This is a genomic window from Shewanella sp. MBTL60-007 (assembly GCF_019654915.1).
In the GTDB taxonomy this organism is placed as follows: Bacteria; Pseudomonadota; Gammaproteobacteria; order Enterobacterales; family Shewanellaceae; genus Shewanella.
In genome coordinates this window covers 1-57,671 of the sequence record NZ_BPET01000032.1, presented here as the reverse complement: position 1 = coordinate 57,671, position 57,671 = coordinate 1, and the positions used below count along the sequence as shown (strand labels likewise).

At 45.8% G+C, this 57,671-nt stretch carries 46 protein-coding genes (1 of these 46 running past the window's edge); 27 read left to right on the top strand and 19 right to left on the bottom strand.

The annotated features are described in order from the left end of the window. Positions 1 to 1,775 carry the 3' portion of a bifunctional diguanylate cyclase/phosphodiesterase gene (locus K5Q92_RS13530; RefSeq protein WP_259649575.1) on the top strand. 742 nt of this gene lie to the left of the window's left edge, so 1,775 of the gene's 2,517 nt are visible here — the last part of the coding sequence; the start codon falls outside the window, past its left edge; it ends in the stop codon at positions 1,773 to 1,775. Between the two features lie 32 nt (positions 1,776 to 1,807). Here the strand turns inward: K5Q92_RS13530 and K5Q92_RS13525 are convergent, their stop codons facing one another. Then, positions 1,808 to 2,404: a pseudouridine synthase gene (locus K5Q92_RS13525; RefSeq protein ID WP_220769525.1), complete on the bottom strand. Its 597-nt coding sequence runs from the start codon at positions 2,402 to 2,404 to the stop codon at positions 1,808 to 1,810. 175 nt (positions 2,405 to 2,579) lie between these two features. On the opposite strand from K5Q92_RS13525, the gene nagB reads away from it, so the two are divergent. The 6 genes from nagB to K5Q92_RS13495 all read left to right on the top strand — a co-directional run bounded on the left by nagB (position 2,580) and on the right by K5Q92_RS13495 (position 7,825). Continuing rightward, complete coding sequence (nagB, locus tag K5Q92_RS13520; RefSeq protein WP_220769524.1) at positions 2,580 to 3,371, top strand: glucosamine-6-phosphate deaminase; 792 nt, start codon at positions 2,580 to 2,582, stop codon at positions 3,369 to 3,371. A gap of 231 nt (positions 3,372 to 3,602) precedes the next feature. Further along, positions 3,603 to 4,142 carry an SRPBCC family protein gene (locus tag K5Q92_RS13515; protein WP_308443591.1) on the top strand — a complete coding sequence of 180 codons (540 nt, stop codon included), beginning with the start codon at positions 3,603 to 3,605 and terminating at the stop codon, positions 4,140 to 4,142. A 98-nt stretch (positions 4,143 to 4,240) separates the two neighbouring features. Beyond that, positions 4,241 to 4,912 (top strand): nitroreductase family protein, encoded by a 672-nt coding sequence (locus tag K5Q92_RS13510; RefSeq protein ID WP_220769522.1) that lies wholly within the window; start codon positions 4,241 to 4,243, stop codon positions 4,910 to 4,912. Between the two features lie 85 nt (positions 4,913 to 4,997). Beyond that, the gene (locus K5Q92_RS13505) at positions 4,998 to 5,315 is read left to right on the top strand and encodes a cupin domain-containing protein (RefSeq protein ID WP_220769521.1); all 318 of its coding nucleotides are present in this window, start codon (positions 4,998 to 5,000) and stop codon (positions 5,313 to 5,315) included. 125 nt (positions 5,316 to 5,440) lie between these two features. Then, positions 5,441 to 7,390, top strand: coding sequence for a U32 family peptidase (locus K5Q92_RS13500; protein WP_259649574.1), 1,950 nt, complete (start codon positions 5,441 to 5,443; stop codon positions 7,388 to 7,390). A 60-nt stretch (positions 7,391 to 7,450) separates the two neighbouring features. Beyond that, positions 7,451 to 7,825, top strand: coding sequence for a PH domain-containing protein (locus K5Q92_RS13495; RefSeq protein WP_220769520.1), 375 nt, complete (start codon positions 7,451 to 7,453; stop codon positions 7,823 to 7,825). A 305-nt stretch (positions 7,826 to 8,130) separates the two neighbouring features. Here K5Q92_RS13495 and K5Q92_RS13490 read toward each other — a convergent pair whose 3' ends face one another. Beyond that, positions 8,131 to 9,327, bottom strand: a complete 1,197-nt coding sequence (locus K5Q92_RS13490) for a membrane dipeptidase (protein ID WP_220769519.1) — start codon at positions 9,325 to 9,327, stop codon at positions 8,131 to 8,133. A gap of 120 nt (positions 9,328 to 9,447) precedes the next feature. On the opposite strand from K5Q92_RS13490, the gene K5Q92_RS13485 reads away from it, so the two are divergent. Continuing rightward, on the top strand, positions 9,448 to 9,870 hold the full coding sequence (locus K5Q92_RS13485) for an HNH endonuclease (protein WP_220769518.1): 423 nt from the start codon (positions 9,448 to 9,450) through the stop codon (positions 9,868 to 9,870). A 50-nt stretch (positions 9,871 to 9,920) separates the two neighbouring features. Here the strand turns inward: K5Q92_RS13485 and K5Q92_RS13480 are convergent, their stop codons facing one another. The 5 genes from K5Q92_RS13480 to yjjX all read right to left on the bottom strand — a co-directional run bounded on the left by K5Q92_RS13480 (position 9,921) and on the right by yjjX (position 15,868). Beyond that, positions 9,921 to 10,367 (bottom strand): SufE family protein, encoded by a 447-nt coding sequence (locus tag K5Q92_RS13480; RefSeq protein ID WP_220769517.1) that lies wholly within the window; start codon positions 10,365 to 10,367, stop codon positions 9,921 to 9,923. A gap of 1,476 nt (positions 10,368 to 11,843) precedes the next feature. Further along, the gene (locus K5Q92_RS13475) at positions 11,844 to 13,055 is read right to left on the bottom strand and encodes a cysteine desulfurase (RefSeq protein ID WP_220769516.1); all 1,212 of its coding nucleotides are present in this window, start codon (positions 13,053 to 13,055) and stop codon (positions 11,844 to 11,846) included. Positions 13,056 to 13,150: 95 nt separating this feature from the next. Continuing rightward, positions 13,151 to 14,194 (bottom strand): NADP(H)-dependent aldo-keto reductase, encoded by a 1,044-nt coding sequence (locus tag K5Q92_RS13470; protein ID WP_220769515.1) that lies wholly within the window; start codon positions 14,192 to 14,194, stop codon positions 13,151 to 13,153. Positions 14,195 to 14,294: 100 nt separating this feature from the next. Continuing rightward, positions 14,295 to 15,236: a bifunctional helix-turn-helix transcriptional regulator/GNAT family N-acetyltransferase gene (locus K5Q92_RS13465; protein WP_220769514.1), complete on the bottom strand. Its 942-nt coding sequence runs from the start codon at positions 15,234 to 15,236 to the stop codon at positions 14,295 to 14,297. 92 nt (positions 15,237 to 15,328) lie between these two features. Further along, the gene (gene yjjX / locus K5Q92_RS13460) at positions 15,329 to 15,868 is read right to left on the bottom strand and encodes an inosine/xanthosine triphosphatase (protein WP_220769513.1); all 540 of its coding nucleotides are present in this window, start codon (positions 15,866 to 15,868) and stop codon (positions 15,329 to 15,331) included. A gap of 554 nt (positions 15,869 to 16,422) precedes the next feature. Between yjjX and K5Q92_RS13455 the strand changes: the two genes are divergently transcribed. Both K5Q92_RS13455 and K5Q92_RS13450 read left to right on the top strand, forming a co-directional pair. Further along, on the top strand, positions 16,423 to 17,790 hold the full coding sequence (locus K5Q92_RS13455; RefSeq protein WP_220769512.1) for an aromatic amino acid transport family protein: 1,368 nt from the start codon (positions 16,423 to 16,425) through the stop codon (positions 17,788 to 17,790). Between the two features lie 125 nt (positions 17,791 to 17,915). Continuing rightward, on the top strand, positions 17,916 to 19,283 hold the full coding sequence (locus K5Q92_RS13450) for an L-serine ammonia-lyase (RefSeq protein ID WP_220769511.1): 1,368 nt from the start codon (positions 17,916 to 17,918) through the stop codon (positions 19,281 to 19,283). 97 nt (positions 19,284 to 19,380) lie between these two features. Here K5Q92_RS13450 and K5Q92_RS13445 read toward each other — a convergent pair whose 3' ends face one another. Next, positions 19,381 to 19,824, bottom strand: a complete 444-nt coding sequence (locus tag K5Q92_RS13445; RefSeq protein ID WP_220769510.1) for a GNAT family N-acetyltransferase — start codon at positions 19,822 to 19,824, stop codon at positions 19,381 to 19,383. Between the two features lie 133 nt (positions 19,825 to 19,957). On the opposite strand from K5Q92_RS13445, the gene K5Q92_RS13440 reads away from it, so the two are divergent. Beyond that, positions 19,958 to 20,278 carry a hypothetical protein gene (locus K5Q92_RS13440; RefSeq protein ID WP_220769509.1) on the top strand — a complete coding sequence of 107 codons (321 nt, stop codon included), beginning with the start codon at positions 19,958 to 19,960 and terminating at the stop codon, positions 20,276 to 20,278. 169 nt (positions 20,279 to 20,447) lie between these two features. Beyond that, on the top strand, positions 20,448 to 21,746 hold the full coding sequence (locus K5Q92_RS13435; RefSeq protein ID WP_220769508.1) for a dicarboxylate/amino acid:cation symporter: 1,299 nt from the start codon (positions 20,448 to 20,450) through the stop codon (positions 21,744 to 21,746). Between the two features lie 206 nt (positions 21,747 to 21,952). Here the strand turns inward: K5Q92_RS13435 and K5Q92_RS13430 are convergent, their stop codons facing one another. Beyond that, the gene (locus tag K5Q92_RS13430; RefSeq protein ID WP_220769507.1) at positions 21,953 to 22,366 is read right to left on the bottom strand and encodes an META domain-containing protein; all 414 of its coding nucleotides are present in this window, start codon (positions 22,364 to 22,366) and stop codon (positions 21,953 to 21,955) included. Between the two features lie 78 nt (positions 22,367 to 22,444). Between K5Q92_RS13430 and K5Q92_RS13425 the strand changes: the two genes are divergently transcribed. Then, complete coding sequence (locus tag K5Q92_RS13425; protein ID WP_220769506.1) at positions 22,445 to 22,654, top strand: hypothetical protein; 210 nt, start codon at positions 22,445 to 22,447, stop codon at positions 22,652 to 22,654. Positions 22,655 to 23,312: 658 nt separating this feature from the next. On the opposite strand, the gene K5Q92_RS13420 is transcribed toward K5Q92_RS13425, so the two are convergent. Further along, the gene (locus K5Q92_RS13420) at positions 23,313 to 24,263 is read right to left on the bottom strand and encodes a GGDEF domain-containing protein (RefSeq protein ID WP_220769505.1); all 951 of its coding nucleotides are present in this window, start codon (positions 24,261 to 24,263) and stop codon (positions 23,313 to 23,315) included. Between the two features lie 309 nt (positions 24,264 to 24,572). Between K5Q92_RS13420 and K5Q92_RS13415 the strand changes: the two genes are divergently transcribed. Then, entirely contained in the window at positions 24,573 to 25,130 is a 558-nt protein-coding gene (locus K5Q92_RS13415) for a GNAT family N-acetyltransferase (protein ID WP_220769504.1), read from the top strand. A gap of 8 nt (positions 25,131 to 25,138) precedes the next feature. After that, complete coding sequence (locus tag K5Q92_RS13410) at positions 25,139 to 25,489, top strand: hypothetical protein (RefSeq protein WP_220769503.1); 351 nt, start codon at positions 25,139 to 25,141, stop codon at positions 25,487 to 25,489. A 265-nt stretch (positions 25,490 to 25,754) separates the two neighbouring features. Here the strand turns inward: K5Q92_RS13410 and K5Q92_RS13405 are convergent, their stop codons facing one another. Next, positions 25,755 to 26,291: a DUF3016 domain-containing protein gene (locus tag K5Q92_RS13405; RefSeq protein WP_220769502.1), complete on the bottom strand. Its 537-nt coding sequence runs from the start codon at positions 26,289 to 26,291 to the stop codon at positions 25,755 to 25,757. A gap of 922 nt (positions 26,292 to 27,213) precedes the next feature. On the opposite strand from K5Q92_RS13405, the gene K5Q92_RS13400 reads away from it, so the two are divergent. The 3 genes from K5Q92_RS13400 to K5Q92_RS13390 all read left to right on the top strand — a co-directional run bounded on the left by K5Q92_RS13400 (position 27,214) and on the right by K5Q92_RS13390 (position 32,343). Then, the gene (locus tag K5Q92_RS13400) at positions 27,214 to 29,544 is read left to right on the top strand and encodes a cytochrome c3 family protein (RefSeq protein WP_220769501.1); all 2,331 of its coding nucleotides are present in this window, start codon (positions 27,214 to 27,216) and stop codon (positions 29,542 to 29,544) included. Positions 29,545 to 29,731: 187 nt separating this feature from the next. Further along, a complete protein-coding gene (locus K5Q92_RS13395) occupies positions 29,732 to 31,090 on the top strand; it encodes a winged helix-turn-helix domain-containing protein (protein ID WP_220769500.1) in 1,359 nt (452 codons plus the stop codon). 557 nt (positions 31,091 to 31,647) lie between these two features. Then, entirely contained in the window at positions 31,648 to 32,343 is a 696-nt protein-coding gene (locus K5Q92_RS13390; protein ID WP_220769499.1) for a VC0807 family protein, read from the top strand. A 153-nt stretch (positions 32,344 to 32,496) separates the two neighbouring features. On the opposite strand, the gene K5Q92_RS13385 is transcribed toward K5Q92_RS13390, so the two are convergent. Together K5Q92_RS13385 and metK are read right to left on the bottom strand one after the other, a co-directional pair. Continuing rightward, positions 32,497 to 32,985, bottom strand: coding sequence for a GNAT family N-acetyltransferase (locus K5Q92_RS13385; protein WP_259649573.1), 489 nt, complete (start codon positions 32,983 to 32,985; stop codon positions 32,497 to 32,499). 97 nt (positions 32,986 to 33,082) lie between these two features. After that, positions 33,083 to 34,237 carry a methionine adenosyltransferase gene (metK, locus tag K5Q92_RS13380; protein WP_220769498.1) on the bottom strand — a complete coding sequence of 385 codons (1,155 nt, stop codon included), beginning with the start codon at positions 34,235 to 34,237 and terminating at the stop codon, positions 33,083 to 33,085. 504 nt (positions 34,238 to 34,741) lie between these two features. Between metK and tkt the strand changes: the two genes are divergently transcribed. The 8 genes from tkt to K5Q92_RS13340 all read left to right on the top strand — a co-directional run bounded on the left by tkt (position 34,742) and on the right by K5Q92_RS13340 (position 45,278). Then, positions 34,742 to 36,733, top strand: a complete 1,992-nt coding sequence (tkt, locus tag K5Q92_RS13375) for a transketolase (RefSeq protein WP_220769497.1) — start codon at positions 34,742 to 34,744, stop codon at positions 36,731 to 36,733. Between the two features lie 217 nt (positions 36,734 to 36,950). Then, a complete protein-coding gene (gene epd / locus K5Q92_RS13370; RefSeq protein ID WP_220769496.1) occupies positions 36,951 to 37,970 on the top strand; it encodes an erythrose-4-phosphate dehydrogenase in 1,020 nt (339 codons plus the stop codon). A gap of 461 nt (positions 37,971 to 38,431) precedes the next feature. Continuing rightward, positions 38,432 to 39,607 carry a phosphoglycerate kinase gene (locus K5Q92_RS13365; RefSeq protein ID WP_220769495.1) on the top strand — a complete coding sequence of 392 codons (1,176 nt, stop codon included), beginning with the start codon at positions 38,432 to 38,434 and terminating at the stop codon, positions 39,605 to 39,607. A gap of 315 nt (positions 39,608 to 39,922) precedes the next feature. After that, positions 39,923 to 40,987, top strand: coding sequence for a class II fructose-bisphosphate aldolase (gene fba, locus K5Q92_RS13360; protein ID WP_028765784.1), 1,065 nt, complete (start codon positions 39,923 to 39,925; stop codon positions 40,985 to 40,987). 213 nt (positions 40,988 to 41,200) lie between these two features. Further along, a complete protein-coding gene (locus K5Q92_RS13355) occupies positions 41,201 to 41,941 on the top strand; it encodes a YdiY family protein (protein ID WP_220769494.1) in 741 nt (246 codons plus the stop codon). Between the two features lie 330 nt (positions 41,942 to 42,271). After that, the gene (locus tag K5Q92_RS13350) at positions 42,272 to 43,009 is read left to right on the top strand and encodes a CadC family transcriptional regulator (protein ID WP_220769493.1); all 738 of its coding nucleotides are present in this window, start codon (positions 42,272 to 42,274) and stop codon (positions 43,007 to 43,009) included. Continuing rightward, a complete protein-coding gene (locus tag K5Q92_RS13345; protein ID WP_259649572.1) occupies positions 43,002 to 43,526 on the top strand; it encodes a hypothetical protein in 525 nt (174 codons plus the stop codon). The genes K5Q92_RS13350 and K5Q92_RS13345 overlap by 8 nt, the downstream gene beginning before the upstream one ends. Before the next feature lie 300 nt (positions 43,527 to 43,826). Beyond that, positions 43,827 to 45,278 (top strand): hypothetical protein, encoded by a 1,452-nt coding sequence (locus K5Q92_RS13340; RefSeq protein WP_220769492.1) that lies wholly within the window; start codon positions 43,827 to 43,829, stop codon positions 45,276 to 45,278. Positions 45,279 to 45,302: 24 nt separating this feature from the next. Here the strand turns inward: K5Q92_RS13340 and K5Q92_RS13335 are convergent, their stop codons facing one another. The 6 genes from K5Q92_RS13335 to K5Q92_RS13310 form a co-directional block, all read right to left on the bottom strand. Next, positions 45,303 to 47,522, bottom strand: a complete 2,220-nt coding sequence (locus K5Q92_RS13335; protein WP_220769491.1) for a PAS domain-containing protein — start codon at positions 47,520 to 47,522, stop codon at positions 45,303 to 45,305. A gap of 252 nt (positions 47,523 to 47,774) precedes the next feature. Beyond that, positions 47,775 to 48,383: a TatD family nuclease-associated radical SAM protein gene (locus K5Q92_RS13330; RefSeq protein ID WP_220769490.1), complete on the bottom strand. Its 609-nt coding sequence runs from the start codon at positions 48,381 to 48,383 to the stop codon at positions 47,775 to 47,777. A 206-nt stretch (positions 48,384 to 48,589) separates the two neighbouring features. Continuing rightward, on the bottom strand, positions 48,590 to 51,742 hold the full coding sequence (locus K5Q92_RS13325; protein WP_220769489.1) for an efflux RND transporter permease subunit: 3,153 nt from the start codon (positions 51,740 to 51,742) through the stop codon (positions 48,590 to 48,592). Continuing rightward, positions 51,742 to 52,962 carry an efflux RND transporter periplasmic adaptor subunit gene (locus K5Q92_RS13320; protein ID WP_220769488.1) on the bottom strand — a complete coding sequence of 407 codons (1,221 nt, stop codon included), beginning with the start codon at positions 52,960 to 52,962 and terminating at the stop codon, positions 51,742 to 51,744. The genes K5Q92_RS13325 and K5Q92_RS13320 overlap by 1 nt, the downstream gene beginning before the upstream one ends. A gap of 222 nt (positions 52,963 to 53,184) precedes the next feature. Beyond that, positions 53,185 to 54,411: an ATP-dependent RNA helicase SrmB gene (gene srmB, locus K5Q92_RS13315; RefSeq protein ID WP_220769487.1), complete on the bottom strand. Its 1,227-nt coding sequence runs from the start codon at positions 54,409 to 54,411 to the stop codon at positions 53,185 to 53,187. Between the two features lie 78 nt (positions 54,412 to 54,489). Further along, a complete protein-coding gene (locus K5Q92_RS13310) occupies positions 54,490 to 55,248 on the bottom strand; it encodes a tRNA1(Val) (adenine(37)-N6)-methyltransferase (protein WP_220769486.1) in 759 nt (252 codons plus the stop codon). A 548-nt stretch (positions 55,249 to 55,796) separates the two neighbouring features. Here K5Q92_RS13310 and brnQ point away from each other — a divergent pair. Continuing rightward, positions 55,797 to 57,113: a branched-chain amino acid transport system II carrier protein gene (brnQ, locus tag K5Q92_RS13305; protein WP_220769526.1), complete on the top strand. Its 1,317-nt coding sequence runs from the start codon at positions 55,797 to 55,799 to the stop codon at positions 57,111 to 57,113. The last annotated feature ends 558 nt before the right edge of the window (positions 57,114 to 57,671 follow it).

Here is a 57,671-nt window from a genome sequence, read left to right as displayed (position 1 = left end):
GGTTGGAGACCACTAAGGTGCCAGCCATCAATGATGATGGGGAGCTCACTGGAGTGATTGGGATCTCGCGTAATATCTCATCACATAAGGCGGCGAAAGAGCAGCTCGAACTGGCGTCGAGAGTCTTCGAAAATTCGGTAGAGGGAGTGATCATTACCGATGTCGATGGAACGATTGTCGATGCTCATGGTGCCTTTAGCAAGATTACGGGTTATAAGAAAGAGGAACTGTTAGGCAAAAACCCGCGAGTACTTAACTCTGGACGTCATGAGAAAAGCTTTTTTACCAAGATGTGGGGCGACCTGCTCAGCAGAGGCAAGTGGCACGGTGAGATCTGGAATCGTCGTAAGAGTGGCGCCATCTTTCCACAGCTGCTTAATATTAGCGCCGTCTATGATGATGAGCATCTGATCCAATATTTTGTCGCAGTATTTAACGATATCTCGGCGCAAAAGCAGAGTGAAGCCGAACTCGCTAAGGTCGCATTTCACGACCCGCTGACCAAGCTGCCTAATCGTATGGCACTCAATACTGGCTTAGAGCAAGAGCTAAAGCAGGCAAGTCACTGCAATACCCGTTTGGCCTTGGTCTATATAGATGTTGATCTCTTTAAGCATATAAATGAAAGCTATGGCCACCCAGTCGGTGATGAGGTTCTACTTGAGCTGAGTCGTCGTTTTGATTTGATCTTAGATGACTTAGTTACCGTCGCTCGATTAGGCAGTGATGAGTTCGCTGTACTCCTACCCAATATTGACAGTAACGATGGCTTACTGCTGCAGATTAACAACTTACGTAAGGTGTTTGATCAGCCTTTTATTTTAGGTGAACATGGTCAGGCACGCCTCACCTCAAGCATGGGGGTTGCGATTTACCCCGATGATGCCGAGGACTCTAGCGGATTACTGGTAAATGCCGAAATCGCGATGCATAGAGCTAAGCAAGATGGCCGCAATAACTGCGCCTTCTATACAGAGTCCCTTAATCAGGAGTCAGTTGCTAAACTCAAATTACAGAGTGCCCTTCATGACGCCATAGAGCTCAATGCGTTGCATTTAGTGTATCAGCCAAAGCTCTGTTTTAGCACCGGAGAAGTTGTGGGGTTTGAGGCCTTGCTACGTTGGGAGGATCCCGTATTTGGCAGTGTTTCTCCTGCTATCTTCATTCCATTGGCTGAAAAGATAGGTTTAATTCAAGATATTGGTCGCTGGGTGTTAAAGCGAGCCTGTGAGCAGGGGCAGCGTTGGTGTGAACTAGGTATTAGCTTTGGCCGAATCGCGGTGAATGTTGCTGGTCAACAGATCCAGCGTAGCAGTTTTGTTGATGAGGTTGCTGAGATCCTTAAACAAACTGGCTTGCCAGCCAGCAGCTTGGAGCTTGAGGTGACAGAAAGCTGCATGATGTCAGATCCTGAGCTTGTTAGCCGGGACTTAGCCAAGCTTGGCCAGATGGGGGTGGAGTTATCTATCGATGACTTTGGCACTGGCTACTCGTCATTAAGCTATCTTAAAAAACTGCCAATCCATAAGCTTAAAATCGATCAATCCTTCATTGCAGGCTTACCTTTCGATACTCACAATACCGCCATCGCTAAGGCGATTATTGCTATGGGCCATGCCTTGAATCTAAAAGTGGTTGCCGAAGGCGTGGAAACTCAAGAGCAAGTCGACTTCTTAAAACAGAATCAGTGTGATCATGTTCAGGGTTTTTTCTACAGTAAACCGAAACGAGTTGAAGAGCTGTCAGATTTTTTGCATAGCTCGCAGGGCGGTTAATTGATAGCTGCGAGCGACTTACTACTTCTAGTCTAAATCGCCAAGTTAGTCACGGGGATAACTTCACCGGGTTGCATCTGCTTAAGGTGAATGGCACCAATTCTGACTCGTACTAATCTTAAGGTCGGTAAGCCTACTGCTGCTGTCATCTTTCTTACTTGACGGTTTTTCCCCTCTGTTATGGTGATTGAAAGCCAGCTGGTTGGGCCGTGCCGAGCGTCGCGCACCTTTCTTCCGCGTTCCGGAAGGTTAGGTTCAGGCACTAATAACTTAACCTCGCAGGGTAAGGTCTGGTATTTAGCGCCACTAATGCCGATTTCGACCCCTTGTTGTAACTGTTGTACTTGATCGGCACTCGCTTCACCATCTACTTGTACATAGTATTCCTTTTCCACCGACTTGCTGCGGATACGGTGACTCTGCATGCCATCGGTAGTTAGGAGTAACAAGCCTTCAGAGTCATGGTCGAGGCGGCCAATTGCCATTGTCTTGGCTGGAAACGCATAAAGCTCACCCAGCAACGGTTTGCGCTTACGGCTTTCTGGTACAAACTGACTTAAGTATCGAAAGGGCTTATAAATTACATAGTGGTAATGTGTTTGCTCTGTCGGTAAACCCGTTTCAGACATGGTCGCGCTCCTCAACTAATGGAGCGCAATTATAGCGTGAATCGGCGGCATTTGAGCCAGAGTTGCTCTCTTTGACCAAACACTTGTATAAATAATAGCTAATGACAGCGTTGTCATTTGAGGTTATAGTTATGTTACATGGTTAACTGCCGCTAACTCATATTGGATCAAGTTTATGCAAATCGTAATATTAAAAGACAGTGCCTCGGTAGCTGAATACGGCGCCAACATTTTTATTAAACAGCTGCAGAAAAAATCCGATTCGGTATTGGGGCTAGCCACAGGCTCGACTCCCGTATCGCTCTATCAGGGACTTATCGCCGCGAATAAAGCTAAACAGATCTCTTTTGCTGGGGTTAAGACCTTTAATCTAGATGAATATTTAGGGCTAGAAGGTACCCACCCACAAAGCTACCGTTACTTTATGAATGAGCAGCTGTTTGATCATATTGATATTGATAAATCGCAAACATTTGTGCCACCAGGCGATGCGGCTAACCCCATTGAAGCTTGTCATGGCTACGAGGCGCAGATCACGGCAGCCGGAGGAATTGATATTCAGCTGCTAGGCATTGGTCGTAACGGCCATATCGGCTTTAACGAGCCATCATCTGGGCTGATGTCTCGCACAAGAGTTAAGACCTTAACTAAGGCAACGATCGACGATAACGCTCGCTTTTTTAAGGAAGGTGAGTACCAACCACACCTGTCTATTACGATGGGGATAGGCACCATCTTAGATGCGAAGAAAGTGGTATTACTGGCAACTGGCGAGAACAAGGCCGATGCGATTAAAGCCACCGTAGAAGGAGCACTTACAGCCGCTTGTCCTGCATCGGCACTACAGTTACACCAAGATGCGGTATTGGTGATCGATGAGGCTGCTGCATCTAAGTTATCGGATCGTGATTTTTATAAGCATATCGAAGCCGAAAACCAAAAACTGATGGCGAGATTGGGGCTTTAACTTTCCCTTGATTGCGCAACATTGATTAAATAGGGACGAGCATAGCTTGTCCTTTTTTTGTCGCTGCGATTTGCTCGAGTTCTGCCATGGCGTTTGGTTAGGGGACGCATGCTGGAGCTCCGTTACTGCCCTCGATTTGTCATTATCTTGATATTACGTTTATTCTTAATTTACCTTGCTGGCCACAGTAGTATTTGGGTCTAGTTCATCGACTAATAAGAGTAAATGACTATGTTTAAAAAATTCCTGCTGTTGATCCTAGTGATTATTGCACTGCCGTTTATCGTGGCTTTGTTTGTCGATAGGGGTTATTCGGTTACTACTGAAATCATCATAGATAAGCCCGTTGCCGAGGTATTCGATTACGTGAGATACCTTAAAAACCAAGATAACTATAGTGTTTGGGCGCAGATGGATCCGGATATGCAAAAAAGCTACCGCGGTATTGATGGTATGACCGGATTTACTGCTAGTTGGTCGAGTGGTAAAGATGAGGTGGGAGTGGGCGAGCAAGAGATCGTACGCATTGATGAAGGCAAGCGCATCGACTATGAGCTGAGATTTTATAAGCCTTTTGAGTCCACCGATTTTGCCTATATTGAAACAGAGGCTATTTCAGCCAGACAGACGCGAGTGACTTGGGGTTTTGGTGGCCACTTAGATTACCCAATGAACCTGATGATCCTGTTTATCGATTTTGAAGGCATGATAGCTAAGGACTTAAATCAAGGCTTAGTTCAATTAAAGGCTATTGTTGAGGCGCAAAACTAGACTCTTTATCGCTAGAAAGGCGCCGTTACTGAGTAGCATTTGTGTGAAAGAGTGATAAGTTAATCAACAATAATGACAATAAAAGGGAAAGGCTTAGCATGACTGAGATACATCATCCACTAAATGACTTTATTGAATACTCACAACCTGAGATGCTCGAGCGCGCCGACGCTAACTACAAGCAGGTACAGCGCCGACACTCTATTCGCAAGTTTTCAGATAGAGCCGTTCCTAAAGAGATCATAGAGAAATGTATTCTTGCGGCGGGTACAGCGCCTAACGGTGCTAACCATCAGCCTTGGCATTTTGTTGCCATTAACAACCCTGAGATTAAGGCGCAAATTCGTCATGAGGCCGAAGCGTTAGAGCGAGCCTTTTACGCGGGCCGAGCAGGGGAAGAGTGGTTAGACGCGTTAAAACCCTTAGGCACCAACGCCGACAAACCTTACCTTGAGCATGCCCCTTGGTTGATTGCTATTTTTAGTCAAAAGCGTAGTGAAGAAGAGGGGGAGCAAAAGACGAATTACTATGTGCACGAGTCGGTAGGCATAGCGACAGGGTTTCTCATTCAAGCGTTACATAATGCAGGGCTGGGCACCTTGACTCACACCCCTAAACCTATGTCTTTTCTAAGTAAGGTCTGCGGTCGTGACAACAGTAATGAGCGCCCCTATATGCTAATTATTGCGGGTTATCCGAGCGATGATGCCACGGTGCCAGAGCATGCATTACAGAAGAAGCCCTTAGAAGAGATCTGCACATTTTTATAACTATCCAAACGAATCAATAGCGAAATCCATGCTAGACACAGATAACTAAGCATAGATAAATAAGCACAGCTAACCGAGTACAGCGATGGAAAAGCACAATATCTTCGAGGCACTGCCACAAGACTTAACTCAGGAAGTGTTTGAGCCCCTAGTGACGGGCTCCAATTTGTTGATAGAGCGAATTATCTCTAAAGCACATACTACGCCTGTGGGTGAGTGGTACGATCAACAGCGCAGTGAGTGGGTGATGGTAATGCAAGGGGCGGCCAGACTTGAATTTATTGATGGCGAAGCCGTTGAGCTTCATGTGGGGGAGCATCTTAATATTCCCGCCCACGTTAAACACCGAGTGGCGTGGACGAGCGAAGAAGTTGAGACTATTTGGTTAGCAGTTCACTATTAATCGCGATTAAGACCAATCGCGAGTTGGTTAAAAATTGATTTTATATTAGCTAACGCCAAAGCTCGGCCTTTTTGCTATAATCTTCGCCCAAAATATTCGTGTTAACCCTTTTTGAGTGATTTTTTATGAGCAATGTTGGCATCTATACTCCTAGCGATAAGCTCGACGAGACGCCTAAAGACGAGTCGCATTCTCCAGTGGAGATACAAAATAACCGTTTAGAGCTACTGGCTCCGGCAAAGAATGCTGACTTCGGTATTGAAGCGATCCGTCATGGTGCCGATGCCGTTTATATCGGTGGCCCAGCCTTCGGTGCGCGTGCCACTGCCGGTAACAGCGTTGAAGATATCGCGCGCTTATGTACTTTTGCTCATCAATATCACGCACAAGTGTTTGTTGCCATCAATACCATCTTGATGGACGATGAACTCGAAGCGGCGCAAAAACTTATCTGGGAAGTCTATGAGGCGGGCGCCGATGCGCTTATCGTACAGGACATGGGTATTTTACAACTTGATTTACCTCCTATAGCCTTGCACGCCAGTACTCAGATGGATAATCGTAGTCCAGAGAAAGTCGCCTTCTTAGAGCAAGTGGGGTTCTCGCAGGTGGTATTGGCTCGTGAATTGGGTCTAAGCCAAATTCGTGAGGTTGCGGCTAACACTAATATGCAGATTGAGTTCTTTATTCATGGCGCATTGTGTGTGGCATTCAGCGGTCTGTGTAATTTAAGTCACTCATTCAGTAACCGCAGTGCTAACCGTGGTGAATGCTCGCAGATGTGCCGCTTACCTGCGGATCTTAAGACTCGCCAAGGCGACGTGTTGGCGCAAAACGAACACCTACTATCCCTTAAAGATAATAATCAAACCGACAACTTAGAAGCATTGATCGATGCAGGTGTGCGCTCGTTTAAAATTGAGGGACGTCTCAAAGATTTAAGCTATGTTAAAAACGTCACCGCCCATTATCGTCAAGAGCTAGACAAGATCATCGCTCGTCGCAGTGAGTTTGTAGCTTCATCCCATGGCCGCTGCGAGCACACCTTTACGCCCGATCCGGAAAAGACCTTTAACCGTGGTAAGACAGATTACTTCGTCCATGAGCGTAGCCAAGGCATGAATGATTTCCGCTCGCCGAAATATATCGGTGAAGAGGTGGCTAAGGTGAAGCGCATCGGCAGTGATTTTATCGAAGTCGAATCTGAGCATAGCTTTAACAATGGTGATGGTCTGTGTTTCTTCCCAAGCGATTATGCCGAGGCTAAGCAGTCAGACGACAAGCTAAAGGGTCTGCGAGTTAACCGCGCCGAGGGGCTAAAGCTATTTGTGATGCGTATGCCAAAAGAGCTTAAAGTGGGCATGACTATTTATCGTAACCACAACCAAGCTTTTGAAGCGGTGCTAGCCAAAGAATCGGCTAAGCGCATTATCGGTGTAGACCTAGTATTAGCCGATAGCGATGACGGCGTGTCGCTTACAATGACAGATGTTTATGGTCACAGTGCAACTCAGACATTAGTGGTTGAAAAAACGGCCGCTACTGATATTGAAAAAGCGCAGCAAGGGCTACGTAAGCAACTTGCCAAACTCGGAAGTACCGACTTTAAGGCTCACAATATCAGCATTGAAACCGCTCAGACTTGGTTTATTCCAACCTCTTTGCTAAACGGTCTTCGCCGTGACACGGTCGCGGCATTAGAGCTAGCGAGAATTAACGGTTATCAGCGCCCTAAGGCATGGAAATATAACCAAGATGCCGTCTATCCGGTTAAGCACTTGAGCTATCTAGGGAATGTGGCCAACGAGCAGGCTAAAGCCTTTTATCAGCGTCATGGTGTGATTGAAATTCAAGACACCTACGAGAAGAACGGCATCAGCGAAGACGTGCCATTAATGGTTACTAAGCACTGTTTGCGCTTTAACTTTAATCTTTGTCCAAAAGAGGTACCGGGTATTAAAGCCGAGCCTATGGTGCTGGAAATTGGTAAAGATGTGCTTAAGCTAGTGTTTGACTGCCCGAAATGTGAAATGATGGTGGTCGGTGAAAACAGGCAGGTTCGCTCTGCTGACTAAACCGCTGAGCGCTCACCGACTTAAGTTCACCTGCTTAACAACTATTAAGGAGAATAGACGATGGGACTATTAGATTCGCTGATGGGCAATGCATCAGAGGTTAACCTTGACGAGTTGACCCAAGAGTTGAGCCCAATTATGGCCGACGATGAGAGGTTAACCTTAGCCTATAAGGTGATCCGCGATATGTTCGTCTTTACCAACAAGCGTCTTATCCTGATTGATAAGCAGGGCGTGACGGGTAAGAAGGTGAATTATCACTCGGTGCCGTATAAGTCTATCACCCACTTTGAGGTGGAAACCGCTGGCACCTTCGATATGGATTCAGAGCTTAAAATTTGGATTTCAGGCCAAAAAGATCCGTTGGTGAAAGAGCTTAAACGCGGCACCGATGTTGTGGGGATCCAAAAGACCATAGCGAACCTTTCTTTATAGCTTTTCTTTACAAGCTATATTGCTGAAATTGAGGCGCATTCGGTAACGATTGCGCCTTTTTTGTTTTAGTGGATGTCAAAACTTCGCTGAGGGCTTTTTATATAAACTTCGCTGAGGGCTCTTTATTTCAAAACCTCGCTGAGGGCTTTTTATATAAACCTCGCTGAGGGCTCTTCATTTCAAAACCTTGCTGAGGGCTCTTTATTTCAAAACTTCGTTGAGGGCTTTTTATATAAACCTCGCTGAGGGCTCTTCATTTCAAAACTTCGCTGAGGGCTTTTTATATAAACCTCGCTGAGGGCTCTTTATTTCAAAACTTCGTTGAGGACTCTTTCCCAGTTTTTGCCCATGATCTTGTCTCGTTCTAAGCTGCTAAAGCCGGCTTTGCCTAACGCCATGTCGATACGGTTCATGCGTTCGATATGGTTAAGCTCGGGGATCACGGCGTGCTGGGGTTCGATGTCATAACCTAGCACCTTCTTTGCTCGTAGGCTGTACCACCAATCTAAATACTGTTTCACGCCTTCGGCATTATTATTGTTGAGTTCGAGTAGCGTTTTTTGCCCTCGTAGTGGATAGTCGTTGGCGATAGCAACGGCATCGATACCACCGATATTGGCGACATGTTTAAGCTGAGCAATATAGTGTTCAACGGTGGGAACCTTGTCGTTCGTTAACCAAAAACTCATCATAAATACCCCAAATAAGCCGCCTGTATCGGCAATGGCCTTAATGACGGTATCGGGAGAGCAGCGAGCATGATTTACGATGGCACGGGCTGCGCCATGGCTCTGCACGATAGGCGACTTGCTCGTGCGTGCGGTATCTAATGCGCTTTGGGCGCTGGAATGGCTAACATCGACTAGAATATTTTTGTGGTTGAGCTTGTTGATAAGTGCTGTGCCCGCAGGTGTTAAGGGCTGATTGAGGCCACCTTGAGCATCGTTATCTAATGCACCGCCGCTAAATGGATTGCCATAGTGGTGGGTCAACTGCAGCACGCGCAAGCCCTTATCGTAAAACTCATCAACTTGGCTTAGATTGGTGTCGATGCTCTGTTCTACACAATCGGCGCCCTGTATTTGAAAAAACACAGCTGTCCGCTCTGTGTGCTTGGCTAGGCTTACATCTTTGCCCGTTAAGCCGAGAAGCAACTTGTCTGGGTTCGCTTCCACTCGCTGCTTAGCCTCGGTAATGCTCTTGATACAGGCCTTATAGCTACGCTTATAGTTAATAGTGCCATCGGCTTGTTTGATCGCTTCGATATCGGAGATATCGCAAATATAGGCATCGATATTAGATGCAGTGGCATCGTTGAGATCATCTGGAAGGAAACATAGGCCATCGATATAGAGGCGTTGCTTAGAAGCCCAGGCTGCAGAGGGGTTAGTGGTAAATGTCGAACGAGTAGCGGCAAACGCGGGTAAAGTGCCTAACTGGCTCAGAAGTCCTGCGGCACTTAAGCCTTTCAGCAATTGGCGGCGGTTAGCACTATAACGCATGCTGCTTCCTTATATTGATTATTATTTTTTCACAATGTTACCTTAGTCGTTATGGGTTTTCGAATATTGCTGATTTAGGCGTTCGAACAAACTCAATCGACGGGACAAAAGGAGTTGTTTATGTGGTCGGTGACTTTTAAAAATGACAGAAGACGTACTGCATCTTATAAAACTGAAAGAGGTGCGTTAAAAGCGATATGGAAATGGCTAAAGGTGAATGAGGGTCATGCTGTTTTTCTCGCTCCCGAAGCTGAGCCCAAGGTTTTTACTGATTGTGAGGAATTACCTTTTAGTGAACCAATTGAAAAGGACTTTTACAGTTCTGGAAAGTGGCTTAACCTACGCCATCAAGCACTAGTTAAGTATGGCAGTCGCTGTGCATGTTGTGGTATCACGCCAACTCAGGGCGCAATCATGCACGTAGATCATATTAAACCGCGTTCACTTTATCCTGAAATAGCCTTAGACATTGAGAACCTGCAAATCCTTTGCGAAGCATGCAATAAAGGGAAGTCGAACTTTTCTGAAAAAAAGTGGCGTTAAATTCCCTTTATATTTTGAGCTCTAAGCCAAAGCATTAAGAAGGTGGATTGTTATTCGGCGGCGAGCTTTATGGCTTTAGCTAGTGCTAGCAAGCCGTTAGTGCGAGAAGGGCTGAGCTGCCCCTGCAGCCCTAGTTGAGTAAAGTAGTGGTCAGGGCTAAATGCGCGGATTTCGTTGCTGGTCTTGCCATTGCAGGCGATCAATAGCAGGGCGATTAAGCCTTTTACAATGCGAGCATCACTGTCGGCAATAAAGTAGTGTTTACCGTCAATTTCACTGTGGTATAGCCAAGCGTTGCTTTCACAGCCGCGAACTTGGGCGCTTTCAACCCGCAGGTTGTCATCGAGCTTAGCGAGGCTTTTACCTAACAACATGATCTGACGATAGCGCTCCTGCCAGTTACCTGCTTGCTCAAACAGCGCCACTGTTGTTGCTGTGTCATTGTCGATGGCTAATGCTAGAAACTGCTCTGCAGAGGGTTTAACTGACTGACTCATACGTGACCTAAATGTGAATTGAATAATAATTAAATAAAAACAAGCTTGGTTTGTAAGCCTTTCCTAGGACTTAGGAGCTAGGCTCTAGGACGTTCGCAAGCTCACTTCTAGGACGCTCCGCTGCGAGGACGGGCTGCGCCCTGCGAGGAAAAGCCAAAAGCGTCAGGCTGTTATCTTTGCTTTGCCCGCTTTATCTTTTCCGTCTTCAGCCGTCTCAGCTTTCCCAGCTCTATCCGTCTTTGCTTGTACCGACTTAGCTTTTCCTAGAACCTAGGACTTAGGAGCTAGGCTCTAGGACGTTCGCAAGCTCACTTCTAGGACGCTTCGCTGCGAGGACGGGCTGCGCCCTGCGAGGAAAAGCCAAAAGCGTCAGGCTGTTATCTTTGCTCTTCCCGCTTTATCTTTTCCGGCTCTATCCGTCTTTTTCCGTCTTTGCTTATACCGTCTTAGCTTTTCCTAGAACCTAGAGCACTCGTATACTCGCTGCTAGAGCGGACTTCGTCCTGCTATACAATCAAGAGCCTACATTTTGTTTTAATGTAGGTTGGGCTTTAGCCCATCAGTCTTGCAGTTTAACGTGCCGATGTTGACGGCATAAATGCCGACCTACTTTAGAAGAAGGGCCTAGGTTCTGCAACACTCCGCTGCGAGGACGGGCTGCGCCCTGCGAGGAAAAGCCAAAAGCGTCAGGCTGTTATCTTTGCTCTTCCCGCTTTATCTTTTCCGTCTTCAGCCGTCTCAGCTTTCCCGGCTCTATCCGTCTTTGCTTGTACCGTCTCAGCTTTTCCTAGAACCTAGAGCACTCGTATACTCGCTGCTAGAGCGGACTTCGTCCTGCTATACAATCAAGAGCCTGCATTTTGTTTTAATGTAGGTTGGGCTTTAGCCCATCAGTCTTGCAGTTTAACGTGCCGATGTTGACGGCATAAATGCCGACCTACTTTAGAAGAAGGGCCTAGGCTCTACGACGCTCCGCTGCGAGGACGGGCTGCGCCCTGCGAGGAAAAGCCAAAAGCGTCAGGCTGTTATCTTTGCTTTGCCCGCTTTATCTTTTCCGGCTTCAGCCGTCTCAGCTTTCCCAGCTCTATCCATCTTTGCTTGTACCGTCTTAGCTTTTCCTAGAACCTAGAGCACTCGTATACTCGCTGCTAGAGCGGACTTCGTCCTGCTATACAATCAAGAGCCTACATTTTGTTTTAATGTAGGTTGGGCTTTAGCCCATCAGTCTAGCAGTTTAACGTGCCGATGTTGACGGCATAAATGCCGACCTACTTTAGAAGAAGGGCCTAGGTTCTACGACGCTCCGCTGCGAGGACGGGCTGCGCCCTGCGAGGAAAAGTCAAAAGCGTCAGGCTGTTATCTTTGCTTTTCCCGCTTTATCTTTTCCGTCTTCAGCCGTCTCAGCTTTCCCGGCTCTATCCGTCTTTGCTTGTACCGTCTTAGCTTTTCCTAGAACCTAGAACCTAGAACCTTCTTTTACAGCAACAACTCTTTTACCGACGCCATCGCCGCAATAAAGCGATCGATATCGGCCTTATTAGTATAAACCCCAATCGAGGCGCGGCAGCAGCCTTTTAACCCTAGACTTTGCATTAAGGGCATGGCGCAGTGATGGCCACAGCGTACGGCAATGCCTTGCTGGTCGAGTAAAATGCCCACATCTTGATGATGTTCATCGGCTAAGTTAAAGGCGACCGCGCCGACATTATCCTCATGAGCGCCATAGAGTACTACATCGCCTAGGTTCTTCAGAGCATCTTGCAGATAATTCACTAGTTCCCGTTCTTTTGCGTTGACCTGCTCACTCGGTAGCGCTTCGATGAAGTCGATAGCTGCGCCTAAGCCGATTACCTCGGCAATTGGCGGCGTTCCCGCTTCGAGTCTGTTGGGGAGTTGATTAAACTCGGTCGTTTCAAAACTGACAGTTTTAATCATCTCACCGCCAGTCATCAGTGGGCTTAAGCTATCTAACACATCGAAGCGGCCATATAACACGCCAATCCCCGTTGGGCCATACATCTTATGACCCGAGAAGACATAGAAGTCACAATCGATACTCTGTACATCAACGCTCATATGGGCAATGGCCTGAGCACCGTCCACTAAGGTGATGGCGCCAGCCTGTTTGGCTTTGCTAACGAGCTCAATCACCGGGTTCACCGTACCTAAGGCGTTCGATACATGACTCAGGGCTACGATGGCTGGCTTTTGCCGTAACAGAGCCTCAAATGCACTCATGTCTAAGCGGCAGTCTTGGGTGAGTGGGATAGGCTTTACCACCGCCCCAGTGCGCTTGGCGAGCTCTTGCCAAGGCACAATATTAGCGTGGTGGGCAGCGCTGTCGATGAGAATAAGGCTACCTTGCTTTATTTGTGCCGTTAAGCCGTTGGCGACAGTATTTATTGACTCAGTGGTACCATGGGTGAAGATGATCTCTTCGCGCTGGTTGGCATTAATGAATTGACGCAGCTTGTCTCGCACCGCTTCGTACTGGCTGGTGGCGCGTGCCGATAGCTGGTGGGCTGCGCGATGCACATTGGCATTATCATGGTGATAATAGTGATTCATGGCATCGATTACTTGCTGGGGTTTCTGGCTCGTTGCCGCCGTGTCTAGATAACACAGAGGATAACCATCGTTAGATTGAGCAAGGGTAGGGAATTGTGACCGCAGCGTTGAGAGATCCATTAATTGATCCAAGATTATCGATAAAAATAAAAGGCGCTCAGATCTTCTAAGATCTGAGCGCCTAAAGCAAGTTTAGACTGTTAAAAGCGCGGCTTTTAAGGGCAAGGGAAGCGGTATAACAGAGCTAATTCATCTAAGCGTAGTTGCAACTCGGGAGAAATGGCGCTGTGAATGCTGTCGATATTCTCTTTAAGTTGCTCAAGATTGGTGGCACCTATGATGTTTGATGCGACAAACTTTCGTGAGTTTACAAAGGCTAAGGCCATCTGCGCCGGACTCATCTTGAATTCACGGGCCAGCTCTACATAGGCATTGGTCGCTTCGAGCGCCATTTGAGTGCCTGTATAACGTGCGAAGCGCTTAAACAGGGTCATTCTCGCGCCCTCAGGCCATTGGTCGTTGAGGTATTTACCCGACAGCGCGCCAAAAGCCAGTGGAGAGTATGCTAGTAGCGGTACTTCTTCGCGATGACTGATCTCAGCCATCCCCACTTCATAGCTGCGATTGAGCAGATTATAGGGGTTCTGTACCGAGACAATTTTAGGTAAATCATGTTTCTCGGCTAAGCGTAGATACTCCATAAAGCCCCAAGGCGTTTCGTTAGAGATGCCGATATAGCGGATTTTCCCCACTTTGACGAGATCGGCTAGCGCTTCTAGGGTATCGATGATTGGGGTGAGCTTCTCATGTTCATCTTGCTGAGCGTAGCTTAGCTCACCAAAGAAGTTAGTCTGTCTATCGGGCCAGTGAACCTGATATAGATCGATAGTTTCTAGCTGCAGGCGCTCGAGGGAGGCGTCGACCGCGGCGTGGATATTACGCCAATCTAAAGCCATGTTAGGGCGGATATAATCGCTCTTGCCGCCAGGGGCGGCAACCTTAGTGGCAATCACTAAATTATCGCGATTGCCCCTTTGCTTTAAATAGTTGCCCAGAATGCGCTCGGTTTCGCCTTGAGTCTCAGCCTCTGGAGGAACGGGGTACATCTCGGCGGTATCGATGAAGTTAATTCCTTCAGCAATAGCATAATCGAGCTGTTCGAAGGCTTGCGCTTGTGTGTTTTGTGCGCCCCAGGTCATTGTGCCTAAACAGATTTGGCTAACATTTAAACTCGAATGTGAAAGACGTTTATATTCCATAAAAACTCACTTAATACCTGAATTAATTTGAGGCTAGCAAGCTTTAGCTATAAAAACCATCAAGTTATCATTGGTTTGATGCTTGCCTCATGTAAATAGATTAGTCGTTAACTAGCGGCCGTAACATGGCTATCTCGCACGCATCGTGACCGGTATTGCCCAGCGGACTATCGAGATGTGTAAACCCTAAAGATTCATAGAGTTTTATGGCTTCGACTAGGTTGGCGGTGGTTTCCAAATAGCAGGAGTTAAAGCCCTGTTCGGCCGCAAAACGAAGGCTTTGCAAGGCTAAACGTTTGGCAAAGCCTTTGCCGCGCACTTCGGGGAGGAAATACATTTTCTGTAATTCGCAGACTCCTTTCTCACCAGCAAGGGGCGCGATGCCTGCACCGCCCAAGATCTTATTATCTAGTTCGATCACCCAGTACCTAGCATTATCTGCCTGATACTCTTCATTGAGACTGTCGAGACTCTTATCGGCCACGCCGTAGCCTTTATCTGCGGTGAGGCCATATTCATCTGATACCTGACGGATCACTTGGGCGACATGAGGGTTATCTCTCGCCTCAATCTCTCTAACTTTGTAGCCTTGCTGAGATTTAGACTGTTTGAGCGCCTTGTTGTAGTGACCTAAAGCGATTTCGAGTGACAGGATCTGCTCTTGAGTGAGTTGCGCCATAATCTCGGTAAAGAGTTGGTTTTGCTGCTCATCTAGTTTATTCAGTAGCTTTTTACCCTTAGGTGAAAGCTGTACGACTAAGCTGCGGTTGTCTCTTGGGTTAGATTGAGATGTCGCAAAGCCCTTATCTACTAACTGGCTCACGGCACGGCTGGCATTGGATTTATCGATATTAAGCGTATCGGCCAACTGTTTGATGGAGTGTTGGCTTTCACCGAGTTCGATTAGGCTATGGGCCTGAATTGGTGATAACGGTAGGTTGCCGCAGGCAGCATCTAATAACCCCAGTTGGCGAATTAGCTGCCTAGAGAGGCGACGTAACTGTGAAGAGACACCAGAACTGTTGGGCAGAGCTTGATTCATCGAATAGTGTTTGTCAGTTGCGATTAACAACTAACTTACGAGGGCTAATTATCAAAATCAAGTATCTTAAGTGAAAAATAATAAAGTGCATGCTAATTAATATACAGCTCTGGGTGTAGAATAGGCGCCATTGCTAGGATGATAGCTTGAGTGTAGACGCTTTGGCGGCTGGCATGGCCGTTGGTTAGTAACGCGATAGCGCCGCCTTTCTGTTTAATATTGACCGTATTGAACATCTTGTCCATGACAGAACCAAGTTCCTCTCCCTGAGTTAGCGCTTGGTAGACAGATATAGGTAGCGGTAATAAGGCGCTGCGTCCAATGCTGATCTGTTCCTTGTGAGCAATCGCGATATAGGCAAAGGTCGCGGGTCCATGTTCAAACTTATCAACTCCTCCCTCCATTGCTAAATAAAAGTCTGCCTCATGGTGAGCTTGACAGTGTTTGACGCGATTGATTGCACCTAAGCGGGTTTCGGCTTCCGTCATAGGTTGATCGCTTACCAATGAAGGAGCGCTTACGCCCTGGCAGTTGATATCGTTATCGGGAAAAAGAGTCGTTAAGGCTGCTTGTGCTGCACCGACTTTAACTGGGTTTGTTGAGCCGACAATAACAGTCATTGTTTTTTTCATTGGTTATATCTTCAATTTTGTAGGGAAATGATCTTGCTGAGTTTATTGTTTTTTTTACTTGGTTTCACCTTGAAAAGATGTTCGAAAACGTTATTTGTTTAGCACTTAAATAACCGAGATTAACTTATAAGCGATAAAAGTTTACAAAAATTAGCATTAGATTAGCTAATGACAGAGGGAATTTTGTCTTTAAAAACCGTGATCGGCTTCAAGAACTGCTGGTCGATTGTCAGGTTGTGTCGTGTAAACAGGTTTTTTGTGACTTATGTCCGTCAGCGTATTTTCTGAATTCGATCGCGTACATGAGTAATTCATGATTTAAGTAACGCTTATGTTAATGCTCGGTTCGATTGGGTTGCGATAGTGAATATAAAATGAAAACTTATTACATGATTAAGGAGATCTAGCTCTCAATTTGATTAGGATTTGAAAATCAATTACAGAATGTGAACTCAGATCAATATTTGGGCCATGCATTAGGATATTCTTAACCGCGAAATTACTCCTGAGATCAAAATTTACTGGTGTTTCTCAGCACCTTCAAGGTAACAAGAATGCAAAAAGACGCGATCTGTACACAAGAAGTGGTACAAAATGATACGGCAACGACTAAGTCATTGCCTTGGACACGTCAAGATACGACTTGGATGTTGAGTTTGTTTGGTACAGCGGTTGGTGCCGGAATTCTATTCCTACCAATTAACGCTGGTATGGGTGGTTTTTGGCCACTAATGGTGATGGTTGCTATCATCGGTCCAATGACTTACCTAGCCCACCGTGGACTATCACGTTTTGTTTGTTCATCAAGCAAGCCAGGTAGCGATATTACTCACGTTGTTGAAGAGCACTTTGGTGTTGGCGCGGGTAAGGCAATTACTCTGCTTTATTTCTTTGCTATCTACCCAATCGTTTTGATTTACGGTGTAGGTATTACTAACACAGTTGAAAGCTTTATTGTTAACCAGCTAAACATTTTTGTGGAAGTTCCACGTTTAGCGGCTGATGGTGCACCTATGCTAACTGAAGCTGGTGTGCAGATCATGGATAAAGTGTCTGGTGTACCACGTTGGTTGCTATCTGGTGGCCTTATCATCGCTATGATGTCAGTAATGGTTGCGGGCGAGAAAATGATGCTTAAAGTGACTCAACTATTGGTATACCCACTAGTTGCTATCTTAGCATTCATGTCTTTCTACTTGATCCCAGACTGGAAGATGGACGCGCTACAAGTTGTACCACAAGCAGGTGAGTTCCTAGGTACCGTTTGGTTGACTATTCCTGTATTGATTTTTGCATTCAACCACTCGCCAGCGATCTCTCAGTTCTCTGTATCGCTAAAGCGTGAGCACGGTGTTAATGCGGCACGTAAAGCTGACGTTATCCTACGTAACACCACATTGATGTTGGTTGGTTTCGTAATGCTATTCGTTGTTTCATGTGTATTATCGCTATCGCCAGCACAGCTTGCTGAAGCGAAAGAGCTGAATTTGCCAATTCTTTCTTACTTGGCAAACGTACATGAAAGTGGATTTGTAAGCTACTTCGGTCCATTCATTGCTTTCGTTGCGATTATCTCTTCTTTCTTCGGCCACTACATGGGTGCGACTGAAGGTATGAAAGGCCTAATCACTAAGCAATTACGCTCGAGTGGCAAAGAAGTTTCTGATGCTAAGTTAAACAAGTTTATCTTAGGTTTCATGTTCTTAACTATCTGGGGTGTAGCAGTTATTAACCCAAGCATTTTGGGTATGATTGAAGCGCTAGGTGGCCCAATCATCGCGGCTATCCTTTACCTAATGCCAATGTACGCGATTCACAAAGTGCCAGCTTTGGCGCCATACCGTGGTCGTTTCAGCAACATCTTCGTTGTGGTTGCAGGTCTACTTGCAATGACTGCGATTCTATTTGGATTAGTGTCTTAATAGATAACAGCTGGGCGCCTAAAGATTGCATGCGAGCATCTTCAAGCGTCCAGTTTTTTTAGTTCCATTTGTTTGTCGAAGCCAGGAGTTCTCCCGGCTTTTCCTCTTTTTTCGAGGTGATTTTTATGTTTAGCGCATTTGATATTTTTAAGATAGGTGTGGGTCCATCGAGCTCTCACACTGTCGGGCCGATGAAGGCCGCCAAAGAGTTTATCGATGATGTTCGTCAAACGGGCCAATTTGAGCAAGTGACTCGTCTGAGCGTTGAGATTTTCGGTTCTTTATCCTTAACGGGTAAAGGTCACCACACTGATATCGCGATTATTGTCGGCTTAGGTGGTAACTCACCTGAGAGTGTTGATATCGACGCGATCCCAGGTTTTATTGCTGATGTTGAGAAAACTCAGAAACTGCCAATGGGTCAAGAAAAGCAGCTAGTAGACTTTGGTCACGACGCAGTTATTTTCCATAGCCATGCATTACCATTACATGAAAATGGCATGATGTTGCACGCATACAAGGGTGACGAGCTTGTACTAAGCAAGACTTATTACTCAGTTGGCGGTGGCTTTATTGTTGAAGAATCAAAATTCGGCAAAGAAGTTGAAAATCCAGTTGAAGTGCCGTACCCATTCAACTATGCAGATGAGCTATTAGCAACCTGCAAAGAGACAGGCATGAGCATCAGCAGCATCATGTTTAAGAATGAATTGGCTTTCAACAGTGAACAAGCTATTTACGATGGCTTTGGTGCGGTATGGAATACCATGCATCAAGCAATCGAAAAGGGCTGTCAAACTGAAGGCGTACTTGCAGGCCCACTAAAAGTGGCCCGTCGTGCACCAGCGTTATATCGCCAGCTATTAACTGGTGAGCGCTTATCAAGCGATCCAATGGAGATTGTGGACTGGATCAACGTATTCGCTATGGCTGTAAGTGAAGAAAACGCTGCCGGTGGCCGCGTAGTGACTTCGCCAACTAACGGCGCGGCAGGTATTATTCCTGCGGTATTGGCTTACTATGACAAGTTCATCAAGCCAGTTGGTAAGCAAGAGTACACTCGCTTCTTCTTAGCTGCAGCTGCTGTGGGCTCGCTTTATAAGCGTAACGCTTCTATCTCTGGCGCTGAAGTGGGTTGCCAAGGTGAAGTTGGCGTAGCTTGTTCTATGGCTGCTGCAGGTCTGGCTGAGATCATGGGTGCAAACCCTGCTCAAGTTTGTATGGCGGCGGAAATTGGTATGGAGCATAACCTAGGTTTGACCTGTGACCCAGTTGCTGGCCAAGTACAGGTTCCATGTATTGAGCGTAACGCGATTGCAGCGGTTAAAGCGATTAACTCATCGCGTATGGCGATGCGTCGTAACTGCGAGCCAAAAGTTAGCTTAGATAAAGTTATCGCGACAATGTACGAGACGGGCAAAGATATGCACGTTAAGTATCGTGAAACTAGCCAAGGCGGTTTGGCTATCAAGGTAACCAGCATCTGCGGTTAACTCTTATTGTCAGACACAGTTTGAAATAGAGTAGTAAAAAGGCCATCATTTGATGGCCTTTTTAATGTTCGATATTTAGCTACGACTAGGGCTCTGTTTACTTCTCTTCATACATCAAGTAGTAGCTTTGCTCCATGCCTAGCGCACTGTAGGTACGTTGAGCATTGGTGTTTTCTTTCTCTACATAAAGTCTAAAACTCGCGGCGCCGCCATTTTCTGCTGCAATGTCTTTAACGGCTTGATAGAGCTTGCCATAGATCCCTTGGCGGCGATTCTCAGGGCGAATATAGACGCTTTGAATCCAGTAGTAATCTTTCGCGCGCCAGTCACTCCACTCGAATGTCACCATCAATGAACCGGCAATCTCGCCATTGATCTCTGCAACGAGGTAGAAGCCTTTTTCTGGTGAGGTAAGTAGGGTATTTACTCCCTTATTAAGCTGTTGAGGGTCTAAGCTTAAGCCTTCAGTTTCCTCTGCCATCGCTTGGTTAAAGTTAACTAGGGCTTGAAGATCGGCAGCTTGGCCTTTACGAATAATCATTTTTTTAGGGATCCTTTTTTTGCGGCTACTTTAGCATGAAGTGGCAACTGCTCTATAATTTTTGCAATTCTTATTCGACTAAAGTCGAACTCTGCTAGACTTTTTTTATGGCCTTCATAGTATTGGAGTGGTGATGAAAAAGGTGAAACCGACAGCTTCAAGCTCTGTAAACTCCACAGAGTCAACAGCTTCGCCAGAGTCGACAGTCCTGTCTCAGCCTGTTGTTCAGTCTGAGCAGGTTAGGCATGTATGGCACTTTGCTCTGACACTTCTCACATTCGGTGTCTGGGGGCTCGTCTGGTGGTGGATTATCTTACGTGCAGAGAAAAAGCAGATTTTTTCTGGCTTCGATGATGCATATTGGAGCTACTTGATGGAACGCGATCAGCCACCGGCTGCACTTCATAGAATGCATTTCACTAAAAATGAGAAAAACTCAAAATTTGATGCCTAAAATTACGATTTTCTCAATGAGCTAGTAGTTATTGTTGTGACTAATCCATGGAATGTATCAGCGTGATACAGATCATCTCTCGCTTCTAAAGCTTATGCTAAACTGCCGCGTTATTTTTGAGCTAGTAATTTGCTGGTAGTCCTTCCTTCAATCGTTTCAAGGTTTAAATATGTCAAGTCAACAACCTTCGCTGGTGAAAAAAGTGTGGTCGAGCTGGATGTCTGTGCCTCTGTGGTTACAGATCATGATTGGTATGCTATTAGGTATTTTAACTGGGGTTAGCTTGGGTGAGCAGGCGACCTACTTGAAACCAATTGGAACGTTATTTGTTAATACTATCAAGATGTTGATTGTGCCTCTGGTCTTCTGCTCTTTGATTGTAGGCGTTACCTCAATGCAAGATACGGCCAAGATGGGTCGCATTGGTTTCAAGTCGTTCGCTTTCTACTTAGGTACCACTTCAATCGCGATCACTTTAGGTCTAGCGGTTGGTCACTTTATGCAGCCGGGTACAGGCCTAGATATGGTACCTCATGAGACAGCTGCCGTTGTCAAAGAAGCGCCATCGGTGATGCAAACTTTGATCGATATCGTGCCGACTAACCCGATTGCAGCACTAGCCAGTGGACAGATCCTGCAGGTGATCGTATTCGCCGTAGCACTCGGTATTGCCCTTGTACTGATTGGTGAGCATGGTAAGCCTGCTATCAAGGTGTTCGAAAGCCTTGCAGAAGCTATGTACAAGCTAACTGATTTGGTGATGAAGCTTGCACCGTACGGTGTGTTTGGTTTGATGGCATGGGTAGCTGGTGAGTATGGTGTCGATATGCTGATGCCACTGATCAAAGTCATTATTGCGGTATATATCGGCTGTTTCTTACATGTAGTCGGTTTCTACAGCTTTGTTTTAGTCGTGTTTGCCAAGTTAAATCCTATGCAGTTCTTTAAAGGGATCAGTAACGCGATTGCCGTGGCTTACACTACATCTAGTTCTGCAGGCACGCTGCCAGCGAGTATGAAATGTGCCAGCGAATACTTAGGCGTGAACAAGAAGATCTCAAGTTTCGTCCTGCCTTTAGGAACCACGATCAACATGGACGGTACCGCACTTTATCAAGGTGTGACTGCGCTGTTTGTTGCTCAAGCATTTGGTATCGATCTGACTTGGGTCGACTATATCACCATCATTCTAACGGCAACGCTTGCGTCTATTGGTACTGCGGGCGTCCCTGGTGCGGGTCTAGTTATGCTGACCTTAGTATTGACCACTGTGGGTCTGCCACTTGAAGGTGTTGCGTTAATTGCTGGTATCGACCGTATCTTGGATATGGCACGTACCGTAGTGAACGTTTCTGGTGACCTAGTGGCAACAACCGTGATTGCTAAATCAGAAGGTGAGATCGATGTTGAGCACTATAATGCTAATGCCGAAGAGAGTGCTGAGATGGCTGAGAAGCTAAGCTCTTAATCCTAGCGAGCAAAACTCAGGCTCATCTCTAATGGTGAGCCAATAAAAAACCGCCTTAATGGCGGTTTTTTTATGTCTGGAACATTTATGGCGATTTGCCATGGATGGCAAAAAATCGTCGTTATGTCTGGAACATTTATGGCGATTTGCCATGGACGACTTTCTCAAGATAATAAATCGTCGTTATGCCAGATCTAGCTTAGTAATTACATCTTGCTCAGTATTAAGATCGTCTTGTTATCGGCGTCTTTTAGCAGGAGTTTACCGTTAGCCATCTGGGCTTGGGTGACGGCTGGCATCACTTGCATAACGCGCTGCTCTTGTGCCATTAGCGCATCAACACAGGCTTTCATTGTGCTACCTGCAGGTTGTAGTTGTAGCGATTGGCCGGCTAGTACATAGTTACCAAAAAAGTTATTGCAGCTGTTGTTGCCTGTGAGTTTACCTTCGGCTTCAAACGTCAGTTGGGCTGGGCTGTAATCGATGACAGGTTGGCCATTTGCAGACTCAATATGCCATGTGCCCTCGATAGCTAAATCCTCTATTTGAGTTGGAGAAGTCGACTGGCAAGCAGTTAAACCCAATAGCAAACTTGCTACGATTAAGGATTGTTTTATCATGTTCGGGATCCAAGGTGATTAATATCAATATATTGTGAGTATTTTAGTACAAAATCAACAGAGAAAAGGCGACTTATAGTGGAAAAAAGTGTAATAAAACCGCTAAAAATATTGCATTGGTTAGGTTTAAGTATGTTGCTATGTGCGGTGGGCATCTATTTTCTATCCGATATGTCACAGCGAGTTGAAGGAATGGTTATGATTGCGAGCCTGTCAGGCCTCGGCATGGTGATGATGTCACCTTTCCCTATCGCGCTGTTTTTAGATTGGGCGCGTAAGCAAAAATAACAAAAAGCAGGCTCTAGGAAGAGCAAAGACGGTAAAGGCCGAGAAAGGCCGGAAAAGCTGAGACGGCTGAAGCCGGAAAAGATAAAGCGGGAAGAGCAAAGATAACTTTTGGCTTTTCCTCGCAGGGCGAGCCCGTCCTCGAAGCGAAGCGCCCTAGGCCCTTTTTTTAATGTAGGTCGGCATTTATGCCGTCAACAATGGCCATAAAACCGTAAGCTTGATGGGCTAAAGCCCAACCTACATAAAAAACACTGCGCCAGCTTTTGATTGTATAGCAGGACGAAGTCCGCTCTAGCCGCGAAGCGTCCTAGGTTCTAGGTTCTAGGAAGAGCAGAGACGGTTAAAGCTGAGAAAGGCTAGGACGGTAAGAGCTGAGACGGCTGAAGCCGGAAAAGATAAAGCGGGAAAACCAAAGATAACAGCCTGACGCTCTTGCTTTTCCTAGCAGGGCGTAGCCCGTCCTCGAAGCGAAGCGCCCTAGGTTCTAGGAAAAGCAGGCCTTAGGTTCTAGGAAAAGCCAAGAAAGATCCTAGGCCCTAGGAAGAGCAAAGACGGTAAAGGCCGGAAAAGCTGAGACGGCTGAACAAAGATAACAGCCTGACGCTTTTGCTTTTCCTAGCAGGGCGTAGCCCGTCCTCGAAGCGAAGCGCCCTAGCACCTAGAGCCTAGACCCTAGACCCTTCTTTCTAGAATCCCGATTTCTTTCTAAATCTGCGATAGCTTCTTGCTGCATAGGGATTAATGACAACTGTGTATCTGGTGTAAAAAAGCTCTTACCGACAACTAGGTTTATCTCTGGTGCCTCTTTGTGTACTTGTTTACGCAGGCGTGCAATCAAACTATCGAGATTAGATTCGTTATCGACGAAGGCGAGAATAATAAATTGATCGCTCTGCAGTCTGGCAGATATATCGGCTTCTCGCATGCTATCGGAGATGATCCGAGCAATAATACGAGTGCGTTGAGACTCGGTATATTTTTGATGAAGTTGCGGCGAGGGCTGATCTTCTAAGACGATCAGTCCGGCGTGAGAACCGAAGCGGCGACTTAAGCTGAGTTGTCTCGGCGCCATCAGGTTGAATCCGTAGGGGTTGAGCATACAGGTAAACTCATCTTGCACCGACAGTCTCTGCAATTGCCCCATCAGGTACATCTGCTTTAGTTCACCTTGGAGCAGCGCCTTAATGGAGTCACAGACCGCTGCTGAAGTGGCAGTCATACAGTCGCTGGCTGGATCACAAATGACTAGGCACCCAAAAAGTCGCCCATCTGGCCAATTGAGTTTGAGCACTAACAGTTTACGGAAGTCAGTAAAACTGCCACCGATTTTTACAGTGTCTAATGGGGTTAATCCATAGCTGACACTGTCGCAGATGGCATCAATAAGCCCTTCTCTTTGAAGCATGGCTCCCGTGGTTAAGCTGCTATTGGGGATCTTTTGGCTACAAATGATCTGCGCATCTTTGCCATTAGATTGGATTATGAGGGTGTTTTTAGATTGATAAAGGTCGCTAATTAAATCGACTTGCTGCTGCCATCGAGGCAGGTTAATGGCGGGATGATCCATTTCCCGTAGCCAACTATTATGATTGATTTTTGGGGCTAACATGGTTGGGCTCACTTATTTTTATTGGGGCCGTGTTCTGGTTTTATCACGCGAAAATTGTCGAATAACTATACTGGCTTTTGTCGGTTGGATAAATGTTAAAAGTGTGAAATCTTGATCTCTGTTTGTATAAGTTATGCTCATCGGATCTCTTGGTTAGCCGTTTATAAATGGCAGATACCATGATTGGTGAAAATCGATAATTTGAAGCCTAACGACAGCAATCTTAATTCAGCTATAATCGGCGACAAATTAGTGTTTTTGCTGCACAGTATGTAGAGTGAGCCTAGATAAAACAGATGAATAAAACAGATGAAGATTAGACGAGCTAAGGCTGCGGACATTACCGCTCTGGCCGCTCTGGAGCAGAAGCATTTACTGGATGAGTTAGCGGCCGATAAGCGTGATAATTCGTTACAAGGACAGTCTTTCACTCAGGCAGACTTAACCACATTGGTTAATCAGCATTGGGTCGTAGTGGCTGAGGTTGAAGGGGAGATTATCGGTTATGTGATTGCTGGTCGTTGGTCCTTCTTCAAACAGTGGCCTATCTACCGAAATCTGCTTAATCGTTTGCCTCGTCTCGATTATGAGCGTGCCAAGTTGACAGAGAAAAATTGTTGTCAGTATGGCCCAATATGGATAGATAGTCGTCATCGTGGGCAAGGCATTTTTGAAGCGTTAGTGGCTTTCCTTAAAAAGATAGTCGCCAACGAGTTATCTTATATGCTGACCTTTATCGCTGAAGATAACGGGGGCTCTTTCGCAGCTCATACTCGAAAAGGCGGTATGCAAGTTATCGATTACATCAGCTTCGATGGTCGTGATTATTACTTATTAGTGTTACCCACTAGCGAAAGCTATTTCTAAGGATCTTTATGTTATCTGAATCAGTCGCCTCAATCTTTACGCCATACCTAACATTAAACTTGTCGGCTTTTGATAATTTGAAGTTAGTTGTGGCAGTGTTAACCGATAAGGGCGAAGAGTGTCACGCTCTTGAGGCTGAGGTTCTCTTTGATGGTAAGCAGCAAAGTGCTTATCTGGTGCGCTGGAAAAAGCACTTTATTTATTGTGGTCGCACTAACTCATACGGTAATCAAATCGATGAGATTGTCGATTTAGAAGCGATTGCAGCCGAGTCGATTCAGGTGCTGCAGCCACCAGTACTTTCTATGCAACAGGTGGAGTTTATGTGTATGGAGAATGCACACTTTGACCATTGTTAATGGAGTTTGATGGCTGTTAGTTGTTACAAATGATTGAGCTTCTAACGCTAGCAAGCTGCGCTTGATAAAGACCGTGGGCTTTCAGCTCACACTTGGTTGAGCAGGGAGTTAGTCAACTACTCCCTTAGCGACTTCTTTCAAAAGACACTCTGTCTCAAAAGACTTCCTACTTCAAAAGAGTCTGCTTCAATAGAATCATTTTTTCGAAAGAATTTAGGCCGCCGCGATAGAAGTGGCTGAGCGACCTTAGCCGGGCTCGACAGGATTATAATACAGGCATTATTGTCTTTTTAAACCAATCGGTGAGCAAGTCGCGCTCGTAGGGGAAAGGGTCGTTGCCTATGGGCTGGATATCCGTTAAGAAGCCCATGTTATTGAGTTTTTCATTTCCTGATTTTATGACTTTTCCATTCTGAGTTAATACGTAATCAAAATGAATTTTGGGCGGGTAGAGATCGGTAACTACGCGAATATCGTCAGTGGATGCACCAAAAGTTGGTTGCACATCGCCGGCTAAGTCTACGTTTGTCACGGTCAGGTCGAGCTGTTGGTCGGCACCTAAGTGTTTATTCGCGAGTTTTCCAAGTTCTTTAGTCAGCTCGGCAAACAGGTATTTTTCAAACTTTGATTGCACTCCAACACTGGCTTCAATATCGCTGTAATCATTGGTACTTTGCCAAAGGATATTTACATTACCATCATTGGTGAGAAAGTTTTGCGGCTCAGTGGGCTCCTGTTGTTGAGCACAACCGCTTATTGTTAATGTCGCGGCAACGATTACTGTCATTAGTAAGTGTTTCATAACTGCTCCGTTTTAGTTCAGGTCTATCTATTTATAACTCAGATTTTTGATTTAGCGAATTTGAACTTTAATAAGACTACGCCCAACAACTTAAGCAATCAAACCTCCTATGAACTTAAAGTTAGACTACTGCTAACAATTAATCTTGCGGCGCTTCATCGATACTGCTAACGAGTAGAGTCAAGGGGGAGAGCACTGCCCCAGCTTGTGGTTTTCTCTTAGGTAAAAATACTGTTGCTAACGCATTTATTTATCCGTTTTAGCGGCCTTTGAATATTATACCAATCAGTACAAACATTTAGTCACTCAGCGAGAGCTTAGCGGTTTTGAGGCAAGGCAACGAGCGAAGAGCATAGTTGTTCTACGTTCAAGTTCGTTAACATAGCATCAGAATCGCTAAAACTCGCCAGTCTGGAACGTTTTTGGCTGCCTACTTCTGCGTTGAATAGATTTATAAGGGAATAACCATTATTGCAGCTATTCGCCTTGAATTAGTTTGCCAAAAATCGTTCTGAGCTGATCAAATCCTTATACTGATTGGTATTAGTTTTATGCAACTAATCAAAGCAGTGAATATTAAATTGAATCGTTATTGGGTTATTCAGCCTTAGTGCATCTATGGCACTTTTAAGCTAAATCCTATCAATTGGGAACATTTCAGCGTTTTGTTAACGTTTGTTAGATGGCAACGTGCTAACAATCACACAAATAAAGTCGAGTTTAACATTTTTGCATCAAATGATTATCTTGTTGCAACCCCATGTGGATCTAATTTTTAACTTAAGACGATTGTTCTGAGCTATGCCTCGCATTGAGTAACATTGCGAGGATTGCAACCGAGGTAGTCACACTTTATCTGTCGTCAGTTCGATAAATTTCACTTGCCCCGTTTAAGAGGGCTAAACATAAGTGAGTGGAATTGATGATGAAAATATTCGATATGAAAGTTGCAACATTAGCAACCCTCATCGGGTTGTTGTTAAGTGGCTGTTCTGGCGATGATGGTGAGAATGGTAAAGATGGTGATCCTGGTATTCCAGGAAAGCCGGGGATCCCAGTAGCAACAGATGCGAAAGCATTAACCGTTGCAGTGGATACCATTTCTGTAGGTGCTCAGTCAGATATTACTTTTACAGTAACCAATGAAAAAGATTTACCCGTTGTCGGGTTACAGAATTTTGGTTTTATTTTATCGGGGCTAGAGCAAGGAGTTGAAGGGGACGCGAGTCAATGGAAGCTGCTTAGCTCAGAGGCATGCCCTGCTAGCAAATATTCAAAATGTGGATCTCTGGTTGATAATCAAGATGGCAGCTATACCTATCGCTTTGAAAAGGACGTTACAACCGAGTCCGCTTTTACAATTACTGATGACAAAACCCTGAGGTTAGTGCTCCGCACGGGTGGGGAAGCCGTCGGTGCTACCGAAATTTCTTATGCAAATACACATGTTGATTTTAGTGGACAAGGTGAAGCAGCACATTACACCAAAAATGTTGTCAACAACCAAAACTGCGGCAGTTGCCATGATGACTTTGCAATTCATGGTGGAAAGTACACCGAAGTAGAAACGTGCGCAGCTTGTCATACAGATAACAAAGTAAGTGATATGAGCAAAGTATTCCCAATGCTGGCTCATGAAGCACATATTGGGGTGATTTCAGCACCTGTTGGTGGGTGTGATAATTGCCATTCTGAAAATGAGCAGGCAACAGATTATGCAAATTGGAAAATGGTGCCAACAGCTGAGACTTGCGTAACGTGCCATAGCGATGTCGACTTTAAGGAAGGGGTAAATCATTGGCCTTATGCAGATAATAGCCAGTGTGCGAGTTGTCATACTCCAGAGGTTATCGAGAAACTGCATTTAGCGACCTACCAAGGGCAAAATGAGCGTCGTGCAAATCTCCATTTAACTGTGACTGATGCAAAAATGGTTTCTGCACCGCAAGCGGATGAAAATAAAGGGACACCAGGTTCTTACGTGCAGCTGACTGTTGATATTTTAGATAAAGATGGCAACAGCCGTAATGAGCAGCTTGATAAAGTTAAGTACCTATATTACGCCGAGTTTTATATAAACTGGGGCGGTCAAGATATGGGAATGGGACTCGGTGAAAATGTTGCTGCTGGTCGCGGTAAAATCTTACGAGTTCACACTAATAAGGGGCCGTATCCTGGTTACTCAGACAAGCCTATCGTGCTCAATTATGAGAATGGCAAGACAACCTACGAGATCGGGCCATTTGAAATGGAAGATGAGTTCGAAGGGGATATTAGTGATAACTACGGCATAGTGACCCCAAGGATCTGGTTCTGTATGGATGCCAGCGGTGAAAACATCATGGACTGTGATGGTCAGACAGACTGGAGCAATGGTGCAGCAGGATATAACTGGTTAGAGTTCTTCGACAACAAGGGCTTGCTCCCTGAGCGTCCACGTCGCGAAGTGGTGACTAACGAATTATGCGGCGACTGTCATGGTACAACGACCTCCGAAGATGGTTTTGTACAGATGACATTAAACTGTCGAAATTGCCATTCTAAAGCGGGTGATAGTGAGTTTCATGGAACCACTTGCGTATCAGGTAATGTTGACAGTGAAGAACAGATCTTGCTTAAGAATTTGATGCCTCGCGGTGAACGAGACTGGACGACTGCATCAAACGCAGCTGAAGAGTGTATGGCTTGCCATAATGCTAACGTGCCTCCAACTCAAGTGATCCGTGATGCCCATACCAAGCAAGGTGACAGTGATTACGTTGAACAGCTTACAATGAGCCATCCAGACCAAAAAGTGTGGATCCACTCTATGCATGCTAACAATCGTGCTAATCAGGGCGGCGAAGGCTGGAGACGTAATGTCGAGTACTCAGCTGATCTGGCAAACTGTGCTAAGTGCCATAAGGGCGATAGTTACGATGCCAAGTATCTTGTAGGCCGTAAGCCATTGGCATTGGATCTTGATTACATGGACACATACACCGATCCCACTAACCCTATCAATGGTCGCTATGCGGTTGATGCAAAAGCTGATGCTTATGTCTCGCCTACTGCAGCAGTGTGCCTAAGCTGTCACGGTAAACGTGCCGCTGAAGAGGGAGAAGATCGTCGCCAAGTGCGTAATGAGGTGATTGCCCATATGAAGCAAAACGGTGCACAGTTCGGTGTGGCACTCAATGAGTATACCGGAGAAGAGTCGTGTGCTGTTTGTCATAATCTGAATAACCTGAAGGAATCTCATAACCTTAAATAGCGTTTGAACCCTGCATTTATTCGGCCCTAGCAATATTGCTAGGGCCTTTTTTTAACAGGGTCACATTTATTAACAAAGTCTAAACTCTTTTTCTAAAACCTCAGTTCAAGTCAGGTTTAAATGAGTGATGAAGACATAGAATAACCGAAGGGAAACGCTAAGGATTGCTGGAGAAAGAGGTTAGCTTGTGAAAATAACAAAATTTTTAATTATAGATTTAGATGCAAGAGATTTAGTTGATCTGAAGACCTCGGAACGCCATGCTCTTTCTCTTGCTGAATTAGAAGTTTTAAAGTGCCTTGTCCACCACGTTGGTGAAGTCGTGAGTAAGGAGCAATTAAATATTGCTGGTTGGCCTGGACGTATTGTAGCCCCTTCTTCTCTAACTCAGTGCATGAGTAGTTTAAGAAAAAAATTAATATCGCAAACTGACATTGAGTTGAAGAATATTCCACGCTATGGCTATAGCTTATGTATAGTTGATGAAAATAATGCAAACACAGAAGATAAACCTATAGCGCCTGCATCTGAAAAACAGCAGGCATCCACGAACAATATTGATAATAAATTAGCTGATAGACGAGCGACGGTTAATTACCGCAATCGTTTTACATGGGCTGCATCATTCGTAATGATAGGGCTTATTATCACGTTACACTTTACTGGTGGGCTCAAGAAAGCGGTGAACTACCTTTCACTCCTTACTGAACCTCAAGTAGCTGCCATTACCACTCACAATCTTGAGTTTGCGCATACATCCTCTTTAGTCAATAAAGTTTTCTTAGACTCGCAGTTAAATGAAACTTCTCAAAAGACCAATAGTTTAGATAAGTTGATTGCGAATTGGTTTAACTACGAAAGCGTCTTGCCAGCTTCAAGTGAGAAGCAGTTATTTACCTATGATAATGGTTATTACGAGTCAGTTGCTTTGTGTAATGACTTTGAAAGTACTTGCAGTGATAAGCAGCCACTTAACTTAGTAAGAACTGCTGATGCACCATTAACTCCTCTTGATATTCAATGGCTGGCAGATACCAAATTGAGAATGGAGCAGGTTACATATAACAAGATTTTGCTCGATCAATTTGAATCAGACGATAAAGGAATCGTGGAAGATGTTTATCGGGCTGATGTTTATTATTACTCTGATACGAAAAATGTCGTCAGAGCCGATGTGAGATTGTCGATGATATTCGATGCAAATAATCGAGGTAAGCTAGTCGCAGCGGCTTGTATTACTGATGATCTGCTCAGAGAGATCTCGATTAGGTATCAATTTAGTGGTGACTTTAAGCTGAACAAATCGGTTGTTGATGGCAAAGTGGTGAAAACCTTTTTAGTTGATGTGGATGAATACAGTTTTACTAGTCCACAGGAAGTTTCAAAAGAGTCTGCAACTATCTATCGAGAAATTCGTAAGAACGTTTTACAAAATGAGCAGATGGTTATTAGGCAAGTTTACCAAGATGAAGACAGCGGAGTATGGATGTTACCCTTATGGGGAGAAACCATGGTTTGGGCGCACAGAGAGCAAGTCTCCTTGTAGTGAATTGATTTTAGCTGGTTCGTAATTGTTTTGGTGTAACTTGTTTGCTTTGTCATGCACAAATCTGGATTAGAGTGAGGTTTTACAGTGAGTAACTCAGACGCCAGATAATACTGCATTTCTAACTTAGCCTAGATACGGCTACGGCTGTGACTCTCCAAGCTTTGGTGAGAGATAAAAGAGTCATCCCTTAGCGTTCCAGACGCAGTTACAAATATTAGATAGAGGGCTTATGTTTATTCGAACTTGCCTAATACAGCTGATGGTGAGTTAGTGTTTTCTGTGGGTTTACGATTGGTTTGATTTCAGTAAGCAATGACTATCCAGACTAGAAAGCTCTTTGCTCCCACTTATTGAAGAGTGACACGTGATGTAGAGCAAGATATTTTTACGGCGTTATACGCTATTCAGTACTAAGCTGGCATCATAGATGCGCTAGCCTAGAATTATAGAGTTGGCACCATAGAGGCAGTAGTTTGGTATCATAGAAGCAACAGCAGTGGTTTTTTATCTTTAAATTTTTTCGAAGCTTGCATGCTTCGCCTGGAAAACAACACATGAGTAGTACATCGACACATAAACCTCGGCCTATGGTTGACCTGTTAGTGAGTATCGCCATCCCGGCTTTTATTTTAATGAAGTTAAGTGGTGATGATCAGCTAGGCGCGAGTGGTGGCTTAATGTTGGCGTTAAGCTTTCCGCTAGGCTGGGGCGTATTTGAGCTGGTCAAATACAGGAAGTTTAATTTTATCGCCTTGCTTGGCTTAGCCAATGTGCTGTTAACCGGTGGTATAGGTTTACTAGAGCTTGATCTTAAGTGGTTGGCAATCAAAGAGGCTGCAATTCCAGCGATTATCGGTACCGCTGTTGTGCTGTCGACCTTTACTTCTAAGCCATTGATTAAAGCCCTTGTCTTTAATCCGGCGGTGATGGATGTTGATAAAATCAATGATAGGCTTAAACAGAACAACTGTGTGGCGGCGTTTGAAAAGCGACTCATGACGGCCACCTATTTGGTTGCCGGATCGTTCGCTTTCTCTGCCGTTATGAATTATGTATTGGCTAAATGGATTGTGACTAGCCCAACCGGCACCCCTGAGTTTAATGAACAGTTGGGGCAATTGAGCTTATACAGTTACCCAATGATTGCTGTGCCATCTATGTTGATGATGATGGGCACCTTTTATTATTTATGGCGTACGATTCGAGATCTGACAGGGCTTAAGCTGGAAGAGGTTTTAGCCAATCAATAATGGTGATGTGGGAATGTTTCCCACACCCTAGCGGGTAATCAAACTTCGTTTGATAAAAGTCGTGGGCTGGAAGCTCACGACTTTGGTCAGGCGCAGCCTGATAAGTGGCATGGCCACGACTTTAGTTGTTAGACGCAGTCTAACTAACAGGATTTATGGGGTTAATCCCATTAACACCAACCTTTCGCTATCCCTCTGATATTTCAAAAACAACTGTTGAATATCATTGGGCGCATCTGCAATGACACTAAACCCATGTTGTGCATAAAACCCTTCTAAATGCGCTAAGGCAAAAATATAAGTCTTGCCGTTATTGATAACGGATGAAAGTTCTCGCATCAACTGATGCCCAACACCTTGGCCACGAAAATCGGGATGCACTAACATGCCAGTTAAAATAGCTAACTGGCCAATAGGCCGAATACGCGCACTGGCAATGATTTTAGAAAGAGTAATGCTTGAGCAAGAGGCTCCAGAAGAAGATAGTTCAACGTCATTAGCCGAAGTGCAGTTATCTTGGATTAACACGCAGATGGACTCTTTCTGCAACAAGCGTGCATAAGGCATGTGTTGGCGGTAGAACTTCTTCACCTCGATACGTTCATCAGGCGCTAACCAAGTTAATTGCACTTTAATACTCACTATTGTTGCTGGAAGCCGAAATTATGACATTAAAAAACCGCCCTTAGGCGGTTTTTTATTGGCGTTGAATAAACAACGCCGCACTAATCGATAACGATTAAAGACCAGCGTCAGCGCGTAGTGCTTCAGCTTTGTCAGTCGCTTCCCATGGGAACTCTTCACGACCGAAGTGACCGTATGCTGCAGTCGCTTGGTAGATTGGGCGAGCTAGGTTTAACATCTCTGTTAGACCGTATGGGCGTAGGTCGAAGTGACGACGAACTAAGTCGATCAATAGCTCTTCACCCACTTTAGCCGTGCCAAATGTTTCGATGCTGATTGAAGTTGGCTCTGCAACACCAATCGCGTAAGAAACTTGGATCTCACAACGGTCAGCTAGACCTGCTGCAACGATGTTCTTAGCTACGTAACGTGCTGCGTATGCTGCACTACGGTCAACTTTTGATGGGTCTTTACCTGAGAAAGCACCACCACCGTGACGTGCCATACCGCCGTATGTGTCAACGATGATCTTACGACCCGTTAGACCACAGTCGCCTACTGGACCACCGATAACGAAACGGCCAGTTGGGTTGATGAAGTATTTAGTGTCTTTAGATAACCACTTAGCCGGTAGTACAGGCTTGATGATGGTTTCCATTACGCCTTCAATCAGATCAGACTGGCTAACGCTTTCACAATGCTGAGTTGAAAGTACAACCGCGTCGATACCGGCAATGCTGCCATCTGGGTTGTAAGCAAAAGTCACCTGACTCTTCGCATCTGGACGTAACCAAGGAAGTGTCTTGTCTTTACGCACTTCAGACTGACGCTTAACTAGCATGTGCGAGTAAGTGATCGGTGCAGGCATTAGCACGTCGGTTTCGTTGTTGGCATAACCAAACATTAGACCTTGGTCACCAGCGCCTTGCTCTTTAGGGTCTGCACGGTCAACACCTTGGTTGATGTCTGGAGACTGCTTACCAATCACGTTTAGGATTGCGCAAGAGTCTGCATCAAAACCCATGTCTGAGTGAGTGTAGCCGATGTCACGCACTGTCTTACGGGTGATCTCTTCGATATCAACCCAAGCAGAAGTGGTAACTTCGCCGCCAACCATAACCATGCCAGTTTTGACATAAGTTTCGCATGCTACACGAGCTTTTGGATCTTGCTCCAAAATTGCGTCTAGTACCGCATCAGAAATCTGATCGGCGATTTTATCTGGATGACCTTCTGAGACCGACTCAGAGGTGAACAAGTGCTTTGCCATGATGGAAAATCTCGTCTTTAAACAATTTGAATGTGTAGAAGTATCTACATCTAGACGGCTATTCTAGTGTAAATCCGAGTCGATGACACCCCTTTCACTAAATTTTGTGCAGTCACGCGCGCTATTTATTTAGTAGACATATGACAAGCGGTTGTTATGGTTTAGATTAGCCTTTTGTAAATTAAGGGGATTTTAAGGTTTTTATTAAGCTTGTTCTCACTATGAAATGATCTAAATTTACCAACTCAAGGATACGCAGGCGCTGAAAAAGAGTCTTTAGCTGATAAAGGCAGCCATTTGATGAGCTTAAGTTGCTTAACCTTTATTCAAGTACGCAAAATCAGCCAATATTTTTCATTCTGGGCGAATTAAATTTGCGTCCTACTGCCTAGTAGGCGAAAATATGGCTCCAAAATTTGCTGTAGGGAAGGGAAAAGCAAATACAAATTTGCGGCCCTTGTCTTTATCTAAGCCTCAATACCTCAAAACGAAGCAGGAGAGAGCATGTCATCTCGTAAAGAACTCGCAAACGCAATCCGCGCATTGACCATGGATGCTGTTCAAAAAGCCAATTCTGGTCACCCAGGTGCACCAATGGGGATGGCTGATATTGCTGAAGTGCTATGGAACGATTTCCTAAAGCACAACCCAAACAACCCTGAGTGGGTTGATCGTGACCGCTTCATCCTTTCTAACGGCCACGGCTCTATGCTTATCTACTCTTTGCTACACCTAACAGGTTACGCATTGCCAATGGAAGAGTTGAAAAACTTCCGCCAGCTTCACTCTAAAACGCCAGGTCACCCTGAATACGGTTACACACCAGGTGTTGAAACCACAACGGGTCCGTTAGGCGCTGGTATCAGTAACGCCGTAGGTATGGCAATCGCTGAGAAGACACTGGCTGCACAGTTTAACCAGCCCGGTCACGATATCGTTGATCACTTCACATACTGCTTCCTAGGCGATGGCTGTTTGATGGAAGGTATCTCTCACGAAGCATGTTCTCTAGCGGGCACCCTAGGTCTTGGTAAGCTAATTGCCTTCTGGGACGACAACGGTATCTCTATCGACGGTCACGTAGAAGGTTGGTTCACTGATGACACGCCTAAGCGTTTCGAATCTTACGGCTGGCATGTGATTGCCAACGTAGACGGTCACGATAGCGATGCTATCCGTGCGGCAATCGAAGAAGCTAAGTCTGTTACTGACAAGCCAACAATGATCTGCTGCAAAACCACTATTGGTTTTGGTTCACCAAACAAGTCTGGCAGCCACGACTGTCACGGCGCACCATTAGGTGATGAAGAGATCGCTGCTGCACGTGAATTCCTTGGTTGGAACCACGGTGCATTCGAAATCCCAGAAAACGTTTACGCGGGTTGGGATGCTAAAGAAGTGGGTGCTGCACGCGAAGCTAGCTGGAACGAAAAGTTCGCTGCTTATGAAGCTGCATTCCCAGAATTAGCGGCAGAGTACAAGCGCCGTGTTATCACTGGTGAACTACCAGCTGACTTCGAAGAGAAGGCACAGGCTTTCATTCAAGAGTGTCAAGATAAAGCCGAAGGTATCGCTAGCCGTAAAGCATCACAAAATGCAATTGGTGCATTTGGTGCCATCCTACCTGAAATGTTAGGTGGCTCTGCTGACCTTGCAGGCTCTAACCTAACACTTTGGTCTGGCTCTAAGGGTATTCAAGACGATCCAGCTGGTAACTACATCTTCTACGGTGTACGTGAATTTGGTATGAGCGGTATCATGAACGGTGCTTCGCTACACGGTGGTTTCATCAACTACGGCGCAACTTTCATGATGTTCATGGAATATGCACGTAACGCAGTACGTATGTCTGCATTGATGGGCATCCAAAACATCTTCGTTTACACCCACGACTCTATCGGTCAAGGTGAAGATGGCCCAACTCACCAGCCAGTTGAGCAGCTTGCTAACCTACGTATGACACCAAACATGAACGTATGGCGTCCATGTGATGCGGCTGAAACAGCTGTATCTTGGAAGAATGCGATTGAGCGTCGTAACGCGCCTACATCTCTAGTATTTAGCCGTCAAAACCTGCCAGCTCAAGCACGTAGTGCTGAGCAGCTAGCTAACGTGGCTAAAGGTGGTTACGTACTAAGTGATTGCGCTGGTACACCAGATCTGATCCTTATCGCCACAGGCTCTGAAGTACAACTTGCTCTTGATTCTGCTGCGGCATTGACTGAGCAAGGCCAGAAGGTTCGTGTTGTATCTATGCCATCGACTAACGAGTTCGACAAGCAAGATGCAGCTTATAAAGAATCTGTACTGCCAAGCTCTGTGACTAAGCGTGTGGCGATTGAAGCGGCTCACGTTGATTTCTGGCATAAGTATGTTGGTTTCGGCGGCGCTGTTGTGGGCATGACAACCTTCGGTGAGTCAGCTCCTGGTGGCGACTTGATGAAGCACTTCGGCTTTACCGTTGAAAACGTTGTAGCAACCGTTAACGGTCTATAACCAGCAGCTGTGTTAAGGCAAATGATGCAATGGTCAGGCTTAGCCCTCGCTCTAGCGCTAGGCTAGCTATGCGCATTGCATCGAAAAACTGCTCTAAGATACAGAATAACTGTTTAAGTGTTTTTTACTTTAAGCATTTATGATACAACGGCTTACCTAGCGAGGTAGGCCGTTGTCGTATCAATAAATGAGCTATTAAAGGGAATAGAAAGCTTACATGATCAGAGTCGCTATAAATGGCTACGGCCGTATTGGTCGTTCAATTCTTCGTGCACTGTATGAGTCTGCAAAACGCGACCGTATTCAGATTGTGGCGATTAACGAGTTGGCAAAACCAGAAGCGATGCTTCATTTGACTCAGTACGACACTACCCACGGTCGATTCCACACCCAAGTAAAGTTTGAAAACCAACATATGCTTATTGGCGATGATGCCATCAAGCTACTGCATGAGCCCAACCCAGAAAACCTGCCTTGGAAAGAGATGGATATCGATATCGTCTACGAGGCCACAGGCGTGTTAAATGACAGAGCGGAGTGTGAAGCTCATATCAAAGCGGGTGCCAAGCAGGTACTGATCAGTCATCCATCATCAAGTGATGTCGATGCCACCATTGTCTATGGTGTGAACCAAGATTTACTCAAAGCCGAACATACAGTTGTGTCTAACGCCTCCTGCACCACCAACTGTATCGTACCGGTAATCGATGTGCTCAATACGCACTTCGAGGTTAAAAGTGGTGCCATTACCACGATCCATTCTGCGATGAACGATCAGCAGGTGATTGACGCCTATCATGATGACTTGCGCCGTACTCGCGCCGCAGGGCAGTCTATAATTCCAGTTGATACTAAGCTTGCCCGTGGTATTGAGCGCATTTTGCCGCAGATGAAAGATAAGTTTGAAGCGATCTCTGTGCGGGTGCCGACGATTAACGTTACCGCTATCGACCTTTCCGTTACGCTTAACAAGCGCGTTGATATTGCAGAGGTTAATCGAGTGCTCAAGCAAGCCAGTGAAGGTTCGTTTTCAGGCGTTGTCGGTTTTACTAACGAACCATTGGTGTCCTGTGACTTTAATCACGACCCACGCTCTAGCATCGTCGATGGCACCCAGACTCGCGTTAGCGATGGCCACTTAGTTAAGCTACTGCTGTGGTGTGATAACGAGTGGGGCTTCGCGAACCGTATGCTCGATACCAGTTTAGAGATGATAAAGGCGAAAAGAAGGTCCTAGGTTTAAAAGAAGGTTCTAGGATCTAGGAAAGGCAGGAAAAGCCGGAAAAGCCGGAAAAGCTGGAAAAGATAAAGCGGGAAAGGCCGGAAAAGCAAAAGATAACAAATAGTAAAGGTGGTGCTTTTGGCTTTTGCTGTTTCTAGCAGGACGTAGTCCGCTCTAGCCGCGAAGCGTCCTAGATTCTAGGGTCTAGGTCTTAGGAAAGGCTGAGACGGATAGAGCCGGAAAGGCCGGAAAAGCCGGAAAGGCAAAAGCGGGAAAACCAAAGATAATAGTCTGACGCTTTTGGCTTTTGCTGTTTCTAGCAGGGCGTAGCCCGTCCTCGCAGCGAAGCGTCCTAGAAGTGAGCTTGCGAACGCTCTAGAACCTAGTGCACAGGTGTTTTGTCCCTGCGGTCGATGAACAAGATTTGTTTTATTTTTAATTTTAACTTTTAACTTAAGCAATAAGGAAGCATTTAAATGGCGATTCTTAATATGAAAGATTTGGACCTTCAAGGTAAGCGCGTGCTTATTCGTGAAGATCTAAACGTACCTGTAAGCGATGGCGTAGTCACAAGTGATGCACGTCTGCGCGCCTCTCTACCGACTATTAAACTCGCCCTTGAGAAAGGTGCTGCGGTAATGGTGATGTCTCACCTAGGTCGCCCAACTGAAGGTGAATTCAACGCTGAATTTTCTATGCAGCCTGTGGTTGATTACCTAACCAAAGCACTCGATTGCCCAGTACGTCTAGCAACTGACTACCTAGACGGTATCGAAGTCGCTGTGGGTGAAGTGGTTGTTTTCGAAAACGTTCGCTTTAACGTGGGTGAGAAGAAGAACGATGAAGCGCTATCTAAGAAGATGGCTGCACTTTGTGATGTCTATGTGATGGATGCATTTGGTACCGCTCACCGCGCTCAGGCATCGACTCACGGCGTTGGTCTTCATGCACCAATCGCGTGTGCTGGTCCATTGCTTGCCGGTGAGCTTGAGGCTTTAGGCAAGGCACTTGATAACCCAGCTCGTCCAATGGTTGCTATTGTTGGTGGTTCAAAAGTTTCAACAAAACTGACTGTACTTGAAAGCCTTTCAACTAAAGTTGACCAACTTGTAGTTGGTGGCGGAATCGCCAACACTTTCGTTGCCGCAGCCGGCCACAAAGTGGGTAAGTCACTTTTTGAAGCGGATCTAATCGACGAAGCTAAGCGCCTTGTTGTTAATGCACAGAGCCGTGGCGGCGATATCCCTGTACCAACTGATGTGGTTGTTGCAGGTGAGTTTAGCCCAACAGCGGCTGCAACATTGAAAGATGTTAGCGATGTGTCTGACGACGATATGATTTTCGATATCGGTCCTGACAGCGCCGAAGCGTTAGCTGAAATCATCAAAAATGCTGGCACGGTTGTTTGGAACGGTCCTGTTGGCGTATTTGAGTTTGATCAGTTCGGTGAAGGTACTAAGCGTATTGCTCAAGCGATTGCCGAGTCAAACGCCTTCTCTATTGCGGGTGGTGGTGACACATTAGCGGCTGTCGATAAGTATGATATCGCTGATAAAGTCTCTTATATCTCCACGGGTGGCGGTGCTTTCCTTGAGTTTTTAGAGGGTAAAGAGCTTCCTGCTGTGGCAATGCTTGAGAGCCGCGGACAGTAATTGATGGGATCTGCTGCTAATTGATACGAATCGATGAGCAGTTACCAAATAATTACCAAACTGTATGTTGGCGGGCTTTAAATCGACATTTGTCGGGGTTACACTAGCCGCCAACAAAACAGTGCTGATAGTTGTGCATAACAGCGATAATAAAAGCGAATAAAAAGCTGTATTTAACGACTGTAAATAACACTCAGAATTAAAAGTAACCGCTTTAGTGTTAGCCAGCATAGAACTGGAAACGTTAGAGCATAAAAATCCATCCAAACGATAGTGACCTTGGTGAGGCGACTCACCCTATTATTGGAGTAAAAAATGGCCTTAATTTCCCTACGTCAAATGTTAGATCACGCAGCAGAGCACGGATATGGCGTTCCTGCGTTTAACGTGAATAACCTTGAACAGATGCGCGCAATTATGCAAGCTGCCGAAGCAACAGACAGCCCTGTCATCGTTCAGGCTTCTGCTGGCGCACGTAAGTATGCACGTCCACAGTTCCTTAAGTATTTAATGGCTGCTGCACTTGAGCAGTACCCAGATATCCCTGTTTGTATTCATCAGGACCACGGTACCGATCCTGATATCTGTCAGCGTTCTATCCAGTTAGGTATGTCATCAGTGATGATGGACGGCTCTTTGATGGCTGACGGCAAGACACCAGCTTCTTATGAGTACAACGTAGATGTGACTCGTCGTACAGTGGCTTTCGCTCATGCTTGTGGTGTTTCTGTTGAAGGTGAAATCGGTTGTCTTGGCAGCTTAGAAACGGGTATGGCGGGTGAAGAAGATGGTGTTGGCGCAGAAGGTGTTTTGAGCCACGATCAACTACTTACCACTCCTGAAGAAGCGGCTCGCTTCGTTGCTGATACACATGTTGATGCGCTAGCAATTGCTATCGGTACTAGCCACGGTGCATACAAGTTTAGCCGTAAGCCTACCGGTGATGTATTACGTATCGATCGTATCAAAGAGATCCACGCGCGTATTCCTAACACTCACCTTGTAATGCACGGTTCATCTTCTGTACCGCAAGAGTGGCTAGAGATCATTAACCAATACGGCGGTGCTATCCCAGAAACTTATGGTGTACCACTAGAAGAGATCGTTGAAGGTATTAAGCACGGTGTGCGTAAAGTGAACATCGATACAGACCTACGTTTAGCATCGACTGGCGCGGTACGTAAGTTCCTTGCTGAAAACCCAGCTGAATTTGATCCACGTAAATTCCTGAAGGCTTCAATGGAGGCGATGGCAGATATCTGTACCACACGTTACGAAGCATTCGGCTGTGCGGGTATGGGCTCTAAGATCAAGCCTAAGTCACTACAAGCTATGTATAAGGCTTACCAGTCAGGCGAATTAGATCCACAGATCAAATAACCCTGATATTGTCGCAGTCTGTTTAGGCTTGCTTATAAAAATACCTGCCAATGTGCAGGTATTTTTTTACCTCTCCCCCATGAAGCCTCGCGCATAAATGCTGGGTCCCCCCACAAATATAAGTTAGTTGTATCTGCCATTTTCAATTATTAGGGCAAAATGTTAATATTGCGCCGATTTTTAGGGAATTAGGTGAACGGAGTACTAAATAATATGAGAAGAATGCTCACAGCTATGGCAGTGGTAATGGCGGCTCCTTTTGCTGCTCACGCAGGTGCTGATTTTGTTGAAGGTGATAAGACCTTCGCTGGTGAGGCTGAGCTTGGTGCAACACTCACGACGGGTAACACCGAAACCTCTTCAGTGAAGGGGCGTTTGAATATGATGCAGGAGCTGGGTAACTGGGAGAATCAATACCTAATCGAAGGCTTATATAAAGAAGATACTGGTGAGGTCACGGCCAAGCGATACTACGGTGGTGTTCAAGGGGATTACAAGTTCGATGACAAGAACTATATGTATATCACTGGCAACTACGAAGTCGATCCGTTTACAGGTTATGACTATAAGGCTGTTGCTTCTGCCGGTTACGGTCATAAGTTTATCGACAGCGGCAAGATGTTTTTAAGTGCTGAGGTTGGTCCTGGTTACATCTATAAAAAACTGGATGATGAGCAAACTGCTCTGCTAGGTTATGATAGCGAAGATAGTGTTGTAGCCCACGGCGCGGTTAACTTCACCTATGAATTCAGTGAAACCTCAAAGTTTACTCAGCTATTTGTTGCCGATTACGGCGATAGTTTAGAGGGCCGTTCTGAGTCGGCAATTACAGCTAATATTGTTGGCGCATTGGCAATGAAGTTCGCGGTGATCGTACGTTACAATGACAGTCCATTAGATGACAAGGAAAGCACAGATACAGAGACAAACATGACTCTGTTATACGCTTTTTAAACCTGTTGACAAAAGGCTTATATAGCCTGTTAAAAATCGACTATAGCTGCTCAAATTGTAAAGAATTGTCAGCAAAAGGCACCATGAGGGTGCCTTTTTGTTTTGTTATTGATGTTGTTTTGGGCGTCGAAATATTTCGCTTTGTCTAGGTATTAACCTGTTTTTTGTTTATGTATCTAAGTGTATCGCTTGTTGCTTAAAAGACAGTAAAATTAGTGTGCTAGACCTCACGAAAGCAAAATCCATTACCCGTTTCAAGCGATTTTATCACGGACTCTCAGCGAGAATGTCAGTAAACTATTTGTCAGTGATTAAGTCAGAGTTGTTAACGTGTATATAGGTCCATACAGGTTTGACGTAGAGTTAAGGGAGTTGATTCATATTGGCTCTGAAAAAACTTCTGCGTTTAAATTATCTAACATTGAGTTTTTGGTACTCGATCAGCTGCTGGCGTGCAGAGGTAAAGTTGTATCTACTGAATCAATGTGTGATACGTTTTTGCCTGAGATTGTGACCCACCATGATATCGCGACAGCGGTACAAAATATTAAGCGCTTTCTCGGTGCGGAACACGCATCATGGATCGAGATTATTGCAAAGCAGGGGTATCTGCTGCATATCAACGCCAAAGATAGGCCGATACTAAATCGTGCATTACATTCGGTTTCACTTAAGAATTATCTGCTGTGCCTTATTCTTGGTATTTTCTTAATTATCTTTTTGGCCATGAACCTTACAACGACTTCTGACATTCGTTTATCTGTGCCCGGTAAAGTTAAGATTACCGGCAGCGAGTCTATCTTGGTTCCTATTTATGCCTCCGATGAAGATAGAGATAATTATCACAGCCGGGTTAAAGAGTTTGCTCAAAAACTGGCAAAGTGTGACAAGCAAAAGTGGCAACGGATTTATGTCGCTCCCTCGAGTAACGGTGATGTCTTGCAATTTGTAATGAATAATATTGCCGATGACGGCAAGGCGTGTAGAAACCTAAAAGTCACAAATGTGAATGATGATTGGAATTTTATGGACTTAGCCTGGCTTAAAGAGGCTGGAGTTTGTGAATAAGTTAATGAATAAAAGTGCATTTTCAGGTTTTAAGTCTACACCGGTATTAGCAACCCTCACCTTTATCTGTGGTCTGTGTGTGTTTCTTGAACATACCGTCGATCCAGATATTAACTCGACGCTGACCTGTAATTCAGATATTTATCGTGTTGGAGAAGGGGACAAGGGCAGTCAGCAACTGATCCTGAAAAACACTGGTCGTGGTGTCGAGGTGGCGATGAACTTTTTTAAAGGGGAGAAGCTAACTAATAGCCTTGTTGCTGCCGGAACGGTTAAGCAGCTTAAGGACTCAATTCTGACCTATGAAGTGAGTTTAGTAAAAGGCCAATATTTAAGGTTGTTACAAACGGAAAAGAATCAGTTGCAGCATGATGCTGTTAAGCTTGCGGAACAGGTGTTAGGTGATGCAAAGCGTGAGACGTTTTTAGTTAAGGTACTTGAGATGAACAAAGCTGCCCAAGTCGTCACTGTGCAGGTGCAGCCCGGTAATGGTTTATGGACTTGCAAAATTAATTAGCAGTAGTCTCTCTCAATGCTCCATTCACTTTTGTTGCCAACAAGTGCTAGCTACAAACCGTAAAATATAGGTTAGACTACAAAGGGTCTATCTAGGCTTTTGAGTCGGTATTTCATCACTCGTAACAGCAAGCTCGAGTGACTTAACCCAGTTGCAAGACACAGATATGCCCTAAAGGCTTCTCGCAGTGGAACCGCTGGTCTAAAAACTAAGATCTTAGTTACCTCCAAAAGTCATTTACACTTAAGCTAGTCTTATTCTCTGTCATTATGGTTTTCTCGTACATTTAAAAAGGTATACGTGTCTAAAGTAAAGATAAAACAGGAAGAGTCACTTTCGATTAAGTTTATCCATCAGATGGAGCTCGGTGATAACCGTCGCCTCGATCTGTATTTTTTTCTTCCTAAAGAAATGGGCATTAATCCACAGAGCCTCAATGAGGAGGAGTATTATCACTCCTCGATTACTGGGCGCCGCTCATATTACTCATCGGGTCTACACCTTCCGCTCGTTCAGAGCCGTTTTGTGAGCCAGAAAAAACGCACGGTAGATGAGTTCAGGCTTTATCTGAACTTGTTTGCCTATCAGTTTGCCGTTGCGATTGAGACCGATAGTAAAGAGTTAGCCCAGATTGAAGATCTTGAGACTTTTTATAGTTCTCTCTTTGAATTGAGTGAGCAGGTGGTGAACCTGCTTAAGCGATTTAGGCGTAACGAACCCAGTGATGAGAAGTGGAAGTCTTACTTTGAAAATGCCGATAATTATCTGTCTTGGTTATGTGAGCAGCGTCTACTCAAGCTTCTAGCCCATGCACCAAGAAGCAGTGACTTCACTGAAATCACCGACAAGGTGGTCGCTTTGTGCAGGGCTGAAGCCCAGTATAGAGAAGACCACAACTATAACTCGACGCAAACCATTAAAGATCCTAACCGTATTGCTAATAAGATGTTGCTACTGCGCCGTCTTATCCAGCAGGGGGTGGTACTTAAAGAGGAGCTAAAGACACTAGGCGTTGGGCTTAAGAAGATGACGACAGGGATTGCAACTGGCATGGTGATGTTGGTGGTCTCGGCGTTGATCATTAAGGCGCAAGGCTTTTTTAGTGGCCTGACGATTGCCTTAGTGCTGACGCTGGCGGTGATTTATGGTTTCCGTGAGATCTTTAAAGACGATATTCGAAATGCGATGTGGCGTATTATTCAACGCGGCCGACCGCGCTGGAGCCGAATACTCCGTGATACCACCAGTAAAAATACTATCGCTCGCCAGTTGGTCTGGCTTGAGTTTATGCGCAAAAAAGAGTTGCCAGAGGCTGTGTCTAAAATCCTCACTAAGCGCCATAGCCAGAATAAGATCGATGCAGAGATCTTTCACTACGGTATCCATACTCGGGTTTCTCAGAAGGATTTCTTAGCGGGATACTCTAGGATCCAAGAGCAGGTCAACTTCAGCTTTGTACCTTTTGCACGTAATCTTGAGCGGGGGAAGGCCAAAATTTATAAGGAGCAGGATGGCAAGATCAGTAACGACTCGGTTGAGCGTCGTTATCAGGTGAATTTGATTGTGGCCTTGCGTGAAGGCAAGCAAGCCTCACAGTATGCGCGCTACAAGATCACCATGAACCGTTCTGCAATTATTGAGATCACCGAGAGTGACCTGCCTTCAGGTATCGAGAGTATGGAAGAGCTGCCTTTTCAAGAGGAACTAAAGGTGAAAGAGGAGCTAAAAGCAACAAGCCCTCTTTCTGAGTGAGGGCTTGGGAGCTTAGGTTAGAGCTTAGGTTATCTGCCGCGTGTAAGCCTGGCAGATATTTTGCTCTCCAGTTTGTTTAGCACGCTTAAGCGCAACTTCGGCATTGGCGATAAACTGCTCCAGATTTTGCCCCGCCTGGTAGGAGGCGATGCCAATATGAATACCTTCCCCAAGGCCATTATCATTGAGCTTGTTGAGAGTCTCGATAGCAAAGTAATGAGCCTGATCAGAGTCGGTATCCGGTAATACTACGATGAGTTTACCAAGCTGCCAATGGGACATCTGGTAACGGTGTGGAAGATCTCGCAACAGATGAACCTCCACCTCTTTCTGGCGTGACTCAAGTTGGCCCATATCACTCATATGACTCAACATACCTTCGGCGCTGATATCTATCATGAGTAAGCTAGAGAAGTCTTTACAGTGTTGAGTCAGGTTGTTGAAATACCTTTCTAAGTCGTCTTTATGGTTGAAGATGGTACTTCTTTGTGGCACCAAGGTACTGCCTTTTCTATTCTCGGGCTTGAGTATGGCATGTTCAAAAGAGCAAAGGATATACTCCAGCTCTCCGGCGCCGTCTAAGTAGCCTTTTAGGGTTGCTTGTAAGCAGCTATCTTCGATATGGCTAGTATTGGCAAAGACCTGCCCCTTCCAAGAGCCTTGGATGATCAACTGTTGGGAAATCTGTGGCCAATGTTTACTAAAATCTTCACTTAGTAGATGGTTGACGTTTAACGCCTCATTATCTTCAATTTGCAGCAGAGACTTAAAGGCGCTATTTGACTTAACCACAAGGCCTTTGGCATCTGTGAGCACATTAGCAACAGGACCATCGTTGAGTAAGGCGTTTAGAGTTGCTTCTTTCTGGCTCTGCTTTAGTTCGCTGATATCTTCAAAAGTGACCAGCATGTAGTGACGTTTCTTATCGATGCTTACTTCAATACGCACTCGGATTTTTAGCCAAGTATAGGGAGTCGTCTCGGTATTAAGTTCACTTTGCCAGTGCTGCTCCGTGTCCATCTTATGTAAAAACTCACTGTACTGATCATCATCTAAATTCAGAATGCGCTGTAAGCTGCGATCTGAGAGATCTTCCAGAGGCAGTGTCAGTAGCTGAGATGCGGCAGGGTTTGCGATGAGTACACGGCCGCTATCATTGGCAATGATACAGCCAACGTCACTATCGAATAAACGATTGGTCATGCCGATACTGAACTCACGGGAACGCTGCACTAAGCGGTACAGGTGAGTTAAGAAGATTACTATGCTGGCTAATAGAGTCAGTAAAATGGCCCCTGCAATGAGAATATTGCGCCATTGGGCAAACTTGGCAGCGATATCTTCATTCTTGATGTAAGACACTAAGAAATATTCGCGGCGGGTTTCATATTGGGTTGTTAACTCAACCTTGAGGTACACAAAGGTCGCCACATCACCGTGAAATTGGCCAAAGTTACTCATTGCCATCTTGCGCCATAGAGCAGGGTAGGATTGCTTTAAACTGCCGCCCATGGTTTCAGGTAAGCGACTAATCTCTGGCTTTGATTGTGCTCCCGCATAGAGCAAGCCTTGGGTGTCTAACATCAGTAATGGTGCTTGCTTGCTAGAGTAGGCGGGTTTGATGCTTCTAAGCATTGTTGACATTGAGTTATAGGCAACAAGGTAGCCACGCACACTCTGATTAGGGTTTTCAAGCCAGGCAAACTGATACATGTAGGGCTCGAGTTGGCCATTAATCGGGGTAAACTCTAGCGGAGAGGTATAGATCTCATTGCCGCCCATATTGCGTGTGGGACCGAGCAATGCGGCTGGTAGGCTATCCTTACCAAAATCATTGCTGGTGGCAAACTGGTGTTGACCTTGGGGATCATACAGGGCAATACCTAACAGTTCTGGGATGTTATCTACCAGAATATTCCAGTTAGCAAGGAGCTTTTCTCGGTTCTCTTGGCTGGGGAGTGCTAGGTAGTGCTTGAGCAGTTCAGACTTTGCAAACATCTGGGTGCGAAACTGTTGGAATGTCACTTTATCAGAGATCATAGCGCCAACGGCCTGAAGCTCGCTATAGCGTTGTGTGGCCCAGTCTTCCTGCAAGCGTCGCTCACCTAAGGTGATAATGATATTAGTCAGGATAATCACAGTCACGAGCAGCATACAGAATTGACTGGCCGCAGCTAAAATGCGTTGTTGGGACCAATGGATCCCCTGGGCACTGATTAATAGAGATTGTTTGCGGGTCAGCATCGATTGATTTTTATTGCCGTTATTATGCGCTTTATATTAACACGAATTCATTCCTCAACCAGCGTTTGTTAATCCCATTAGAACAAGATTTTACAGTGTCCTCTTGTTCCTCACTAAACTTGAATGTTAGCGAGCAATGGTATGAGATTAGCCGCTGCTAACAGCTTACCCTGCTTATAAGGTGGCGCCAGTGGCCTCGACAATTTATCGACATGCTAGATATATGGGGACGCGCTCTAGGCAACGAGACTGCTAGCCGACGATGTCGAGCTCCCTTTGCTTAAAGGTGGCACCCGTGGCCTCAACTATTTCACGACAAGTTTGGATATCAACTCCTTCTAAGCCATTGATTGCCGATATTTGCACATCTTCAATATATTGCGGGGCTAGCTTTATAAACTCAAGCAAAGCAGGGTAAGCGCCTGCTAGTTTGGGACGGCAATGCTGCTGGTATAGTGCTTCTGTATTGGCATTGAGCGAAATCGACAGACTATCAACGCAGGTGGCTAGCTCCGGTAAGATATTGCGCCGATGAAACAGGTTGCCCAGCCCATCAGTGTTGACTCTGACCTTGCCGCCACGCAGTTTAATCTCTTTGGCCACTTCAAGCAGGGTGGTTAAATTGAGGGTGGGTTCGCCATAACCGCAGAACACGTATTCATTGAATTCAGACACTTCACCGAGTTGCGCAATTAGTTCTTCAGCCTTAGGTTGGCGACTCAGATCCAATTGATATTGGTGCACCTGTTTACTGCCATTATGTTTGGGGCAGAATTGACACTGCAAGGTACAGCGACCTGTAATATTAAGGTAGCGACTATCGCGGATATCGTAAACGAGCGTTGGCTGATTATCGGTCATGAGAGCATCTTGCTGAAAATAAGACCGCCAAGCATAACGGTTAAGTCGATTGAAATCTGTTTGCTAGATCGGATTCTGACGGCATTGTAGCCTTCAAAAATGTATTGATACCTATCTGTATAAGAAGGGAGGCAAAATGCCTCCCTTTGTTAACTTGCGTTTTTAACACCCGTGTTGTTGCTCTTGCTCTGGGGCATTTTAAGATATTAGATCTGAGCTTGCTCCTGAGCCGATTTTGGTTGCCACCACCAGTGGAAGAAACGTCTAAAGCTTCGCCTGATATCGTCTAAGATAATGTACAGAATTGGCACCAAGATTAAAGTCACTACGGTAGAGAATAAAATACCGAACGCTAAGGATGCTGCCATAGGGATCACAATCTGTGCCTGTAGGCTTCGCTCAAGCAGAATAGGTACTAAGCCGACAAAGGTGGTGAGCGAGGTCAGGATGATAGCCCTGAAACGGTAACAACCAGAATTAACCGCCGCCTTGACAATACTGTGTCCCTCGGCGCGGGCACGATTAACGAAGTCAACCAAGATTAGGGAGTCATTAACCACTACACCCGCCAGTGCAACGATGCCACAGAGGCTTAAGATACTCATATTCAGCCCTAGGATGAAGTGGCCGAATAGGGCCCCGATCATACCAAAGGGGATCACCGACATGATGATCAGCGGCTGGCTATAAGATTTCAGCGGAATCGCCATCAGGGCGTAGATGGTAAACAGCGCGAAGAAGAAGCCTTGTAATAAGCTAATTAGCGCGCTCTGCTCATCGGCACTGCCGCCATCGAGTGCAGTAGAGATATTCGGGTATTTAGCCTGAAGTGTGGGTAAGAAATCCTCTTGGATCTCGCCAACGACTTTTGATGGCTCAACCTTATTGGTGTCAGCGTTGGCGATAATGGTAATCGCACGGCGACCATCGACACGAGTAATCGAAGAGTAAGAGTCACCCAGTTCCAGCTCGGCCACCGTGGAGAATGGCACTGCAGCGCCACTTGGTGTGCGAATAAGCATGTTCTCAAGATGACCTACGGTGCGGCGCTGCTCTAGTGGGTAGCGCACCATCACCTTAACTTCCTCTTTATTACGCAAAATACGCTGGGCTTCATAACCATAGAAACCATAACGCACTTGGCGCGCAAGATCAGACAGTGTCAGGCCTAATGCTTCGGCTTCGGGGCGGATCTTTAGCTTGATCTCTTGGCTACCGGAGGAGAAGTTATCGGAAATATCGTACACCCCTTCGTAGCTGCGAAGCTTCTGCTTTAGCTCCTCTGAAGCCTTCGATAACTGCTCGAGGTTGTTCGATGTCAGTCTAAAGGAGATATCGCCGCCGGCATCATTAGTGCTGGCATTGATATTCAACTTCTTAACCGCGACTAACTCGGGTAACTGTTTACGCCAAGCGCTAGCGATGGCTTCGCCATCGACATCACGATCTTCACCCTTAGTCAGTTCGGCAAACAGGAAGGCTGAGGTACGAGAGCTCATGTTGATAAAGCTGTGCTTGACCACGGGGTAGCCTAGCTCTTCTTCCATCTGAGTGTTCATCGCATATAGCGCTTCCTCCACCTCTTGCACGACTTTAAGGGTATTCTCTTCTGAGCTGCCCTCATCCATATCGAGACGAACTTGGATAAAGTCAGACGGGATATCGGGGAAGAAGACCCAGCGCACCTGACCACTGAGAACCAGCGCGATGGAAAGAATAAGGACTCCAACAAAAACGGCTACCGTGTTGTAGCGCTGTACGATACAGCGCTCCAAGAACGGACGATACTGGTTATGGATAAAGTACTGCACCTTGTCATTCAACCCCGCCTTTAAACGACCAAGTAAGCCTAGTTGCTCTCTTGGTTTACGTGGTTTCATATGGGCAAGGTGAGAGGGCAGGATAAGTTTTGACTCCACCAAGGAGAACAGCAGACACAAGATCACTATCATGCCGATGGATTTCCAGATGATCCCTTGTGGCCCCGATACCATCAGCATAGGCATAAAGGCCGCTATGGTGGTTAGGACTCCGAAGGTGGCTGGCATGGCGACTTTCTTGGCGCCCTTGACGACGTTTTCTAAGGAGTGCCCCTTCTCTTCGATCTCCGTATAGGCACTCTCGCCGATGACGATGGCGTCATCGACGACTATCCCCAGCACCAGTATGAAGGCAAACAGGGTCAGCATATTGATTGATAGCGAGAAGGGCTCTAGCGGCATAAACAGCATGGCTCCTAAGAAACACACTGGCAGCCCCATCATCACCCAGAAGGCCAGCTTAATCTCTAGAAAGAGCGCTAGGATAATGAATACCAACAAGGCACCGTAGAACATGTTCGACAACATCATGTTCAATCGTCCCTTAAGGTAATGGGTGAGATCGCCCCAGGTATCCAGCTTAGCGCCGACCGGTAGGGCGTCACGTTTTTGCTCTATATACGCCTTAACTTGCTCGGAAATATCCAATGCATTTTGGTCGTCGACACTAAGTACTTCGATGATCGCCGCAGGTTGGCCATTAAAGCGGGTGTACTCAAGACGTTCTTCGAAGCTATCATTAATCGTGGCTACCTGCGGCAGCATGACTCGGCTACCATCGGGACGAGTGCTGACGACTATCTGAGAGAAGTCTTCGCCGGTATAGGCTTGCCCCTTGGTGCGTAGCAAGATATCGCCATCTTTAGCACGAATCGAGCCGCCGGGTAGATCGATAGAGGAATTCTGTACCGCCTGTGCCACCTGAGAAAAGGTTAGACCATACTCCCTGAGTTTATCTTCAGACAGCTCAATTCCAATCTCGTATTCGCGTACGCCGGTGACTTGGGCGCGGGTTACCGCAGGAAGCAGGGCGACCTCATCGCGAATGCTCTTGGCTAACTCTTTCATCTCTTGCAGAGATTGATCACCGTAGACCGAAATCCAGATTACATTATTTTCTGGTTTTAGACGGAAAATATTGGGTTTCTCGATGTTAACCGGGAAGGTGGAGATAGCATCGATGCGCAGTTTGGCTTCATCGAGAATATCTTGCGGATCATAACTATCTTCGACCTCAATAGTGACGTTACCCACTCCTTCGCTGGCAACTGAGGAGACCTTCTTGATGCCATTAATATCTTGGATCGCTTCCTCAATCTTAATATTGATCCCCTCCTCAATCTCTTGAGGGGCGGCACCAGGGTAGGCAACGGAGATCTGTAGGTAGTTCAGTTCAAACGAGGGGAAAACTTCCTTGTTGATGATCAAGGTGCTGAACAGGCCGCCTATGATTAAGATCCACATTAATAGGTTGGCTGCCACACTGTTACGGGCAAACCAGGCGATAATCCCTTTCTGGGTGTCGTTTTGGCCGTTCATTATTGACCACCCGCACTAGCGAGCTGCTCTTCACTGCGTTCACTCTGAGACTCTTGATTAGAGCTAGAATCCTCGCCGACAACCTTGACTATCTGGCCGTCCTCAGCATTGCTCAGGTTCGTCAGTGACACGCGCTCACCATCGTTGAGGCTGTCCTTGATGTAGACACTTTCCAGATCGGTGCGCACCACATTGACGCTGCGAAGTTCGATGCTATTGTCGCTATTAACAATAGTGACTTTATTATCCCGCACTAAATGACGTGGCAACTTGACGATGCCGTCTACGGTACGCCCCTTAATCACTGCGGTAACAAAGGTGCCGTATTTCAGTGGTAGCTGGCCTTCTACTCGGTTATCGCGTAGGTAGGGATCTTTGACTTCGGCAACGAGGAAAACCATACGATTTTCAGCATCGATAACCCCTTCGCTACGTACAATCTGTCCCTGCCAAGTGATCACTCGACCAGCGAGATCGGCACTTAGGCTAACATCGGTGTCAGGATTGTCGACGGATTCGAGATAAGCTAGATCATTATTCGATAGCGGTAGCCTCACCTCGGCGATGCGGGTGTCATACAATTCACCTAAGTTAGTGCCTAGAGTGACGTACTGACCAAGATCGACGTTGCGAGCCTTGATGATGCCATCGAATGGCGCACGAATAACCGTACGCTCAAGATTACGCTGTGCCCGAGCAAGGGCTGCCTGCTGGAACTTAACATTGGCTTGTTCTTGTTTGAGCTGTGGGAGACGTAGGCCAAGTTCAGGTGGAATGCCGCCGTCATAACCTTTCCAGTCATTCTTTGCCACTTCCCCCTTGGCGCGCTCCTCCTCTAGGGCTGCCTTAGCTTTGGCCAGAGAGGCCTGCGCTTGCATTAGATCCGCCTCGTAATCAGATGGCTCAATAACGGCTAACTCATCCCCTTTTTTTACCACGCCACCGGCTACAAAATTAGCCGAGATAGACAACATGCGCCCCTGTACTTCGGTGACTAACTGCGTCTTATATTTTGGCGTTACCACTCCATAAGAGGGCAGGTTGAGTGACACGGTTTGGCGTTTTACTTCGGTGACATCAACAATAGGGACGGGCGCGGTATCGGCTTTCTGCTCAGGTGCTTCCTTGGTACTAATCAGAATTTGAGCGGCGATAATAAAGGCCAGAAGAATAAAGAGAGGAGTCATTCTCCTAAGTATTGTTTTAATTTTATTTATCATCTGATCTGCTTTTCCATGCATAGATTTTTCTAATTGCATAAATTACCAGAGTCAGAGTCAAGGTAACATCTTTATTTGTAAATAATATGTTTCATTATGTGGCGTTAAGGTTGTTCTTAAGTTTTGCTTATCGAACGCAATGAGATAGCGAGTTGCTGAGGGAATTGGTACAAACAGAAAAGGGTCACGTGATGTGACCCTTTTGGTTAAGAAAAACGAATCTTACTTCTTCTTTTTCTTCTTGCTTTTCTTACTAAAGTTTTTGCCTTCTGGACCTGCTTTCTTCTTTCCTGGTGGCTTAGCTTCTTTGTTTTTAGGGCGTAGATCTTTAATGAAACGACGCTTAAGAGGCTGACCAATATAGCGCTCAATTTTACCGACTACGCGGATATCATGGGCTTCAACCAATGATATAGCAGTGCCTTTGGCGCCAGCGCGGCCCGTACGACCGATACGGTGAACGTAAGTGTCTGCAGAGCGTGGCATGTCATAGTTGATAACATGGGTAATACCGTCAATGTCGATACCCCGTGCAGCAACATCAGTTGCGAGTAAGATATTGACTTCACCTTTGGTGAAACGACCTAGTGCTTGGAAACGGGCTTTTTGCTCCATATCGCCACGCATAAACGCACAAGCGATGCCTTCTTTTTGTAGCAGGCCTTCAAGGCTAGCAACCGCTTCACGGGTCTTAACGAAAACGATGGTGCGCTGAACTTCTTCTTGCTTTAAAAGTGCTGCCAGCAATGCAAACTTATGGGCTTTGTCATCGGCTAGATGGATCCATTGATGGATCTTGGCTTTTTCACTGCGTGGTGCTTCTGCCTCTAGTCTAACTGGGTTAGTTAGCAACTGATGTGAGAAACGACCCACGTCGCTGCCTTCAAGCGTTGCAGAGAACAGCATGGTTTGCTTACGGCCAACCGACTCGATTGCAATGCTCTCAACCACAGCCGAGAAGCCCATATCTAGCATGCGGTCGGCTTCATCTATCACCAGTATTTCAACGTCTTCGGCGTTGAAGTGCCCCTTATCTAAGTACTCCATCAAACGGCCTGGAGTCGCCACTAAGATGTCAACGTTCTTCTGTAGCGCTTCCTCTTGAGGACCGTAAGGAACACCACCTGTGATGATGACGGTGTCAAGACCTAGGCCTGTGGCAAGGTGGCTGGCATAGCGATGAATTTGGCTCGCAAGTTCTCGAGTAGGCGTCAGGATTAATACACGCGCTCGGCCGCCATATCGACGTGGAAAGTCGATTAGGTGTTGCAACGCTGGCAGAAGAAAGCTTGCAGTTTTACCCGTACCCGTTGGCGCGCGCGCCAAGATATCCCTTTGCTCCATGGCAACTGGGATTGTTTGTTGTTGTATCGTAGTGGGCTTGTTGTGGCCCATTGCTTTTAATGACTCTAACAAACAAGGGTCAAGCTGGAGATCTTCAAATTGCATGCGTGGCATCTCAATAAATAATAGCCGGACATTATAAAGCTTATAGAAGCGACTTGAAACGATTAGATCACCAGATCCTTAAAGCTTTAAATAAAAATCTCGGCTCAATAGGTTAAAGGCTTGGCTGTACTGGCCATTTTTCTGACGAATATAAAGTTGCTGTTCGTTAATCGCTTCAAGATTGTCTGCAACTCTTGGCTCGGTTGTGCTATTCGGAGCATCTGTAGCGAGGAGAGCATGACGCAGCACTAATACCTGTCGATTTGCCGCTTTACCCTCAACACTGGCGGCCAGCAATTTTTGACTTAGCGTGAGCTTATATTGGCTCAACTTACTCTCAAATAGCTTGACTGACTCGGTAGGTAAAATCAGGCTCGCTGCTCCTTGTGGTGCCAGTAGCTGTTTAATGGCGCTCAGTAAGGCGTCGAAGCTTAAGCTGTCAGTATGGCGTGCCGCTGCCCTTGAGGCATCGCTTGATTGTGGCCCATTGGCAAAATAGGGCGGATTACAGACGATATGCTCAAACTGTCGCTGTGGTTCATGTTGGCAGTAGGCTTGGATATCACAGCAGATAACTTCAAGGCGTTCAGACCAATGGCTGGCATCGAAGTTTTGCTGACAGTCTAGGGCGGCATTGCTGTCGAGCTCGATGGCGGTGATCTGAGCTTGGCTGCGTTGTGCGGCCATCAGGCTTAATAGGCCGCTGCCTGCGCCAATATCGAGTATGGTCTTGGCCTGTACTAATGGTGCCCAAGCGCCTAGAAGTACACCATCGGTGCTAACAGGCATGCCGCAGCGGCTGTCATCGACATGAAATAGTTTGAAGGTAAATGGCATTGCAACAAGAGTTGATTTGAACTGTTAAGCTAATTGTACGCTAATCAAGCGTATAGCGTAATCTACTAATCTAAGTTTAATTGTTAATGCTTTAAGCAAGCTTTAGCGTTTTTGCATGTAAGTGGTTACTCACTTTGAACAGCATGCTGGCTATTAAAGCGGATGTGTCAGCTTGTGGGTGCTCATGGGGTGAATGTAAGTAATGGGACTATTCTGTTGCTGGCTTGTTGCGCTTTGTATCGAGATTGGCCGTTTTTCCGTATGCCTGCTTGTTTGTTTATAACGACTCTGTTAATAGTATGCCCCTCTTTGTTGGGTAAAAGCTCAATTTTAGAGAAGGTAAACCAGTTTTAAAGCAATTGAAGCGTTACTTTTTCCGCTGCTGTTCAAAAACTCGCCAAGAATAGGCCCTATTTACCACGGAGCTGTGTAAAGTAAAGATTACACATTTTTTTGTCATTAACCTAAGTGGTGCCTTAGGAATGTGATGGCACGAAATAATTAACTAAATAAAATTATGATGGGGCAGTAAAGTGCAGAATAATCAAATGAGTATCACGGATACGATAGGCTTGGGTTTCATGACCTTCGCGTTCTTTTTGGGGGCGGGTAACTTAATTTTCCCTCCGTTAGCGGGTTTCTTAGCGGGTGAAAATATCACGCTAGCTATGTTTGGCTTCCTGATTACTGCGGTCGGCCTTCCTCTTATTACTCTTATTGCTGTCGCTAAAGCGAACGGTAAAATAATGCAATTGCTGCCTCCCATCGCTGCGACTGCATTAGCCGTCTCTATTTTCATCATTATAGGTCCTGCGTTCGCCGCACCAAGAACCGGACTGGTTGCTTATGAAGTGGGCTTTAAGCCGTTTCTAACTGACACCAGCGCGACCTTTATGATTGCGGGTCTAACGTTCAACATTGCACAGCTTATTTATACCTTAGGTTTCTTCGGTCTCTCTATGGTACTAGCTCTGTTCCCAGGTAAGCTACTCGACAGCGTAGGTAAAGTATTAACGCCTATCCTTATCTTATTATTAGTTGGCCTAGCGATCTCTGTTATCGTGATCCCAGGTAGCGATATCGGCGCCGCAGTGGGTGATTATCAAGCTAGCCCGCTAACTAAGGGGATCTTGGAAGGCTATAACACCATGGATACCTTAGCTTCATTGATCTTCGGTATGTTGATCATCGATATCTTACGTAAGAAAGGTGTTACTGAGCCAAAAGCACAGACTAACTATTTGATTAAAGCAGCCTTGATTGCGGCGGCAGGTTTGGCATTTGTTTATGTTTCACTGTTCTATTTAGGTGCTACGGCAGGCGATTTAGCGGTTGGCGCAGAGAATGGCGGTGTGATTTTAACTAACTATGTTACAGCCAAATTTGGCGCAAGCGGCATGGTTCTATTGTCATCTGTTGTGACATTAGCCTGTTTGACTACAGCTGTAGGTCTTATTAGTGCCTGTAGTGAGTACTTTAACGAGCTACTACCAAAGATCTCTTACCGTCGTTTCGTTGTGGTGGTTAGTGTTGTTTGTGCGACTATCGCTAACGTAGGTTTAGCTCAGCTAATCAGTATCAGCGTTCCAGTACTTATGACGGTTTACCCTGTAGCTATCGCATTGGTTGCAGTGACATTCTTAACCGAGCGTTTCGCTAATGCAAAAGCGGCTCATCGCATCGTACTGAGTGTTGCATTATTTTTCGGCATCATCGATGGCATCAAGGCTGCGGGTGTTGACGTTAGTGTATTGAACTTTATGCCACTGCATAACGAAGGTATGGCTTGGTTACTACCAACGGCTATCGCAATTATCGCTTGTATGCTGGTTAAAAAGCCAAGCGAGCAGTTAGCGGTTAACTAAAGCTAGCCGTTAAAGCTAATAGCTTAAGCCAGTTCGATGGCATAATATTGAGGCGATGCTCTATGAGCATCGCTTTTTTGTTTAAAAGCCGGGGAAGAGCCGGAAAGGCTGAGACGGTAAAGGCCGGAAAAGATAAAGCGGAAAATCAAAAGATAACAACTTGGAGCCTTTGGCTTTTGCTTTTTCTAGCAGGACGAAGTCCGCTCTAGCCGCGAAGCGTCCTAGATTCTAGGTTCTAGGAAGAGCTGAGAAAGGCCGGAAAGGCTAAGACGGTAAGAGCAGAGACGGTAAAAGCCGGAAAGGCTAAGACGGTAAGAGCAGAGACGGTAAAAGCCGGAAAAGATAAAGCGGAAAATCAAAAGATAACAACTTGGAGCCTTTGGCTTTTGCTTTTTCTAGCAGGACGAAGTCCGCTCTAGCCGCGAAGCGTTCTAGATTCTAGGTTCTAGGAAGAGCTGAGAAAGGCCGGAAAGGCTAAGACGGTAAGAGCAGAGACGGTAAAAGCCGGAAAGGCTAAGACGGTAAGAGCAGAGACGGTAAAAGCCGGAAAAGATAAAG

Bases quoted from the DNA above. Each gene is read 5' to 3' on its own strand.
- K5Q92_RS13415 (WP_220769504.1), top strand. From the start codon at position 24,573: ATGAAGATTAGACGAGCTAAGGCTGCGGACATTACCGCTCTGGCCGCT.
- K5Q92_RS13410 (WP_220769503.1), top strand. From the start codon at position 25,139: ATGTTATCTGAATCAGTCGCCTCAATCTTTACGCCATACCTAACATTA.
- nagB (WP_220769524.1), top strand. From the start codon at position 2,580: ATGCAAATCGTAATATTAAAAGACAGTGCCTCGGTAGCTGAATACGGC.
- K5Q92_RS13465 (WP_220769514.1), bottom strand. From the start codon at position 15,236: ATGAATCAAGCTCTGCCCAACAGTTCTGGTGTCTCTTCACAGTTACGT.
- K5Q92_RS13440 (WP_220769509.1), top strand. From the start codon at position 19,958: ATGAAAAAGGTGAAACCGACAGCTTCAAGCTCTGTAAACTCCACAGAG.
- K5Q92_RS13475 (WP_220769516.1), bottom strand. From the start codon at position 13,055: ATGGATCTCTCAACGCTGCGGTCACAATTCCCTACCCTTGCTCAATCT.
- K5Q92_RS13310 (WP_220769486.1), bottom strand. From the start codon at position 55,248: ATGCCATTTACCTTCAAACTATTTCATGTCGATGACAGCCGCTGCGGC.
- K5Q92_RS13495 (WP_220769520.1), top strand. From the start codon at position 7,451: ATGGGACTATTAGATTCGCTGATGGGCAATGCATCAGAGGTTAACCTT.
- K5Q92_RS13330 (WP_220769490.1), bottom strand. From the start codon at position 48,383: ATGACCGATAATCAGCCAACGCTCGTTTACGATATCCGCGATAGTCGC.
- fba (WP_028765784.1), top strand. From the start codon at position 39,923: ATGGCCTTAATTTCCCTACGTCAAATGTTAGATCACGCAGCAGAGCAC.
- K5Q92_RS13445 (WP_220769510.1), bottom strand. From the start codon at position 19,824: ATGATTATTCGTAAAGGCCAAGCTGCCGATCTTCAAGCCCTAGTTAAC.
- yjjX (WP_220769513.1), bottom strand. From the start codon at position 15,868: ATGAAAAAAACAATGACTGTTATTGTCGGCTCAACAAACCCAGTTAAA.
- K5Q92_RS13490 (WP_220769519.1), bottom strand. From the start codon at position 9,327: ATGCGTTATAGTGCTAACCGCCGCCAATTGCTGAAAGGCTTAAGTGCC.
- K5Q92_RS13335 (WP_220769491.1), bottom strand. From the start codon at position 47,522: ATGCTGACCCGCAAACAATCTCTATTAATCAGTGCCCAGGGGATCCAT.
- K5Q92_RS13430 (WP_220769507.1), bottom strand. From the start codon at position 22,366: ATGATAAAACAATCCTTAATCGTAGCAAGTTTGCTATTGGGTTTAACT.
- K5Q92_RS13515 (WP_308443591.1), top strand. From the start codon at position 3,603: ATGTTTAAAAAATTCCTGCTGTTGATCCTAGTGATTATTGCACTGCCG.
- K5Q92_RS13505 (WP_220769521.1), top strand. From the start codon at position 4,998: ATGGAAAAGCACAATATCTTCGAGGCACTGCCACAAGACTTAACTCAG.
- K5Q92_RS13320 (WP_220769488.1), bottom strand. From the start codon at position 52,962: ATGATAAATAAAATTAAAACAATACTTAGGAGAATGACTCCTCTCTTT.
- K5Q92_RS13510 (WP_220769522.1), top strand. From the start codon at position 4,241: ATGACTGAGATACATCATCCACTAAATGACTTTATTGAATACTCACAA.
- brnQ (WP_220769526.1), top strand. From the start codon at position 55,797: ATGAGTATCACGGATACGATAGGCTTGGGTTTCATGACCTTCGCGTTC.
- K5Q92_RS13400 (WP_220769501.1), top strand. From the start codon at position 27,214: ATGATGAAAATATTCGATATGAAAGTTGCAACATTAGCAACCCTCATC.
- K5Q92_RS13435 (WP_220769508.1), top strand. From the start codon at position 20,448: ATGTCAAGTCAACAACCTTCGCTGGTGAAAAAAGTGTGGTCGAGCTGG.
- K5Q92_RS13355 (WP_220769494.1), top strand. From the start codon at position 41,201: ATGAGAAGAATGCTCACAGCTATGGCAGTGGTAATGGCGGCTCCTTTT.
- epd (WP_220769496.1), top strand. From the start codon at position 36,951: ATGATCAGAGTCGCTATAAATGGCTACGGCCGTATTGGTCGTTCAATT.
- K5Q92_RS13485 (WP_220769518.1), top strand. From the start codon at position 9,448: ATGTGGTCGGTGACTTTTAAAAATGACAGAAGACGTACTGCATCTTAT.
- srmB (WP_220769487.1), bottom strand. From the start codon at position 54,411: ATGCAATTTGAAGATCTCCAGCTTGACCCTTGTTTGTTAGAGTCATTA.
- K5Q92_RS13325 (WP_220769489.1), bottom strand. From the start codon at position 51,742: ATGAACGGCCAAAACGACACCCAGAAAGGGATTATCGCCTGGTTTGCC.
- metK (WP_220769498.1), bottom strand. From the start codon at position 34,237: ATGGCAAAGCACTTGTTCACCTCTGAGTCGGTCTCAGAAGGTCATCCA.
- K5Q92_RS13525 (WP_220769525.1), bottom strand. From the start codon at position 2,404: ATGTCTGAAACGGGTTTACCGACAGAGCAAACACATTACCACTATGTA.
- K5Q92_RS13365 (WP_220769495.1), top strand. From the start codon at position 38,432: ATGGCGATTCTTAATATGAAAGATTTGGACCTTCAAGGTAAGCGCGTG.
- K5Q92_RS13420 (WP_220769505.1), bottom strand. From the start codon at position 24,263: ATGTTAGCCCCAAAAATCAATCATAATAGTTGGCTACGGGAAATGGAT.
- K5Q92_RS13480 (WP_220769517.1), bottom strand. From the start codon at position 10,367: ATGAGTCAGTCAGTTAAACCCTCTGCAGAGCAGTTTCTAGCATTAGCC.
- K5Q92_RS13470 (WP_220769515.1), bottom strand. From the start codon at position 14,194: ATGGAATATAAACGTCTTTCACATTCGAGTTTAAATGTTAGCCAAATC.
- K5Q92_RS13405 (WP_220769502.1), bottom strand. From the start codon at position 26,291: ATGAAACACTTACTAATGACAGTAATCGTTGCCGCGACATTAACAATA.
- K5Q92_RS13455 (WP_220769512.1), top strand. From the start codon at position 16,423: ATGCAAAAAGACGCGATCTGTACACAAGAAGTGGTACAAAATGATACG.
- K5Q92_RS13500 (WP_259649574.1), top strand. From the start codon at position 5,441: ATGAGCAATGTTGGCATCTATACTCCTAGCGATAAGCTCGACGAGACG.
- K5Q92_RS13390 (WP_220769499.1), top strand. From the start codon at position 31,648: ATGAGTAGTACATCGACACATAAACCTCGGCCTATGGTTGACCTGTTA.
- tkt (WP_220769497.1), top strand. From the start codon at position 34,742: ATGTCATCTCGTAAAGAACTCGCAAACGCAATCCGCGCATTGACCATG.
- K5Q92_RS13450 (WP_220769511.1), top strand. From the start codon at position 17,916: ATGTTTAGCGCATTTGATATTTTTAAGATAGGTGTGGGTCCATCGAGC.